Raw genomic sequence first — 57,671 nt, 5'->3', positions numbered from 1 at the left:
TGTTCTATTTTTATGGATACAAAAAAGCCAAGCATTCACTTGGCTGAGTTCATATCAATTGATCTAAAGTATTTTAGAAATTAAACGCTTCTAAATTTAGGAAGTTTTTAAAATGCTCAACATAATGTAAGGCACTCATTCGTAGTTTAACCGCACCTTCATCATCTACAGTTTTAACTATTTTACCAGGTGAACCCATTACGACAGAATTATCAGGGATCACTTTACCTTCTGGAATTAATGCATTCGCACCAATAATACAATTCTTACCAATCACAGCATTATTTAGAATCACCGCATTAATACCAATTAAAGAATTATCACCGATGGTACATCCATGTAACATCGCCTGATGGCCAATCGTAACGTATTCACCAATATTCAATTCAATACCAGCATCTGTATGCAAAACTGCATTCTCTTGAACATTCGAGTAATTACCGATTCGAATTAAACAGTTATCCGCCCTAACAACAGCACCAAACCAAACACTGACTTCACGCCCTAATTCTACCTGACCAATCACAGTTGCTGTCGGTGCAACCCAACCATCCCAAGGTTGTTGAAGTGCTTTAGGAGTAAATTCTTTATATTTGTACATCATTTTTAAAACTCTACTTTTCAAAGTGAAATTAAAACTTAGCTAGACCAAAGTTAGGTGGATTAACTAGAAATGGCCATTTTTTTTGATAGCCTAAACCGTATTGGAATAATGAAACGAGCATTCTTGCGGTGAGACCCCACACGACTTCGCTTTCAACTTGCATGCTTGGAAAATATAAAGATTGACGGGCTAATATAACTTCATAAGGTAAAGGAGGAGCATCGATTAACTGTTTTAATGGTACAAAGAAAATGCGATCAATTTCTGAGGGCTGTGCAATAAGGTTTACTTCCGCAGGGATTAAGCCAACAATTGGTTTAACGGACAATCCACTCCGCGCTCTTTGAATCGGCAAATCACCCAATAATTTAACATCGAAAGGATTTAGTGCGGTTTCCTCTTGAGCCTCACGTAAAGCAACAACAATATTACTGGTATCGCTAGGATCACGTTTACCACCAGGAAAAGATACCTCACCTGCATGTTGAGATAAATGAATTGAACGACGTGTCAATAAAACTCTAGGCTGAGTCTCCTGCGTAATTGCAATTAAGACTGCTGCATCAGCTTGTTGAATTCGTTTGGAAAATCGCAACCGTTGTTCTAATAGCTGTATTAACGATGCCTCTTCCATGCTACTCATCCCTCTTTGAATGCTTTTCTTATCCACCAACATCATAGCCGAAATTTTACTGAGGAACATAGCTGATCCTAATGCGAATTCATAAAAATTCAGTTATGCTGAGTTATCTCTAGGATTGATGATAATTATGAGCTTTTGTGTAGCGTGTGGACATCAAACTGAAGCAAAAATTCCATTAGGTGATCATAAAACACGTCTTGTATGTACAAATTGTGGCAATATTCATTATGAAAATCCCAAGGTTATTTGTGGTGCTTTAGCCCTATGGGATGACAAAGTTTTACTGTGTCGACGAGCAATTGAACCGCGCTATGGGTTATGGACCTTACCTGCTGGTTACATGGAATTATTTGAAACCATGGAACAAGGTGCAGCTCGTGAAACACGTGAAGAAGCGGAAGCTGAAGTTGAAATAGAACAACTTTATTGTATGTACAATATTCCGCGTATTGGACAGATATACGTATTATTCAAAGCACATATTAAACAAGGTTTCTTTGGAGCAGGTGAAGAAAGTATTGAATGTCGTTTATTTGAAGAGCATGAAATTCCATGGTCTGAACTTGCATTTCCAAGCGTTGAACAAACATTGAAACACTATTTTTCTGATCGTAAATCAGACACATTCCCAACTCATCTAGAAACGTTGGGTACTCGTTTAGACCATACAGGTTAAAAAAAGACCGCTTAACGCGGTCTTTTTTATATTACGACTTAACTTTAATTGCCTTACATGCTGGGATAGATTGATCTGCAATCTTAATACTTACCGAACCAGAGAAACGTTTCGCTAATTCACGTTCTTCTGCTGTAGGAGCTACGTATTTATTTTTTTCCTCTGTGGTCAAATCATCATATAAACGATTATATACATCTACAAAATATGCATAAGTATTTGACCATGTCACTGTATTATTTGAGAAATTCGTTAAATTAATGCCCGTTGCTTGACCTGCAAGAAGGTTATTGATATTGATTTTCGCCCCAGTGCCTGCAGTTACGTTCAAGCCAAACATTACTCCATTGATATTTCCAAACTTAGGATTAGACAATATCGCTCTCACACTGATTGATTTATCATTCGTTGAAAATAATGTCGCTCCCGTTGTACCAATTCGGAACTGTTTTTGATCATTACTATCTGTGATTGAACCATCACTATTCACTGTCTTCACGCTGCCACAAATACCAGACATATCTGTAGCTGTTGAATTCGCTTTGATATCTGTACGTATATCACCATTTTCATCAATGACAATTCCTAAATCAACTGGAGCTAGGTTTGCTTCATTGCTGAATCTGAATGTTAAAGTAGCATACAAAGGGAAGATATATTGCTGATTTGATGCAACATTATTTCTAGTTTTAAAAATGTCTTTAGCTAAATAACTCGAAGGGTTAATCTTAACAATATCAACAGTTCCATTATAGTTAGTACTTGATATAGATTGTTTCCATAAACCAAGATGAGTTGTGTCAACGGTATCCGTATCCTTGGCTTTAATTAATTGTTTATAAAAGCTAGTTGTGCCAGGAATAGTATTTCTATTGATTAATTTACCTTGATTTATTAATAAATCTTCTGCTGAATTATTTTCAGAAATTTTAAAACGTAAAGGTTTATTGGTATTTACTTGCATATTGATTGTGTTCAGCCAATCATTTTGCGCATCAACCTGTAATTTAATTGGTTTTACCTTTGTAATCAAGGTAATTGGTGCAACAACCAACCCATTCGTTATAGTTGCAGCTCCCTTCCATTGTTGACCATTACCGATTGTATATCCCTGTCTATCAGATAATAGAAAAAAACTTCCCATTGAATGCAATAGATTAGTGTCATTATCTACGCATTTTGAAGTCAATTCTTTATTACAACCGAAGAACCCATCTGGGCGGAAATTATTAACACTTGTACTTTCACCACCAGCTTTATATGCCGGTAAATCAGCTTGCCAAACACCCGTGTTAACCAAGTTTAAAAGACGAATTAATAGAGCATAAGCTTGATCATCAGAAACTTTTGATACATCTAACCAGGGTTGTAAAAGCGTAATGTATTCACCAGACAATAATTCATTAACACCAATATCTTTAGTGACATTCACTAATAAATCTTTCTTCTCTTCAGTAAATTCTATCGGTTGTATATCTCCAACTACATTGTCATTTCTTTCAACGCCCAGACTATGCATAATTCGAATCAGCGCAACAGCAACTCGAATAGTTTCATCATTTTTATCAAGAGAATTTGGCATCTTGCCAGTTAATGCCGTAGCGAAATCTATTACTCGAATATGTGGAAGAGTTGCTGTTTTTAACTTAGAAATCGTATCTAACTTAATCGTACCAAGGTTGATTTTTCGAGCTGAAGAACCTTGAATATAAAAACTTGCTTCATCCCCTAGCTTACATGCTCCAGTAACAATATTACCGTCTAATTTAGTCGCAAAATGATTGATTTTATCCGTACTACAATCAAAATTTATTCCAGAAACAGGATAATCAAGCACAAATTTCAGACAATCACTTGCTGACACGTCACAACTTGTATTAGATGTAACACCATCAACGCCTTGGTTTGGATCTTCATTTATTTTAGCACTTTCACCACCACAAGCTGTCATCATTGCAGCAATTATAGATAGGCTTAATGGTAATATCGTTTTTTTATTCATACTAAAATTCATCCTAATATTTACTGTATAACAGAGATTTTTATCTGTCCTTGATTTGAAAGCTCTTGTTCTGGTACATCAACTGCTGAGGCTAATGGTGTCATCATTACATAGTGTGCTGTTTCTGGGACACGCAATACACCTTGAATAGCAGCATGCTTGAATGTTGTTTCATGTACAGTTTCATTTTTGAAACCACTAACACCTTCTTGGATACAACCTTTTTTATCTAAGAAGATAACAAGTGGCCAATAATACACTGGTTTATTATTACTGGAGGCATAGGAATCAATCTGAATATATGTAATCGGATTGCCTAGTTCAACTAATTCGTATTCAAATTTCTCTTTTAGAGGTTTTCTTGGCCATAAACCAATATCTTTATTAAGACTAAGCTTTTTAATTGATTTTGTATAATTTTCAACAAAACAACGATCTTCTTCAAATGCTAATGCTAAGTCTTCTGGTGTTAATCTTACATAATTTGTAGAAAGTGTAATCGCTTTACTCGACTCCATTGGGCGGCTCATTATGCGATCCAACATTGAGCGACTAACCCCTTTTTTACGCTCAATAGTTTCTAAACGTCCACTCCCATCAGGCATAGTATAAAAACGCTTTTTCCCTTCTAGATTAAATTCTTGGCCTTCTAAATATTCATTATTTACATATGACACACCATCTATACTGGTAAAACCATCTTTTTGCTGTGCAGATGTATTGGACTCTTTTTTCAGTTCTTTATTATTGATTGGAGTAACAACTTTTGAATCTTTTTCTTTTTGATTTATATCTTTAGTCTTTTGTTGTTTAGATTCTAATGTTTGAACAGATTTCAATTCTTGTGACAATGGAATCTCAATTGTAAGTGTCTTTTGGGACTCAACATTTTGCTCAACAATTGCTGGTTCAATCTTTTCTATTTTACGCGTATTACTTATGTCACTCTGGATATTTCTATTTTGAGAGTTAGACAGTTTTACTGGCGTTTCGACTTTATTTTCAATAATTTTATTGGGTAAGGTCGATTCTTTCTCAATATTTCTAACCTGAGATTGAAGTTGTTGTGAGGTATCCTTTTTAGGCACAATCATTGGGCGTCCATCTGGGCCAATGATTGTATAGAACCCATCTGCATACACATTTTGTCCAGACACTATGCTAATACCAATCATTAGCATAGCGTATTTAGACATTTGAATATTTTTCTTAAGCATTACCATCTAGTTCTATAATTAATACCAAGTAAAGTGACTTTGGTATTTGTTTTAATATCTAAACCTGCGTACGGATTCAGTAAGATATTATCTACACCCGTTTTGTTCGCAAGGCTACTTGTATTGGCTGGAATATCATCACGACTACGTAAGAAACCAATAGATAAATCTAAATCTGTATCTTGATCAAAGCGATAGCCTACACCAAGCCCAAACAATTGTGCATTGTTGATCGGAACCATTGTATTTCGCTTATCATCAGGAATTGAACTTGTCCGTGGTTCATAACCGATACGTAGCTTTAAACGATCCGTGGCAGAATATTCAAAACCAATACCCCAACTCCACGAAGATTGGAAATTTAAAGGTAATGCTAATGAACGATCAGTAACATCATTACTTAATAACTTCGCCACTTTCAATAAAGAAATTTGTCGATCAAATTCAAACTTAAATTTATCCCAAGCAGAAAAATCAGTCCAACCAATATCAAAATTCATTTGTAAATCTGGAAAGATTTTATATTTAATCCCTGCTTTAAAGTGCTGTGGGTATTTAAAATCCATCGCAACTAAACCAGACTCTACATTAGGAACAAATCCAGGCAATCCTAAAATTGCAGCAAGAATTTGTCCTGTAGCTGAAGAGTTTAGTCCAGCGATTAGCTCTTGAGAAGCGTTCGCATTATTTATAAGATACTTGCCTTTTAGACGCATTTTAGCTTCACTTTGGTACACCATACCAAAACTAAAATCATCCGTAGGTTCCCAGAGTAAACCTAGGTTGTAACTTGGGCTCAAAGACTGTTCTAAAGATACATCTAAAGCACCTAACTTATTAAAAGGGTTCATCCCTTCATTAGTATTACAAATACCAAATAAAAGAAGATCTGTAATGATATCACCATTATCTTTAAATGGTGCACAGACAACTTCATCAACCATTCGCAATACACCGATCATTTCGTTTGGAAAACGCAAATCGGTTTTCATTGCAATCGCTTGATAAGACATACCAAAAGAGGCACCTATCGCCAAGTGATCATTCACTTGATATCCGAATGAAGGAGAAAGATAGGTAATACGTTCTAAAGCGACCTGTTGTCCCATGAAATTACTTGGATTTCCATCCTCTGCACCAAATCCAGCAACTAGTGGTGCGTAAACTGCTGTTGCATAAGTAACTTTAGAGCCAGGTGGTTTATAGGCTATACCCGCAGTCGGAGCTGCTAAAGGAGCATTAGGCCCAAGATCCACAATTTTCTTGAGTACTGGAACATAAATACTGGCGTATTCTACGTCACCAGAAACAGTACCTTTAAAGTCTGTACAGATGCCTGTATCAACCTCAGGTCCATCATTACAAACTAAGGGATCATCTGAATAACCAAAGACATTATAACCAGCGGGCGCTGTATAATCTCTTTTGATCGCAAAATTCGCAAGAATACCTTGTACATCAGTTTGCAAACCATCGATTTTAGCGAGAGCAGCTGGGTTAAAATGAACGGCACTAATACCTGGTGGATCTGCGGTAACAGCATTTCCAAGTGACAAAGACCTAAGATCTACAGATAAGTCTTGACCCAATTCTGCATGAGTAAAATTCGAGAGTCCCGCGACTAGGATACCAATCGTTAAAGGACATAACTTAGGATATTTCACCATTGTGTCTCCTTAACGTAGTTTTTTACCAAAACCAATAATATCTAATGGGAAAGACAGACCTAAAGAAACATCAGGTGCATCTTCTGTTAAGCCAATACCCACTGTTCCATTCACGATTGTTTCTGGAGATACACGAACACCCAAAGCGAATGAAAGTGTAGAACTACTTTGATCAGCAGATTTAAAACTCTCATCATTTTTGAAATAGAATTTTGAACCAGTATTGAAACTTTGCTGATAAGACATTGTTAAGGAAACATCATAGTTAAAAGAATAAGCAAAGCCAAAAGAAAATCCACCACTTAGACCTGGATCAAAACTTTCTAAGGTACGACTACCACGTAGTTGGTTTAGACCTGTCTCTTTGAGACCATAATTGGCTGAAACTGATGTAAATAAAACAACTGGATCAATATATTTACGTGTACTAGCACCAACTCCTACAGAGTAGTAGCCCTTACCTGTTGATAACTCATCAATTCCAATTTCATATGGGCTATCACCCGTTTTGGTCGATAAACTACCAAATAAAACTAAAGGTAGTCGCCCTTGTCTAAGTGGAAAAGGTTCCCAACGTGCACCAAATGATAAATCCCCTAGACCAGCTGCGGTTTCATCCTGTAATAAATCTTTTTTTGCTACAAATGGTAATGATGCAGACAATGTAACATTGTCAAGTAAGCCATATTGAACTGTAAAAGTATTGGTTAATGTATGATTTGCATCTTCTTCAACACGAAGCCGAGCTAAAGTACTCGTACTATCATCAGTCGCTAAGTCAAGGCGACTATCGCGATAATAGGTATAGTCAATATCATAATAAGATGAGAAAACACCTTTTTTGATTAAAGAATACTGACGTTCATTTGAAGTGAATACTTCTTGTAAATTAGTTTCCTTAGTTGCATCACCTTCTTGCTTCTGCAAAGCATTTGCAGCTTCACTTGCATCATTTGCAGGAGTGGTAGATGTAGCTACAGCTACAGCTGGTGAACTTTGTGTTGCCGACTCATTGATTTGAGTCTGTTCTACATTCGCAACTTCAGTTTGGTCTTCAGCATAAAGGGTCGTCGCTATAGCACTTAAACTTAATGCTAATACACTCACATTCATCCATTGATTGTTCATTATGACATCCTACATCTATTAAATTCTGAGATTATTTACGCTTATAGTACATACGCATGTATGTAGTGATCGGTTTATTGTAGTTCTCTGAGTTTGGATCAGCATCAAGTACCCTACGCATTGTAGAGGCTTTATCAGCAAGTTTCTCAAACTTTTGCGTAGGGAATTGAATTTCAGCCAAAGCATATCGATTGACTGTAGCATCATCTACGTGGCGCATATCTTCATCTTTTAATGCAAATAGATTTTTGCGATATTGCTCAGGAACATCTACGATAAATAAGGTATTGTTATCCCATACTTCTCGAAATCGAGTTTCATCAAAACTTATATTTCCAAGAGCTGGATCTGCAACATACACGCGCCCATCTTTATAAGCTTTATAAACAACAAAATGTTTAAATCCTGCATAAGTTATCGGGACAATAGCTGGTTGCTTTAAAGCTGCTAAATCAGAGAATTCGCCACGATATCCGCCACTATTTAGACCTAATGCTGTTACAAATCGCTTCATATCTAAAAGAGAGAAACTTCTTCTTTCAATGATTCGTTGATATTCACCGTATTGAAGTAGACCACTCATCGTCTGCTGCTCTGTGAGCTTTAGACCACCGTACCCATTTAAAAGTGTCGTCAATGCCGCCGAACCGCAACTATAGTCATATGCTTGACGTACGATGCCTCGAAACTGATCTTCAACTGCTGGTTTTATAACAACCGCTTCTCGATGATTACGAGTAAATGAAGAATTCCTAGAATCTAAAGTTTCAGTATAATAAACTGTTCCTTCAGGTTTTTTTTCTATTTCAAAGGCTTGCGTTGTAAAGTAATACATCAATGCAGAGCCTAGAGCTATCTCTAACATAATTCTCTTTTCTTAACAGCGGCATGATTTGCCTTATTCATTTTATTCTTAGCGTCACTGACACTACTTCCCTGTGTGATGAAGATACCGTTTTTTATAAAAAAAAACAGCTTTTTTTTAGCTTTTTTTGATGAAATGTTATTTCTTTTACATATCTTCGTGTATTTCAAAGAAAATATGTAACGGCCTCACTTTCAAATAGAAAATTAATATCTAGCTTAAAACCACTTTTCTTCAAAGATTAAAAAAAGCGCAATATATGCGCTTTTTTTAATCAACAAATCAACTTAGTAACCAGCAATTGTAATCGTAGTTTTGCCAAGTTTAAGACCTTGGATTTCTACATCACCAATTGAAGCATTTGTAGAACCAGTCGCAGCAGCACCTAAACGTACAGCTTTAACATATACATCATTACCAGCTGTGCTGTTGTTCGTAATTTCTAAACCAGTGCTTTTAACTGAGATACCTAAATCAACATCAATTGCACCGCCACCAGCACCACGAACATGTAAACCATCAAGATAGATCTGACCACCACCAGCAGCATCATTGATACCTAGGTTAGTGATGTTAAGACCGCTTAGAGAAGATTTAACAAGAACCATAGCACCTTGTGGAGTAGCACCTAATTGTACGTTAGCTGCAACTTTACCCATATCCAATGTTAAACCAGTAAGGATTTGGTTCTCAGTTCCTGTTGTACCACGACGGATATTAGCAGAAGCTAAATCAGGAGCAGCACCTGAAGCACCAACACTGATTGCACCAACTTTAACTCTTAGAGCAGCAACATTAGCACCGATATTTAGGAATGCACCGCCACCACCATTAAGTGTAGTACCAGCATCAGTATCAATTTTTAAATTAAGTAAGTTATCTGATGCAGTGCCATCAAAGTTATCAGCACCAGCAGTAGCTTGTAGACCTAAACCAGCGATATGAATTGCACCTGCAGTTGCTTGACCACCTAGATTTACACCATTAAACGCAGCAGTAGTAGCTAAACCGTCGTTATCATGTACGTATAAACCTTCAACTAAAATACCTTTTGTAGTAGTAGCATCACTACCCATAAAAGTTGCTAAGTCTGTGTTTAGACCAGCACCAATACCGATAGAAATACCATCTTGACCAGTAGCAGAGCTAAGTGCAGCATCATCCATCGCTTGCATAGCCATTGCATTTGCGCTAATCGCCATTGAAGAAACTAAAGCTAGTTTAGTAAACATTTTCATTGAGCACTCTCCCAAGAGCATTTATTTTTTGACTTACACTACTCTAAACTGTCCAGTGTTGTTTTTTTCTTAAATGACAACTTGAACTTCCGATCCTTGAGTAGTTCGCTTAGCAAGTACTAAATTACCTGTTTGTTATTTTATGTTCAACTCCTGTTAACCGCTTTTTAGTAATAAACCGATAAACGGCATAAAAAATACACTACTGCATTACAACTCTTAGTCAGCAATAACATTGTGAATTATCTGTATATTTATAAGATCATTTTTTAAAAAACAAGTATACATTTCTCTCAGTTCTCCATTTATCTGAATGGATAAGATATTTACATAAATGTAAACAATGACACTTTTTGCCATTTTTATGCTTTTAAATTACTGATAGTAACAATTTTTATGAGATAAATCACAAATACTGTTTAAATGATTTTCGAATTACAACCTGTTTTTGAAAAACTCCGATGATTTCTCACTATTGTAGTACAATTATTTCTTATGATTTGCATGTGTTATTTTCAAGTTTATGAGCCAGTTTCAGCAAAAACTCAATATTTCATCTCTATCAGTCTCTGAAATTCTATTTCAGTTGAGAGAGTTAATTGGTTTGGTTTATTTGCATGATCAAAACTCACCTATTATTAGTTTTTTGCCAAAACATTATTTAATCTTCGAAAATTCAACATCACAACAGTTCACTCAACTTGAGTTAAACCAATACCATCAAATTACGCATCCTTTATCGATCATCAATTTTGCTCAGTTTAGCAAAAATCCAATATCAACCATCGAATCCATTTCTTTTAAAGGTGGATACATCGGCTTTATAAGTTATGACTATTGTTCAAACTTATGCGTTAAAACTGCTATGCGCTCTCAACCCAGTCTTTTTTTAGGTGAATATTCAAGTTATCTTAAATATCATAATGGTGAATGGTATTTCTATGGCAATGAAAAAAATTCAGTAAACACCTATAATTACATTCTATCCCTTTTGTCTAAAAATAAATCAGATCAACTAGAATCATTATCTTTACAGGATCAATGTACACCTCGCTGGTCTAAAACCAAGTATTTACAAGCATTTAGCAGAATTCAAGACTATATTAAAGCTGGTGATTGTTATCAAATAAATTTAACTCAAGAGTTTACAGCAAAAGCGAAAGGGTCCCTACTTAGTAAATCAAATGATTTTTGGCAATTAACTCATGCACCATATGCAGGCTATGTAAAAATTAATGAATTCGAACTTTTAAGTTGTTCACCAGAGCTATTCATTGAATTTGATAATAAAAATAAAATTAAAACTCGACCAATCAAAGGCACCATGCCAAGACACCAAGATCCTGAACAAGACCTTATTTCAAAAGAAAAGTTAACAAATTCAAAAAAAGATCAGGCGGAAAATGTGATGATTGTGGATTTACTAAGAAATGATTTAAGTGTTTATGCAGAAACTGGTTCAGTAAAAACAACAAAATTATTTGAAATTGAAAGTTTTAATCAAGTACACCATATGGTGAGTGAAATCACTGCAACATTAAAAGAAGAAGTTAATCCGATGCAAATGTTGCTATCAGCACTTCCAGGAGGCTCAATCACAGGGGCACCAAAAATTCGCGCAATGCAAATTATCGATGAACTTGAAGAATCTCCGCGCGGTGCCTATTGCGGAAGTTTAGGATATTTTAATTACGATGGTACAGGTCGCTGGAATATTTTAATTCGTAGTATTCAAAAAAATCAGGACAATCTTTCGATTTGGGCTGGTGGTGGAATTACTATCGCATCTGATGCGGAAGCCGAATACCAAGAATGTTTTGATAAAGTTTCTGCCATGCTTGATCTACTCAATACATGGCAGAAATAAAATAAGCTAATTCAAAATTAACTTATCAGCATTTTTAATGTATCAACTAGGCGCTGATTTTGTTCATCAGTACCAATCGTAATACGCAAAAATTGATTAATTCTTGGTTTGTTGAAATAGCGAACAATAATACCTTGCTCACGCAATTTTTCTGCAAGTTGTGCTGCATCGTGTAGGGAGTGTGTAGCAAAAATAAAGTTTGCTTTTGAAGGTAAAACATTAAAACCTAGCTCAGTTAGGTTAGCTACCAATTTTTCACGACTTGCAATGACTTTTTCACATTGTTCTTGAAAATAGTCTTGATCTTCAAAAGATGCTACAGCTGCAGCAATTGCAAAACGGTCAATTGGGTATGAATTGAAACTATTTTTAACCGCTTCAAGTGCAGCAATCAAATGGGCTTGTCCAATTGCAAATCCAACACGCAATCCAGCCAGTGAACGAGATTTGGAGGTTGTTTGACATACAACCAAATTCTCATAACGACTTATAAGTTCAACGGCTGATTCTGCTCCGAAATCTACATAAGCTTCATCAATGACTATCACACGATTTGGATTAGCTTTTAACAGTTGTTCAATTTTGTCCAAACCTAATGCAATACTCGTTGGTGCATTTGGATTAGTGATAATGATGCCACCATTTTCCTGTTCATAATCTGAAATATCTATTTCAAATTTTTCATTCAATGGAATTTGCTTTGTTTGAACACCAAAAAATTGACTATAAACTGGATAAAAACTATAGGTTATATCTGGATATAGAATTGGTTCTTGCTGAATGAAAAATGCTTTAAAAATATGAGCAAGCACTTCATCAGAACCATTTCCTACGAAGACTTGGCTAACATCAACATTTTGTTGTTTAGCGATTGCTTGTTTTAAAGCCGTAGCATCTGGATCAGGATATAAACGAAGGGCATCAGCTTGATGAGTCAAAACAGCTTGCACTGCATCAACCACTTTTGGTGATGGTGGATAAGGATTTTCGTTTGTATTCAGTTTCAATAAATTCTGTATTTTTGGTTGTTCACCAGGTACGTAAGGCTCTAAATCACGAACCTCAGGACTCCAAAAACGCATTTGTTCAATTGTAAATGCCATTTTATATACTCTCAAAACTCTCTAAAAAGGAACTTTATCAGCCCCTATATTCGTGGGTTAGCTATTGATAACGATAACGAGCTGATCGAGCATGTGCATCGAGATTTTCTTCCACCGCCAATATGTCTGCTGCTTTTGCTAAGGTTTTGACACCTTCTTTTGAGCACATAATTAAGCTTGAGCGTTTCTGAAAATCGTAAACACCAAGCGGTGAGGAAAAGCGAGCTGTACCAGATGTTGGTAGGACATGATTAGGCCCCGCACAATAATCACCTATTGCTTCAGGAGTATAGCGCCCCATGAATATTGCGCCCGCATGACGTATTTCTTGACTCATCAACTCTGCATCATCTAGACATAACTCTAAATGCTCAGGAGCAACTTGGTTGATAAGATCAACTGCTTCTGCACGATTCTTCACAAGCACTAATGCGCCACGATTTTCAATAGAAGTTCGAGCAATATCTGCCTTTGGCAGTTCGTTCAAATGCTTTTCAATTGCAATTTCCACAGCATTTAAAAGATTCTCATCGGGTGTAATGAAAATTGATTGAGCCACAGTATCATGCTCTGCCTGAGACAATACATCCATTGCCAACCATTCAGCATTATTTTCACCTTCAGCATAAACAAGAATTTCTGAAGGACCTGCGATCATATCAATGCCCACTTGACCGAAAACTGCTCTTTTAGCTGCGGCAACAAAGCGATTACCTGGCCCAGTAATTTTATCCACCGCTGGTATTGTTTCAGTACCATAAGCCAAAGCTGCAACAGCTTGTGCACCACCTATTGTAAAAACTCGGCTCACACCCGCTAAATATGCTGCTGCTAATACCAATGGATTAAGTTCACCATTGGGTGCAGGAACAACCATAATAATTTCAGGTACGCCAGCAACATGGGCTGGTAAAGCATTCATAAGTACAGACGATGGATAAGAGGCTAAACCACCAGGTACATAGATCCCAACACGATCAAGTGGAGTGACTTTTTGACCTAATGTATTTCCCAAATCATCAACATAAGTCCACCCTTCTTGCTTCTGAGCTTGATGAAATGAACGAATTCGTTTTGCTGCTAACTCAAGTGCATCACGAGTTTCAATGGTTAAACCCTCAAAAGCGGATTTGAGTTGTTCTTGGCTGAGCTCTAAGTCTGAGAATTGATGCGCAGGATGTCGATCGAACTGTTGCGTTAACTTAAGTACATGCTGATCACCGTGTTGACGAACATCGGCAATAATTTGGTCTACGGTTTGTACTAATTGAGGATCATTTACAGTTTCAAATGCTAATAGTTCAGCAAATATCTGCTTAAAATTTTGATCCTGAGTCGATAAACGTCGCATCAATTTACCCACAAGGCGAAAAAGAGAAGAATAAGTTTACTCTTTTTCGAAGTCCTTGTGGGCATCATATCAACATCTATCACTCAGTTTTCATAGGAAATCACGTTTAACGTGATTGGACTGCTTGTTCAAGTTGAGTCAAAATTGGATTTAATAAAGCTTGTTTCCGTTTAAAACTCGCTTTATTGACAATAAGACGCGAAGAAACTTTACAAATCTCTTCTAATGGCTCTAAACCATTGGCGCGTAAAGTATTACCCGTATCAACGACATCGACAATATAATCACCCAAGCCTACTAATGGCGCAAGCTCCATTGAACCATAGAGCTTAATCACATCAACTTGTTCACCTAAGCTCGCATAATATTGACGCGTCAAATTGACATACTTGGTTGCAATCTTCAAACGTCCTTTCGGACGTTCCATTCCAACTTTACCAGCAGTCATTAATTTACAATTGGCAATTCTTAAGTCAAGTAACTCATACACATGTTGAGCTCCATGTTCCATTAATACATCTTTACCCGCGACACCAAAATCTGCTGCACCGTTTTCCACATATGTTGGCACATCAGAAGCACGTAAAATCAAAATACGTACTTTCTTATGTGTGGTTGGGAAAATCAATTTACGAGATTTATCAGGATCTTCAAGTAAATTTATGCCTGCATTTTCAAGTAATGGCAATGTTTCTTTTAAGATACGACCTTTACTGAGTGCTAAAGTTAAACCATGATCAAAATTACCCATTACATCAAAATTCGGATCATCGTTTCTTAAGTCATTCATCCTTTTACTCGCTTAATCTGAGCGCCTAAACTTTGCAATTTTTCTTCAACATGTTCATAGCCACGATCTATATGGTAAATACGATCAATTAGTGTTTCACCTTCTGCAACTAAGGCTGCAAGCACTAGTGAAAATGAAGCACGTAAATCTGTAGCCATAACAGGTGCAGCCTGAAGTGTTTCCACACCAGTTACGATCGCATCATGGCCTTCTACCTGAATATTTGCACCCATACGTGAAAGTTCAGGGACATGCATAAAGCGATTTTCAAAAATTGTTTCCGAAATCGTCGCAAAACCACGACCGATTGCATTCACGGCCATGATTTGAGCTTGCATGTCAGTCGGAAATTCTGGATGAGGCAATGTTCTAAAACTAACAGCTTTAGGACGTTTCCCTTGCATGTCTAGTTCAATCCAATCATCGCCACGAGTAACTTCCGCACCCATTTCTTCGAATTTATCTAATACAGCTTCTAATAATGCTGGATCTGTATGCGTCGTTTTGATACGACCACCAGTGATCGCTGCAGCAGCTAAATATGAACCAGTTTCGATACGATCCGCTACGACTGCGTATTCACAACCATGCAGACTTTCAACACCAGTTACTACCAAAGTGTCTGTATCAAGGCCTTCAATTTTTGCACCCATTTTAATTAGCATTTGGGCGAGGTCTGTAATCTCAGGCTCTCTAGCAGCATTACGAATTGTGGTAACGCCATCTGCTAAAACAGCAGCCATCAAGATATTCTCTGTACCACCCACGGTCACCATATCAAAAACGACTTCACCGCCTTTTAATCGACCATCAACTGAAGCATGAACATATCCATTTTCAACTTCAATATGTGCACCTAACGCTTCCAAAGCTTTTAAATGCTGATCAACTGGACGTGAACCAATTGCACAACCACCTGGTAATGATACTTTTGCATTACCATAACGTGCTAATAATGGACCTAACACTAAAATTGAAGCACGCATTGTTTTCACAAGTTCGTATGGTGCAAATTGATTATCTAATGTTGATGCATCAGCACGAACCGTATCCCCTTCATAGGTCATGGTAATGCCAAGACCCGCTATTAATTTAACTAATGTATTTACGTCTTTTAAGTTTGGCACATTGGTTAAAGTAGTCGGAGAGTCCGCAAGAATCATTGCAGCGAGTAAAGGTAAAGCTGCATTTTTAGCACCAGAAATGCGTACTTCACCTTCGAGCTTAACACCGCCCGTAATTAAAAATTTATCCATTAATATTTAAGCTCCGAAAAGGCTTGCTTTACGCCATTCGTCTTTAGTCATTGCACGAATAGTAACTGCGTGAACTTCACCACTCGCGATATAAGAATTAAGAGGTGCATATACGGCTTGTTGACGTGTAAGAGTTCTCTTTCCTTCAAATTGATCATCTACAATACGAAGGTCGAATTTTCCAGCTTGTCCACTCACTGCTACTTCTGCTTCAGGGAAAGCTTCTTTTAAAATTTGCGTGAGCTGTTCACTATTCATTACAAGACCTCTTATACAGCCAATGGTGTAAAACCGCATATTTTACTATAACTTTTTCACATTATTCAGTAAGCAGTTTCTTTTTTTAAAAATAAAAAAAGAGGCTATCAAAACTAGCCTCTTTCTTAAAAGCAATTTAACTTAAAACAACCAACTCATGCTGGTAAGAACATTGCATTTTTCTATGTTTAGCAAGCTGTCTTTTTAATTTTTCTGTCAGTTTTTTTATTGAAGTATACATATCATCTGCTGTTGCTTGAGCAAACAGCTCAACCCCTGGTAAACGTATGATGGCCTCAGCTATATGATTGGCACTCCCTTTATGCGAACGCTTATCGATTTGATGATCTTTCGCTAATTTAATTTGCATACTGTTTACTTGATCAAGATGCTTAGTCATTTGACTAAACTTTTCTTTTATATTTTTTTCAATTGCTGGTGTAATGGTTAAATGGTGTCCACGAATTGTTATTTGCATAATTCTATCCCTCACCTTTTCTTAGGATTCAAGAAATAACTAAAACAAATTAATGCACATGAGTGGTTCAGTATCCATTAAATCATTTCAGTGATCTCTCTAGTAACTATTAAAAAAATTCATTATTTCGTCATAATGAGCTATTAGAATAGTCACACCTTAAAATTTAGATCAAGACTTTTCTTTCGGAAGATGAAGGAATATGTAACGATTCTCTATATTTTGCGACTGTTCTACGAGCAACCTCAATCCCTTCTTTTTTCAACATCTCTGCTATTGCATTATCTGACAAAGGCTTACGTGGATTTTCATTAGATACTAGCTTTTTAATCATGGCACGAATTGCAGTCGAAGATGCCTCCCCACCAGAAGTTGTTCCAACATGACTTGAAAAAAAATATTTCAATTCAAATAAACCACGGGGTGTAAGCATATATTTATTGGTTGTCACACGAGATACTGTTGATTCATGTAGTTCAACTTCTTCTGCAACATCACGCAAAACTAAAGGCTTCATTGCTTCAGCACCTTGCTCAAGAAATGCTCGCTGATGTTCAACAATACAAGTCGCAACCTTCAATAATGTTTTATGACGCTCATCTATACTCTTAATGAAGTTCTTTGCTTCTAACATTTGATTGCGTAAATAAACATTATCGTCACTTTGATCTGCTCGACGAATCATATTGGAATAAAATGAATTAATCCGTAATTTGGGCATTACATCTGGATTTAATTGTACATTCCAATGCTGATCTTTCTTTGCGACAACGACATCAGGTACCTGATATTCTGATTCTTGTTGATCAAACTCCAACCCTGGATAAGGCTTTAAGGTTTTAAGTAACTCAATAGCATTAGTTAGTTGTTCTTTTGATAATCCAGTTTGTTTCAATAATTTATTTAAATCATTAGAAATCAGCAGTTCATAGTAATTTAAAAGCTGTTTTGCTTCGGCTAAAAAAGGTGTTTTATCTTTAATTGTTTCTAATTGAATTTGCAAACATTCAGCCAAACTTCTTGAGCCAACACCTATCGGCTCTAAACGTTGAATATGTTTTAAAACAACAATAACCTCATCTTCTTCAACGTCTTCATCGTTATCAACTTCTCGCAACAATTGATTCACAGCAATTAAAATATCCGTCAAATCAGCATCTAGAAATCCCTTATCATCTAAAGAGTCCACAATACAATAAGCAATCAGCTTATCCACTCTAGAAAAATGCAAAAGATTAACTTGTTCTAGAATATGTTCTTTTAAACTAAGGTGAATTTGTCTGTTATCTTCTCTTTCTTCATACTCTGGTGTAGCAAGTGCGGTGGATTGATGCGTATAAATATCATCCCACTCTGTATCAACGGGCAAATCATTTGGTAAATGATCTGCATTCAATTCAGATGTTAAATCTTTATTTTCATTAGCTTCAACACTATTTAAACTTTCAATACTATTATTATCTTCAATTTTTTCGAGCAATGGATTACTATCAAGTTGAATTTGTATCTCTTGCTCCAACTCCAAACTAGAGAGTTGTAAAAGTCGAATTGCCTGCTGCAATTGAGGAGTTAACGATAAATTATTCGCTACTTTCAACCCAACAGATAATTTCATAATCATTCCCTATATTAGAACAAGCAAAAAACATGCCTATAAAATTATTTATAACACAAAGAAACTTGAACAACTATAAGTAAACTCACTTTCTATCTATCTACATGCTCAAAAAACTAGCAAAAAAAGATTTATATAAACTTTATTGGTTGGTTACGTGTTTTATATGGGAAAGAAACACAATAAAAAACACCCCCTCTGCATTAGCGGAGGGGGTGTTTTAGATTTAAAAGCTGGCGATGACTTACTCTCACATGGCAAACGCCACACTACCATCAGCGCGAAGAGGTTTCACTTCTGAGTTCGGGAAGGGATCAGGTGGTTCACTCTTGCTATTGTCGCCAGCAAACTGTTGTGGTGTTTTCGGGTCTTATTCACATTAATTAATAATGTTTGCCTTACTTACGATCCAAAGAGTTATTAACGGATTAGATAATTGGTCTGTATTGTAACTAGTTTGTACACTAAATCAAGTTATGTATTGAATTTATCTTGAATACAACAACTGTTTGGGTGTTGTATAGTCAAGCCTCACGAGCAATTAGTATTGGTCAGCTTCACACGTCACCGTGCTTCCACACCCAACCTATCAACGTCCTAGTCTCGAACGGCTCTTTAGAGGAATAAATTCCTAGGGAAATCTTATCTTGAGGTAGGCTTCCCGCTTAGATGCTTTCAGCGGTTATCCCTTCCGAACATAGCTACCCGGCGATGCCACTGGCGTGACAACCGGTACACCAGAGGTTCGTCCACTCTGGTCCTCTCGTACTAGGAGCAGATCCTCTCAAATTTCCAGCGCCCACGGTAGATAGGGACCGAACTGTCTCACGACGTTCTAAACCCAGCTCGCGTACCTCTTTAAATGGCGAACAGCCATACCCTTGGGACCTGCTTCAGCCCCAGGATGAGATGAGCCGACATCGAGGTGCCAAACACCGCCGTCGATATGAACTCTTGGGCGGTATCAGCCTGTTATCCCCAGAGTACCTTTTATCCGTTGAGCGATGGCCCTTCCATACAGAACCACCGGATCACTAAGACCTACTTTCGTACCTGCTCGACTTGTGGGTCTCGCAGTTAAGCGCGCTTTTGCCTTTATACTCTACGCGTGATTTCCGACCACGCTGAGCGCACCTTCGTACTCCTCCGTTACTCTTTAGGAGGAGACCGCCCCAGTCAAACTACCCACCAGACATGGTCCTCGTCCCGGATTACGGGACAGAGTTAGAACCTCAACATTACCAGGGTGGTATTTCAAGGACGGCTCCATTGGAACTAGCGTTCCAACTTCAAAGCCTCCCACCTATCCTACACAAGTAAGGTCAAAGTTCAATGTCAAGCTGCAGTAAAGGTTCACGGGGTCTTTCCGTCTAGCCGCGGGTACACTGCATCTTCACAGCGATTTCGATTTCACTGAGCCTCTGCTGGAGACAGCGCCGCCATCATTATGCCATTCGTGCAGGTCGGAACTTACCCGACAAGGAATTTCGCTACCTTAGGACCGTTATAGTTACGGCCGCCGTTTACTGGGGCTTCGATCAAGAGCTTCGCTTACGCTAACCCCATCAATTAACCTTCCAGCACCGGGCAGGCATCACACCCTATACGTCCACTTTCGTGTTTGCAGAGTGCTATGTTTTTAATAAACAGTTGCAGCGGCCTGGTTTCTGCGGCTGCCAACCGCTCAGGGAGCAAGTCCCATCACCGTCAGCAGCGTACCTTCTCCCGAAGTTACGGTACCATTTTGCCTAGTTCCTTCAGCAGAGTTCTCTCAAGCGCTTTGGTCTACTCGACCTGACCACCTGTGTCGGTTTCGGGTACGATTCCTGTGTAACTGAAGCTTAGAGACTTTTCCTGGAAGCATGGTATCAGCCACTTCACTGTACAAGTACAGCTTGCTATCGACTCTCAGCATAGAGCACCCCGGATTTGCCTAAGATGCATGCCTACGGTCTTCCACCTGGACAACCAACGCCAGGCTGACTTAACCTTCTCCGTCCTCTCATCGCATTACACAGAAGTATTGGAATATTAACCAATTTCCCATCGACTACGCCTCTCGGCCTCGCCTTAGGGGTCGACTCACCCAGCCCCGATTAACGTTGGACTGGAACCCTTGGTCTTTCAGCGAACGGGTTTTTCACCCGTTTTGTCGTTACTCACGTCAGCATTCGCACTTCTGATACCTCCAGCATACTTCTCAATACACCTTCATCGGCTTACAGAACGCTCCCCTACCACGTATACAAAGTATACATCCGCAGCTTCGGCACATAGTTTTAGCCCCGTTACATCTTCCGCGCAGGCCGACTCGACTAGTGAGCTATTACGCTTTCTTTAAAGGGTGGCTGCTTCTAAGCCAACCTCCTAGCTGTCTATGCCTTCCCACATCGTTTCCCACTTAACTATGATTTTGGGGCCTTAGCTGGCGGTCTGGATTGTTTTCCTCTTGACTACGGACGTTAGCACCCGCAGTCTGTCTCCCGGATAGTACTCATTGGTATTCGGAGTTTGCATCGGTTTGGTAAGTCGGGATGACCCCCTAGCCGAAACAGTGCTCTACCCCCTATGGTATTCGTCCGAGGCGCTACCTAAATAGCTTTCGGGGAGAACCAGCTATCACCAGGCTTGATTAGCCTTTCACCCCTATCCACAAGTCATCCCCTGGCTTTTCAACGACAGTGGGTTCGGTCCTCCAGTTAGTGTTACCCAACCTTCAACCTGCTCATGGATAGATCGCCTGGTTTCGGGTCTATACCCAGCAACTAAACGCCCTATTAAGACTCGATTTCTCTACGGCTCCCCTATTCGGTTAACCTCGCTACTGAATATAAGTCGCTGACCCATTATACAAAAGGTACGCAGTCACCGAACAAGTCGGCTCCCACTGCTTGTATGCATGCGGTTTCAGGATCTATTTCACTCCCCTCACAGGGGTTCTTTTCGCCTTTCCCTCACGGTACTGGTTCACTATCGGTCAGTCAGGAGTATTTAGCCTTGGAGGATGGTCCCCCCATATTCAGACAAGGTTTCACGTGCCTCGCCCTACTCGTCATCATTATGTGTGCCCTTTCGTGTACGGGAATATCACCCTCTACGTTCGCACTTCCCAGAGCGTTCCACTAAAACACACATAACTTAATGGGCTGCTCCCCGTTCGCTCGCCGCTACTAAGGGAATCTCAATTGATTTCTTTTCCTAAGGGTACTGAGATGTTTCACTTCCCCTCGTTCGCTTCATAAACCTATGTATTCAGTTTATGATACCCGCCTTATAGCGGGTGGGTTCCCCCATTCAGAAATCTCCGGATCAAAGGATATTTGCCGCCTCCCCGGAGCTTTTCGCAGGCTATCACGTCTTTCATCGCCTCTGACTGCCAAGGCATCCACCACATGCACTTAATTACTTGACTATACAACCCCAAACAGTCGTTAACACATACAAGTGAGTGTTATCGTTGCAAACTTAATTGCTACTGGTTTGTTGTCTGTGAATTTAATCACCATACAGCTTCAATCTAAATTCATATACCAAAACGCTTGATTCAGTGTTTTTACTAGTTCTCAATATGTTTAAATCAATCAAATTACTTCGATCAACTTAAATTCTTGAGTGAACAATTTATTTCAGACTCAATTTTCTAATCTGTTAATGATTAACTACCACCTCGTCGGTGCGTAGTAAACTGTGATAAATCACAGAGATTAATAAACCAAGATCAATTACTTAATCTTTTTATTCATTAAACTCTATAATCTATTTAGCTCAGAATTAAACATTTCATTTAATTCATGGTGGAGACTAGGAGAGTCGAACTCCTGACCTCCTGCGTGCAAAGCAGGCGCTCTACCAACTAAGCTAAGTCCCCAGCTTTAATCATAATGAACGACATATCTTTTTATCTAGCAGCTTGTGATTATTCATCACTTCGTCAGTAGTGGTGGGTCTGACAAGACTTGAACTTGTGACCCCACGCTTATCAAGCGTGTGCTCTAACCAACTGAGCTACAGACCCTCAGATACATCTTCGAAGAACAACTTGTTGTGGATTCTTACCAGTCACCAATCTTTCGTTAAGGAGGTGATCCAGCCGCAGGTTCCCCTACGGCTACCTTGTTACGACTTCACCCCAGTCATCGGCCACACCGTGGTAAGCGTCCTCCTTGCGGTTAGACTACCTACTTCTGGTGCAACAAACTCCCATGGTGTGACGGGCGGTGTGTACAAGGCCCGGGAACGTATTCACCGCGGCATTCTGATCCGCGATTACTAGCGATTCCGACTTCATGGAGTCGAGTTGCAGACTCCAATCCGGACTACGATCGGCTTTTTGAGATTAGCATCACATCGCTGTGTAGCAACCCTTTGTACCGACCATTGTAGCACGTGTGTAGCCCTGGCCGTAAGGGCCATGATGACTTGACGTCGTCCCCGCCTTCCTCCAGTTTGTCACTGGCAGTATCCTTAAAGTTCCCATCCGAAATGCTGGCAAGTAAGGAAAAGGGTTGCGCTCGTTGCGGGACTTAACCCAACATCTCACGACACGAGCTGACGACAGCCATGCAGCACCTGTATCTAGATTCCCGAAGGCACCAATCCATCTCTGGAAAGTTTCTAGTATGTCAAGGCCAGGTAAGGTTCTTCGCGTTGCATCGAATTAAACCACATGCTCCACCGCTTGTGCGGGCCCCCGTCAATTCATTTGAGTTTTAGTCTTGCGACCGTACTCCCCAGGCGGTCTACTTATCGCGTTAGCTGCGCCACTAAAGCCTCAAAGGCCCCAACGGCTAGTAGACATCGTTTACGGCATGGACTACCAGGGTATCTAATCCTGTTTGCTCCCCATGCTTTCGTACCTCAGCGTCAGTATTAGGCCAGATGGCTGCCTTCGCCATCGGTATTCCTCCAGATCTCTACGCATTTCACCGCTACACCTGGAATTCTACCATCCTCTCCCATACTCTAGCTTCCCAGTATCGAATGCAATTCCCAAGTTAAGCTCGGGGATTTCACATCCGACTTAAAAAGCCGCCTACGCACGCTTTACGCCCAGTAAATCCGATTAACGCTCGCACCCTCTGTATTACCGCGGCTGCTGGCACAGAGTTAGCCGGTGCTTATTCTGCGAGTAACGTCCACTATCCAAGAGTATTAGTCTCAGTAGCCTCCTCCTCGCTTAAAGTGCTTTACAACCATAAGGCCTTCTTCACACACGCGGCATGGCTGGATCAGGGTTCCCCCCATTGTCCAATATTCCCCACTGCTGCCTCCCGTAGGAGTCTGGGCCGTGTCTCAGTCCCAGTGTGGCGGATCATCCTCTCAGACCCGCTACAGATCGTCGCCTTGGTAGGCCTTTACCCCACCAACTAGCTAATCCGACTTAGGCTCATCTATTAGCGCAAGGTCCGAAGATCCCCTGCTTTCTCCCGTAGGACGTATGCGGTATTAGCATTCCTTTCGGAATGTTGTCCCCCACTAATAGGCAGATTCCTAAGCATTACTCACCCGTCCGCCGCTAAGATAAGGTGCAAGCACCTCATCTCCGCTCGACTTGCATGTGTTAAGCCTGCCGCCAGCGTTCAATCTGAGCCATGATCAAACTCTTCAGTTAAAATCATTTTGCACCTTAGTTAAGACAAGGTGCTAATTCTGGCTCATCAATTTTCTGACTAAAAATTCGCTCAAATAAACTTCGAGAAATTTCTACCATTCAATCAATGAAAATTATTTCGATCGATCAACCAGTAAAAATCCACACAAGTTGTTCTTCTATTCTCTTAATGATCTTCTCGATGATTCGTCATCATCAAGCTAGGTCGGCTATATTACTCTAAATTTCTTTAAAGTCAACAGGTAATTTAGATGTTTTTAAAACTTATCAACCAATCCAAGAATCTAACCACTTTAGCCAAACTCTTGTTTCTCAACAAGTTTTTATCCGCATCACCGCCGATGGATGTGCATTCTACAGTATTCTCACACCAATGCAACACTCTTCAATAGGATTTTATTTCGAGTGAACATTTTTAAACCAAATTCACAATATTTCTTATATTTTTCGATCGAATTTGCTTTAATAATAGTAGAACAAATAAATTGTACTTACTTTATCTATGTTTTGCGTTTAATTAGCGCATTCATTTTAATGACTGTAATTTCGCTCTAACTGCGATTAAGGACTTATATGCATTACTCAAATTTTTTCTTGCTTGGGTTGTTAACTGCTGGAGCATTTAATACAGCAATAGCTCAAGATGTATCTGAGCAATCCCCAGTCGTAACTGAATCAATTGAAAACCAATTAAATACACAACAAAAAACATCAACTTTGCAAGCAATTAAAGATTTAAAAAAAATAACCAAGGATGATTTGAAGGTAAACGCTAATGCAGCGCAACCTGATGCGGTTAAAGACCCTCTACAACCATTAAATCGCCAAATCTTTGCCTTCAACGATACATTAGACCGATATGTACTTAAGCCAGTAGCTATCCAATACGTTGAAAAAGTACCAGAACCTGTACGAAGTCCTTACCGTCAATTTCGCAAAAACCTCGGTGAGCCGTGGAATGCCTTCAATCAACTTATACAAGGACGCCCATCTCGCGCAGCAAAAACATTAGGACGCTTTACTTTAAATACTTTAACAACCTTAGGTTTTGCTGACCCAGCACGTCGTTTAGGATTACCAACCGAAGAGGAAAGCTTTGGTGTAACTTTAGGCTATTATGGCGTCCCGTCTGGTCCTTATGTAATGCTTCCTTTTTTCGGACCTAGTACTTTTCGTGATGGGTTTGGCTTAGCTATCGATCGTTATGGTCGCCCACAAAAATATATGCTCGACGACCAACAAGGAATTTATTGGTCTACAAATGTGTTACAAGCTATAGATGCTCGTGCTCAAGTTTTGGATATTGAAGAAAGCTTAAAAGGCGATAAATATGCAATGATTCGAGATTTCTATCTGCAAAGAAAGGCTTTCCAAATTGCTGAAAAACATGGCGACTCTGCAGATGTATCATTTGTAGATGATACTGAAGATAGTGAAGAATCTTCGGATAATCAGTAAATTCGTATTTCTATATTTATAGACATAAGTATTACTCTCTATTTTAAATGTGAGTAATACTATGTTTTCCATCATATTTCATCTATGATGAATTAAAAAATGATCATACAAAGGATCGGCTATTCATCTATGTATTTCATTCAACCATCGCGCTCAATACCTTGTTTAGATCAAGCTCTGAATGAGCTACCCAGTCTACAGATCATTCAAGTTGATGATTTAGACTTATATGATCAAACAATAATTGCAATTGCCGATGTGCAGGACTTTTTGAAATATCAATGGAAGCTCCCAACGATCGTATTAGCATTTGAAGATGAAGGTGCTCCATTAGCCCAAGCTTGGGAAATGGGTGCTTTAGCCGGTTGGATTTGGAACAATTTACCCAAAAATCCAATACATGCTTTATTCAAAATTGATGCGCAATACAAACGAAATCAAGATAGTCGTGATCTTCCTTCAGCAGCAGCATTACAGAAACGTTTACTACCGAACCCAATAAGTCTACCCAATTATGAGGTTGAGTCTTTTTTTCAACCTTCGGCTTATTTATCAGGTGATTGGTATGATTATTGGAAACTCAATGAATATGAAGTGCTGTTTTATTTAGCTGATGTTTCAGGTCATGGTGTCACAAGTAGTTTACTAACCTCATGGATGGCAGCTTTTCATGGTCGTTCCAAGACACCTCGCCAGCTCATTCAAAAACTGAATGCAATGTTAGTTCAAGAGAATATTGAAAAACATATCACAATGGTGGCAGGTATTCTAAATCTACAAACTCATGAAATTACATGGTCTAGTGCAGGGCACTATCCACCTCCAATTATCTTTGAACCTAATCAAGCACCTCAAATTCTTACAACCAGTAGTTTCCCTTTGGGACTCACTGAGGATTTAGATGTTGAAGAACACATTTGTAAATTAAATCCTGATGCACGTTTTATTTTATGTTCAGATGGTGCTCTTGAACCCTTTGATGGTGGTTTGAATGATCAGTTCAACCAATTGGTTGATCATCTTCAGAATAATTCATTCCAAGCTCCTGAACACGTTGCAGATGACATCGCTATACTCAGCATATGCCGAATGAATTAATCTAATTATCAATAACTTAAAAACAAAGAACTATACAACCACTTGTGTCTACCATATCACTATGGGATAATTTTATATCCTTTCTCTGAAAATGGCATTTATATGTCAACAGGTCATGTTGAATATGCAAGTTTGAACGGAACGCATATTTTCAAGCTTATTGGCGAAGTGCGTGCACATTCTTGTATAAGTCTAGACAAATTACTCAACAAAATTGAACAGCAGCAAAATGTTGTTGGTGCAATCGTTGATTTAACTGAAACAACGTTCATTGATAGTACTGTATTAGGTGTACTTGCAAAGTTGGGCTTAAAACTCAAACAAGTTCATCATATACAAGCAGTGATGCTGTCAACCAATCCAGATATTACCACCCTAGCCAATAGCATGGGCTTAGGTCAGGTCTTTGTGATTTTAAATTACTGTGGTGATCCTAATGTTTGCACGCTTGAGCTAACTGAAGAACATGTCACGCACAGCGCTATGCTCAACACAGTATTAGAAGCACACAAAACATTAATGCGTTTGAACGAAAACAATCAAAATATGTTTGAACCATTGGTGAAGCAATTGCAAAAAGAGCAAGATTGTCTAAATCTTGATACACACCAACAAAATGCTTAACTCATAACTAAGTCTGCACACTTATGACCTTACTTTCTGTTGCTCAAATGAATTCACAAGATGACATTGAATCTAATTTCCTTGTCATCGAGTCATTAATTCAACAAAGTAAGGCTCAGGGTGGTGAATTAATCGTTTTTCCTGAAAACTTTGTTTGTTTTGCTGCAGGAAAACAACGTGAGACTGCAAATCAATTTGAAACCATTCAGCAACGTTTAGAACAATTATCACACCAATATCAAATATGGATTATCGCTGGCACTTTACCGTGCCCTTTTCGCCCAGATGGATCAGTCATTACTGATGGACGCGTCAGAACCGTAAGCTTATGTATTAGTCCTGAAGGTACTGAGGCTCGTTATGACAAAATCCATTTGTTTGATGTTCAAGTGGGTGATGCTGTTGGTGGATATCAAGAATCAAAATTCTTTGAACCAGGTGATCAAGTCGTTGTTGCAAAAACTCCATTTGGTCATATTGGATTAATGGTTTGTTATGATCTTCGCTTTCCAGAACTCGCACTAACCTTACGCCAACAAGGTGCAAACATTTTATCTGCTCCTGCTGCTTTTACTTACACAACAGGTCAAATGCACTGGCAATTGTTACTACAAGCACGAGCTATGGACAGTCAATGTTTTGTATTAGGTGCTGCACAACAGGGTTGGCATGGTGAAAAACGTCAAACATGGGGTCATTCGGGTATAACCAATAGTCGTGGACAACTTTTACAAATAATCGACTACGAAGGACATGGTTTAATTAGCGCTGATTTCGATCAAGCTGAACAAGAAAATATTCGCTTATCTATGCCACTTATGCAACATCGAAAAATAATTGCCTACTAAGTCTCACTTTAATTATTGAAATTTTAGTTTTTGAATTTTTTAGTCACGCTTTATCTCCCCTCCACACCTAGGTTCATGATTTAATAAACATAATTTAGGATAGTCAAACAAACCATAATATTTATGTAGTTTGATTATTGTAAAATTCTTTCTTAACACCAATTAAGCTGTATCCATGTTTAGACTTTTTTCTATTTTGTTGATTATAGGGGCAACTACATTCATTAATGTGGTACCAAGTTATGCTAATGCTGTTGAAGTAACAAATGACATGCAGCACTTACCTACACCATCAAATTTATCATTTAATAGTTTTGGTCTTTGGATTATTGGTTGGGGGACTGGTGCAGAAGGTGCTCGACAAAGACTAGATAATATCCAGCGTGAAGATGTGGTGATCATCAAACAGAAAGGTGTTACTCAAGATATGATTGAAGCTTGGCATAGTTTTTATGAACAACAATCTCAAAATGATATAAATAATCCAACCGCACGTTTTAGAGCAAAATTGATGAAAAAAATCATCGAGCTTTGGTAGATTTGCTGCATCTATTTGATAGATAAATACTCTTTTCAATTTGATATTTTGTCTTTTACTTCTTTACCAAAGCCGTCATTAAATTTACCGTTTTCTCCTTTGCTTTCATCATCCATTTATGCAGGATTGAATAATACCAAACTGTGTCAGCTAGGATTATTCAATATGTCATTAGAAAAAGTAGTTTATCGAGCAAAAGCTAAAGCAACAGGTGGTCGTGATGGTCGTGCGACATCTTCTGATGGTGTTTTAGATGTTAAATTAGGCGTACCTAAAGAAATGGGCGGTGCTGGTGGTGAAGTGACTAATCCAGAACAACTTTTTGCTGCAGGCTATTCTGCATGTTTTTTAGGTGCCATGAAGTTTGTAGCAAACCGAGATAAATTAAAGATTACTCCAGATGCTTATATTGAGGGTGAAGTTGGTATTGGCCCGATTCCAAATGGCTTCGGTATTGAAGTGACTTTGAATATCTATTTAATCGGTATGGATCAAACTGAGGCTGAGGAACTTGTAGCAGCAGCACACATCGTATGTCCGTATTCAAATGCAACACGCAACAATATTGATGTGAATTTCAATATCGTAACAAATTGATATATAAAATAAAAAAACAGCATGATTGATCATGCTGTTTTTCATTAAGAATAGAAAATTATTCTTCAGCTGCTTCGTTTGTAACACGTAGCACTTCTTCTAAAGTGGTTTTACCAGCCAAGACTTTTAATAAGCCATCATCACGAATCGATGCGGCATGACGGCGAGCATGATTTTCCAACTCATATTCGGCTGCATTACCATGAATTAATCGACGCATCGACTCATCGACTGGCACAATTTCATAAATCGCTGTTCGCCCACTAAAACCAACATGTGAACATTTCTCGCAACCATGTGGTTCTGGTAATTCCATGTGTTCATCTACCTTGAGATGCTGAAATACCTGTCGTTCAAAATCATCTGCTTTTCGCCAAGTTACGCAATGTGGACATAATGTTCGAACTAAACGCTGTGCAATTACACCAATCAATGAACTTGAAAGCAAGAATGGTTCAATCCCCATATCTTTTAAACGAGTTACCGCACCAATTGCAGTATTGGTATGTAACGTAGATAAAACAAGGTGACCTGTGAGTGAGGCTTGTACCGCAATTTCTGCCGTTTCAAGATCACGAATCTCACCCACCATAACAACATCAGGATCTTGACGCAGCATAGCTTTAAGCGCACGAGCAAATGTCATATCAACTTTCGTATTGACCTGTGTCTGCCCAATCCCTTCTAGTTGGTATTCAATTGGATCTTCGGCCGTCAAAATATTGCGCGTATTATCATTCAAGTCAGATAAGGCTGCATATAAAGTTGTGGTTTTACCTGAACCCGTTGGACCAGTGACCAAAATGATGCCATGTGGACGATGAACCAATTGAGTTAAACGTTCATAATCATTTTGCATCAAGCCAAGGTGTGTCATATTCAAACGACCCGCCTGCTTATCAAGTAAACGCATCACCACGCGCTCACCATGAGATGACGGTAAAGTAGAAACACGAACATCGACCTCACGTCCTGCTAAACGCAAAGAAATACGACCATCTTGTGGAATACGTTTTTCAGCAATGTCTAACTTTGCCATAACTTTAATACGTGAGACCAGCAAAGGAGCTAATTCACGGCGTGGTTGGACAATTTCTCGTAATTGACCATCTACACGTAAACGAACAGACAACTTTTTTTCAAATGCTTCAATATGAATATCAGATGCACCGACACGAATCGCTTCGGATAACAACGCATTAATCAGACGAACAATAGGTGCATCATCTTCTTGATCCATCAAATCTTCAGCTTCAGGCACCTGATCAGCCAAACTTAATAAATCAGGATGATCCTCTAAACCAGCAGCAACTTGCTGAGATTCGCCTGTATCACCTGCATAACTGGAACTGAGTAGTGCATGAAACTCTTGATCTGTACACAATTGATCATGCGCAGCTTTCCCCAAAATTCGACGTGCTTCTTGTAATGCAATTCGCGCTGTATCCTTGCGTCGTACAATAAAAACTTGATCGCCTTCATAGCGCAATAAAACGCCATGCCTTTTGGCGAAACTATATGGAATTTGTATTTGTTTAAGTATTTGCATCACAATTTATAATGATGAAAGGAAGAGTTGAGTGTACTCTAAGGAGATTACAGCGTGAAGTCTGTTTAGCATACTCACAAAGGAATTTTGCACCTTGTCTCAAAATAATCCATATAAAGCACCTCACTCTGACACATTGAGATGGTGGGGTGAACAACAATTTGAAATTCAACAAGCCAAAGCTTGGCAATTTGGTTCACTGCTCTTTCGCCTAACGAGAGGCATTAAAGAATGGCGTTTAGAATATCATCGACCGCAATGTCAGCATGATTACGAGCAACAATGGCATGTTTTGTCTGATACAGAATTTGCAATGCCTCAACCTGCAAAAATTGAACGCTATATGTTTCACAAAACCAATAGCTCATTTCATTTAATGCCACGTTTAGCAGATCGCTCTGTTGTTATTAAACCTGTTGATCCGATTTATATTCCTGCTGGTCAACGCGGAACGCTTTATATCAGTACTCCGTTATGGATTGCAGGCTTAGTAGATGGTTTAAGTGAACCTTTGTTTGATATTCCTGTGATTCAGCCGAAAGACACATGGTTTGGTAAAGATCCTCAGCATGGTGAAATTTGTTATGCAACATCTGTAGATGGACGAACTGACCTAAATCTATTAAAGCCACGTGCCTTTAGAGCTGTTACACCTATCGAGTTTCATAATACAAGTCAGCATCAACTGCGATTTGATCGTATGAATGTCCCTGTTCCTGCCCTTCCTTTATTTTATAGTGAAGGCACAGGTCGTCTCTGGACGTCTCAAATCAAGGTGTATTACGAAGGTTCAGAACATCCTGCACGTATTCGTATCGAAAACAAAACCCCAACTCAGGCAGGTGAAGTCATTTACGTACATCCTCCACGTGCGCCTGGAAGCAACTTATTTAATATGTTTGATTCATTCTTTTAAGGAGTTGCTATGGCAGATACAAATATTCCAAAAGATGTCGCATCTAGCTTCACCAGCATATTTACCAATATTAATTTTGAAAGACTAAGTGAAATTGCTGTAGCCCTAATTTTATGTTTAATCGGCTTTGTAATTGCACGTCTAGTTTCTAATACCTTTATCCGCACCATTGGTAGTCGGTTTAACGCACATCAACGATTATTATGGCGAAGAGGTATTTTTTACTTTATTTTCCTACTCTTCATCATGACCAGTTTAAGAGAAGCTGGATTTAAACTCAGTGTCTTCTTGGGCGCAGCAGGGATACTAACTGTTGCTCTAGGTTTCGCTTCTCAAACCTCAGCGACAAACTTAATCAGCGGGCTCTTCTTAATCGGTGAAGGTTCTTTTGAAGTCGGCGATACAATACAGATTACGTTGATTCGAGGACAAACCATTGAAGGTGAAGTGATCTCTATCGATCTTTTATCGGTCAAACTTCTGACGCTCGACAATGTTTACATTCGGCTTCCAAATGAGCAGCTCATTCGCACCCCTGTCATGAATTTATCCAAATACCCGATACGGCGTATTCCGATTACCTTGGCGATTAATTTTCACGAAGACATTATTAAAGTAAGACAGGTACTATTGGATGTTGCATCTAAATATCCACTGGTTATGGATGATCCTAAACCAACCGTAACAGTAACTGCATTTCGTGAATCCTCAATTGAGCTGTTGTTTGCAGTATGGTGTCGTCAGGAAAATGCATTAAAAGTCCGAGATGAAATGCAAGAAAGGGTTCGTAATGGTTTCCTTGAAAATGAAATTGAAATCCCTGTACCTAAAATGGGTTTAATTGATCGCCCCATCCCTTTAGAGGATGATGAGGTCGATCAATATGCCCATCAAAAAGAGCTCAAAAAAGAAAATAAAGTTAGATAGATGAAGATTCTTTAGACTGTTCTTGGGCAGGTGGTAAAGGTGCAAGATATGCAATTACAAGCATGACTGCACCTGTACCAATAAACGAAATAACACGTGTTAAAGTACCACTTTGCGATAAATCTAATAACAATAACTTAAACACAACGATCCCCAACAACGCAGCCCCAACAAACCAAATTTGTCGAATATGACGACGGCTTGAAAAGGTCATAAGAATAAAAGCTAAAATCACCCATAATAAGGTCAGACTTAGTTGTACATTGCCATTCCGCCAGATTTCTATCCCCCATAATGGTGTTCCAACATAATGATGCATAGCGCGTACAACGATGCTACTTAATACAAGTAAACCGACTAAAATCGTTGAGACTTTGAATCCCCATTCTACTGAATACTCATCGTCAAAATGATGATGATAAATCACCCAGATCAAACCAATAAACATTAGTGAAGAGAGAAAATCAGTTAAGTTAAATAAAGGAAGCACATAAAACTGAGTTGCAGAATATGAATCTAAACAAATTAAAAGTAACCAAAATAAGGTTAGCACCCACACTGGTTGTTGATCCAATAAAAGCATATTTTTTGATAAAAATAACCAGCCAGCGTATATTGCAGGAAAAACAGCCAATGCAATAACAGCAATATTTGGGAAAAGTGTAATACCAATACCCGCTAAACTTAACCAAAGTAAAGCAGACCAGATCAAAGAATATAGCGATGAAGAGAAAGATTTCATCTTGATGAGCAAAATAGTCAGCACAAGTGTAGTCGTCAGGGCGCTAAATTGGCTTAGAGGTGTAAACCAATCACCTGTGGAGTAAACATTCTCCGCAAAACTTACGCCATAAATTAAGAAAAGTAATCCACTGATCAAGATAAGTTGTACATTAACCCATTCGATTTTGGACTTAAGCTGAACCATAAAACTAAATAACAACAACAAAACGGCTGCGATTACCAAATAAGGATTCATGCCTTGATTTTGCCAATGCATAAACTCTATCGCAGCAATTGATCCTGCATACATACCAAGTGCTAAAAAAATACCGCTTAGCATCCGCGCACTAAAATATTTTTCGACCTCTTGATAGTGCAATAAATAAAAAGCTGATATGAATTGCGCAAGTGCAAACATCACTGTACTCAAAATTGGGAAGTCATCATTTGACCAAACTTGGAAAATAAGTGCCACAGAACTTAATAGTACTAAGGCAACCCCGATATATCGACTAAGACGATAACGCTCGGTCACTCCCCAAACGATTAACGCTGTTCCCTGAATGACCCAACCTGTTGATGTCCAATGTGCCCCTTTTGCCAATGGAAATATCAAAGCAGTAAATACCACTGCAAGAATAAAGAAGCTTTTAGCCAAAATAGAAAGCTGCGGATGCCTTTGTTTAATCCAAATATTTAAAGCACCATAAATAATCGCAAGTGCAACTGCACCCCAAGTCAGTGCTTGAGTAGAGTTGTGCATCAGATAAGCATGTAGAGAGAAACCCAATACAGGAACACTAAAAATCAAACCTACATCTAAAATTGGTTGTAATCGCTGTTCCTTTTGATTCGCTTTATTCTCTATTGATAAATCCTCATCACGTACCCGCAGCATCAATTGGCTATAACGAATACTTAGCCAAATAAACAAACCAATATGCAACCATAAAATTAAATCTAAGGTGTCGAACTGTTGAGTCTCTCCATAAAGCCCAATCATAGCCCCGCCAATAAAGAGCGTGGCAAAAAAGGCAATCTGATGCAGAATTTTCCAAGGTTGAATAAAGTTAACGGCTGCAACAGCAAGGTTAATCACAAAATAATAGCCAAATAAGAAAATCACGTCAGGATGTGATTGAGGTATGACAAGTGGTGCAATATAAGCCATCGTCAGCGCTAGCATGGCCAAATATAATGCCTGTTGTTTTAAACTCAGATAAACAGTGACTGATAATAAAATTACAAAGAATAAACTGGCTGTTTTTAAACTCGCAATCACTGCAAAGTGATGTGAGAAAATTAATGTGAGGAACACAATAGCAAGACCGACGCCCTGCAAAGCAACAGCAAAAAGCTGATTTTTTCGTTGCAACCAGTATCCTGCGATTGTGATCACAGTACCTGTAAGGGCAATAAAACTAAGCTTTACACCTAAACTTAACTGCCAATGCTCACTTGCGAAACGTAATAATAATACGACGCCAACCATCAATACAGCGACAGCAATTCGTAAAATCGGATTGCCATGAATCATCCATTGCAAGATAGGTTGCCACCATGCAGTTTGAGATGATGTCGATAATTGCTTCTGAGATGGCTCTGGAGTTAATGAGTATTCTTTTGATGATGAAGATTCTGCTTGCATCCATATAGCTGGATGTTGCACCTGACTTTCAGAGACAGAATGATTAGGTGTTGATAATTGATTAGCTTGGTTGATATGAGCAGAAACACTATTTAAATCATTTTGGACGTCTGTTTTTCCATATTGTTCTAAATGCAATAACCGCGTTTGAAAGCTACTGATCGTCTGAATAAGACAAAGTAACAACGCTAACAATGCACCGCCTGCCAACCACATCCATGTATTTGCATAGGCAAAAAGTGCGACTAATGCAGCACTATAAATCACGATCTTCTGAGCACCAATTGTAGCTGATTGAGCAAAATAACTTGGAGCATCATATTCAAGTTGACGTAATCGAGCATGAATTTCTGAAAGAATGTGCACAATAGCAACAGTTAAACCAATCGCAGAAGCAACAATAGTGCCTTGCCATTGAAATGCAATCGCTGATGCTAGTAATACTGTCAGCACAACTAAAACAGTCACGATTCCCTGTTTATCTTTTTTATACATAGACTTATATCAATGATTACAGCTTTATTAATCGTATCTTACTTGATCAGTCTATAAACCGTCATTTTTACATACAAATAACTGCAATTTTTAAACGACATAGATCGTCATCATCGTTCTGCTTAGCAAGGACATGGACTGCTTTTTCACGTAAAATAGCTCGCAGTTCATAATAAGGATTTGCGCAATGCCACCTTTTGTCTTGGTTGACGGGTCTTATTTTCTATTTCGTGCTTTTCACGCTTTACCGCCATTAACGACGTCTACTGGCCTACATACTAATGCAATTCGTGGTGCTATTTCAGCGATTCAGAAATTAATGCGTCGTACCCAGCCAACACATATGGCTGTTATTTTTGATACTCCAGAACCAACTTTCCGCCATAAATTATCACCCATATATAAAGGTGATCGTCCAAGCATGCCGGAGGAGTTATCTGAACAAATTCCTTATTTACATGCCCTAATCAAAGCTCTTGGCATCCCGTTATATAGCCTTCCTGGCGCAGAGGCGGATGATATTATTGGGACATTAACAAAACGAGCATTATCAGAAGGTCATCATGTCTTAATCTCGACAGGTGATAAGGATATGGCTCAACTTGTTAATCCACATGTCAAACTTGAAGATAGTTTTAAAGAACGTGTACTTGATGAGGCAGGTGTATTAGAGAAATTTGGCGTACACCCTCATCAAATTATTGATTATCTTACGCTCATGGGCGATGCATCCGATGGCATCATGGGTGTTCCAGGAGTAGGCGCAAAGACTGCAGCAAAACTATTAACAGAGTATGGTTCACTCAATAATATTATTGCGAACGTGGATCAACTCAAAGGTAAACTCAGTCAGAATATCAAAGATAATTTAGACAATATTAAAATTGACCACCAGTTGGCAAGTATCGTCTGTGACCTCGATCTCGCGTTAGATTGGCATGATTTAAAATTGAGTCAACCGAACACCGAACAACTTCGGCACTTATACACAGAACTTGAGTTCCGTAACCAATTACAATCTTTGGATCATCCCAATAATCCAAATACGCCTGTTTATCAACAGACCTCTCAAAGTATTGTCAAAGCTGAACAAAAAACTGAATCTATAGCGATAGAAGATCATGCAAATCTTTCAAGCCAAGATGATCAATTAGGTGAGGCGACTTATCATACTGTACTAGAACAAGCTGACTGGGAGCAATTGTTGCAACGTATGCAACAAGCGGATCACTTTGCAATTGATACAGAGACCACCAACTTAGACTATCGAGTGGCTGAACTGGTTGGATTCTCAATCGCATTTGATGCCAATGAAGCCTACTATGTTCCTCTAGCTCATGATTATGAAGGTGCTCCTGAACAACTCAGTCGGGAACAAGTTTTAGCACAAATCAAGCCAATTTTAGAAAATGAGCAAGTCAAGAAAATTGGTCATCATTTAAAATATGATGCTCATATCTTTGCCAATCATGGTATCACAATCCAAGGCTGGTACTTCGATACTATGCTAGCTTCATATGTTTTGAATGCTGCTGCAACTCGTCATGGCATGGATGATGTAGCACGTGTTTATCTCAGCCACCTGACAACTACTTTCGAACAAATTGCAGGTAAAGGTGCTAAGCAAAAAACCTTTAATCAGATTGAACTCGAAGTTGCAGCACATTATGCAGCCGAAGATGCACACGTCACTTATCGTTTGTATGAAGTACTTTCTTCAAAACTAAAAAGTCATCCTGAACTCGTTAATATTCTCCACAATATTGAGATGCCTGTTGCACGAGTACTGACAGGCATGGAAGAAGATGGAATCAAGCTCGATCATAAATTCTTAGATCAGCTCAGTGTAGAATTCTCCGACACCATGCAAACATTAGAGAATCAAGCAACTGAGCTTGCAGGTGAAACGTTTAATATTGCCTCGCCTAAACAGGTCGGAGAGGTTCTATTCGATAAGTTGGGAATTAAAGGCGGTAAGAAAACTGCCACAGGACAATACAGCACCAGTGAAAGTATTCTTGAAAAAATCGAACATCCTTTAGCGGAAGTGATTTTAGAACATCGCGGCTTGGCAAAACTCAAAAATACATATACTGATCGATTAGTTGAGCAATCACATGATGCAACCCATCGTGTACATACTAGCTATCATCAAGCTTTAACTGCGACAGGGCGTTTATCTTCTACTGATCCTAATCTGCAAAACATCCCGATTCGTACACCAATTGGTCGCCAAATTCGTAAAGCATTTATCGCTCCCGAAGGTCGTGTCTTACTTGCAGCCGACTATTCACAAATTGAACTGCGCTTAATGGCTCATTTTTCTCAAGATGATGCTTTAGTACACGCTTTTCAACAAGGTCAGGATGTTCATCGTCGTACTGCCTCTGAAGTATTGGGAATCGCTATTGAAAACGTAACCAATGATCAACGTCGCCAAGCTAAAGCGGTTAACTTCGGGTTGCTTTACGGCATGTCTGAGTTTGGCTTAACCCGTCAACTTGGTTTCACTCGTGAAGAATCACGTAGCTATATTGCACGTTATTTCCAACGTTATCCAGGTGTATTGGATTATATGGAACGTACACGTCAGATTGCTCGTGAGCAAGGTTTTGTAGAAACCATTTTAGGTCGTCGTCTATACACACCTGATATTTTGGCAACAAATAAAATGATCAAGCAAGCAGCTGAACGAGCGGCGATTAATGCCCCCTTACAAGGAAGTGCAGCAGATATCATTAAACTTGCAATGATTGCCGTTGATAAAATTTTGCCTAAAGATCAAGCTAAACTTTTACTGCAAGTGCACGATGAATTGGTTTTTGAAGCTGATGTGGCAATTGCAGATGAACTTTCAAAACAAATTGCTGATGTGATGCAGTCCGTATTAGAAATTTCCGTACCTTTTGTGGTGGAAGTTGGACAAGGTCTAAACTGGGATGCCGCACACTAATTTGTAGATATAAAAAAAGGATTGTGTTGACACAATCCTTTTTTTATTTTCAAACCGATCAAAGACCAGTCAACAGAACTTTTGCAGCTTCATTCATCAAAATCTCAGCAATATACAACGCCAAGAAAGCCAAAATTGGTGACAAATCAATCATCCCCATATTTGGTAGTAAACGACGGAAAGGCGCAAGTAAAGGTTCTGCGAGTTCCTGAATAACTTCGATATATGGTGAGCGTGACTGTGTAAACATCACCACCCAACTCAAAATAATCGTTGCAAAAATCAAGTAGCGACAGAAACGAATCAAATCCTGAATCATCGTCACGAATGTCGTAATTACAAGATAGACAGCACTATGGGGCATCTGCCCTGATAGATACATCAACCCGAAAATTTTCAACAAATAAAGCACAATCAATAAAGCAATTGCCGCTAAATTGACGCGCCCTTTGCCTACGGTTGGCAAACTACGACTTAGGATATCTACAATTTTGGTCGCTTTAACAGTTGAAAGTACAACTGGGTTATAAGGGCTAACCGCTGCCAATTGCATTAAAAAACGGAAAAAGACCAATAAAATTGCGACATTGATCAAAACACCAAAAATTAGCGCAGAACTTGCACCCATACTTGTCTTATCCTACTTAAACTGATTTAGTCTTTTCACTTAACTCTTGTGCAAGCTCTTGACTACGTTTCTGAGCTGCCGCAAGCGCTGCTTGAATATTTTGTGAAATCTGCGCACGATCAAATACCTCTAATGCAGCTTGAGTCGTACCATTTGGAGATGTCACATTTTTACGCAATTCTGATGGTGAGTTAGAGCTGGTAATTGCCATTTGGGCTGCACCCAATGCTGTTTGCAACGTTAGTGCTGTTGCAACTTTCTCATCTAAGCCCAAATTCTTTCCTGCTCGAATCATACTTTCCATTAGATAGAAAAAATATGCAGGTCCCGAACCGGATACCGCTGTTACAGCATCAATTTGAGCTTCGCTATCGACCCAAATCGTCAAACCTGTTGCAGCTAAAATTTGATTCGTTAACTCACGATCTTGAGCATTAACAGCTTCTGAAGCATAAATACCGTGCGCACCTGTTTGTACTAAAGCAGGTGTATTTGGCATTACACGCACAATACGCTGGCTTCCACCAATCAGCTCTGAAATTGTTTGAATTTCTGCGCCTGCAATAATGGAAATAACCAGCTTATCGGATAGCAAACCTTTTAAAGGTTGTAAAACCGTAGCTAACACTTGAGGCTTAACCGCCAGTACGACCACATCTGCATTTTGAATTGCTTCAACATTGTCCGTGGTTGTTTGAATTCCTTTTTCTTCTAATATTTGACGAATTTGTTCTACTGGATCTGAAACTGTAATTCGTGTTGTTGGCAGCCCACGAGAAAGTAATCCTCCGATCAAGGCCTGAGCCATGTTACCGCCGCCAATAAAACAGATGTTTTGATTCAATGCTGTCGCCATTTCCTACTCGTCATTTGAAAAAGATTGAGGAGAATTTTCTCGACAATCTGAAACTAAACTTGGTTGCCACCCTCCCTGCTCGATATAGTCAGATTGAGCCAACCAAAACCCTTTAGGGCTAAAAACCCCAAGCATAACATTTTCCACGACTAATATTTGAATTGTATGACGGAACCAAGGCAAAATCTGTGCTTCTTGAATCGCTTTTTTCAGTGGCCAATGCCCGATTCGCCCGTAAAGATGAATTTTTTCACCACCTTGACGTTTAATCAATTTTAAATCTTTATTTAATAATTGTTTGGAAAGACCTATATCTTGCGTCAATATTTTGAACTTACCTGAAGCAGTTTGAATCATTTCTTCCAAGTTATAAGATTGATTCATAATAGGTTGAATAGGAAAAAGCTTTTCTGCGTACAGCTCTGCATGAGTTAGACGATACAATTTTTTCTGGTAGCGGACATAATAATAAGAATTAATATGTAAAGTTGCTTGTGCATCAGGCTTAGCAAAAATCACTTCATCTTGAAGCCGTTTGACCATGTCATAACTTGGGCGGTATTGATCTTTGCCTTTTATCCAAGCGGACAACAATTGACGTTTGCGTGCATCCGATAATTCCAACAGGCGAGTTAAATCCAGCTCATTCTCAGTTGCACATAATTTCCAATCACTTTGCAGTACATCATCTAAAATTTCTGCGGCATCTTGCATCAGATAACTCGTTCGTGATACAGCTGATTGCATTTTTGGGAAGCGCTTTTCTAATACAGGCCATAACTCTTCACGACACCATGCCCGATCATAATGAGTATCATGATTTGTTGGATCGACAACATAGTCAAAACCAATTTGTTTAGCCCACTCCTCAATTTGCTGTCGACTGAGCTCTAAAAAAGGTCGCCATATCGTCAAATCTTTTCGCACATCATATGCTTGCATAGCGGATAAACCATTAACACCTGCACCTGAAAATAAACGCAATAGTAGAGTTTCAGCTTGGTCTTGTTGGTGATGAGCTAACACCAAGATTTCATGGCTTTTTAAATGCTGTATATAGGCTTGATAGCGTGCATGACGTGCTTGCTGCTCAAGATTTCCTGCATCGACATGTACTTTTTGGATCACACAAGGAATGTTTAATTGTTCAGATTGTTTCTGAACTAAACATCCCCACTCCGTACTGCTCGATTGCAACTGATGATCAACATAAATTGAACGGGTTTGACTTGGGAAAATTTCGGACATTAGATACAACAACAGCATGGAATCCATGCCGCCGCTGCACCCAATTAAGAATTGAGTATCTTTAGAAAAATGCTGTGTTTGTGCTAAGACGCGATGCCTAAATTGCTGCTGCCAAACTTCATTAAACGTTGATAACGTGCTTCGCATCGTGCTTGAGCATCCATCGGTTGCAATTCTTCTAAGGCTTGTTTGAGTACATCTTTCAAATCATGCATGACTTTCTCAGGTTGCAAATGTGCCCCCTCACCTTCATCCACAACATACTCCACAATTCCAATCGCTTTCAATTTGTCAGCAGTCAGAGCTAAGGCTTCACTCGCTTGCGCTGCTTTATCAGCAGTTTTCCATAAAATAGAAGCACAACCTTCTGGTGAAATCACAGAATAAATACTGTGTGAAAGCATAATTACTCGATCTGCCACACCTATACCTAGCGCACCACCTGAACCACCTTCACCAAGTACAGTCGCAATCACTGGCACTTTCAAACTAGAAAGCTGAGCCAAACTGGTTGCAATCGCTTCTGCTTGTCCACGCTCTTCTGCACCAACACCTGGATAAGCACCCATGGTATCGACAAAAGTAAATACAGGTAAATTAAAACGCTCAGCCATATCTAGCAAACGTTGTGATTTACGATAGCCTTCTGGGTTACACATACCAAAGTTATGTTGTAACTTTTCACGCGTACTACGTCCACGATGTTGACCAACTACCATTACGGGTTGTCCGTCAAAACGAGCAAGACCACCGATCATGGCACCATCATCACCATACAAACGGTCACCGTGAAGTGCATCAAATTCAGTAAAGATTTCACTAACATAATCTAGAAATTGCGGGCGTTCAGGATGTCGCGCAATTTGAACCGTAGCCCAAGCCTTGGACTGAGTCGCTTTATTTTTCATAAGTCGTAGATAATCCCTAACAAGGATGTATTGTTAATCAACAAAATTGTCTGACTGAATATTTAACTCAATGTCCCAATTCTTAAACTGCACTTGCTCATCATGCAAATCAGCAACCAATAAAGGCCATTGTTTAGCATCGCCAGAAACGCTGAGTTGCCATTGTTGACCATTTACAACACTCAGTTCAATGGCAGGAAGCATCTGATCACTACGACTATGGTTCAGCAAAACAGCGAGGCGTAATAGCAAACACAAATAAAGTAAATGGCTGCCACCCACCTTCATTACATCATTTTTTGCATCTGCACGTAATTTACGACGATGGTGCGATACAAGATGAGAGAGGTGATTTTGATCGATTTGAGAGAAACCGGGGATATCAGAATGCTGCAATAAATATGCACCATGACGATGATAACCACCATGACTAATCGCTAAGCCAATTTCATGTAAATAAGCTGCACGACGTAGTAAGTCACTGTCTTCAGTCGTTAAATTTAAAGCGCCTGCAACGCCATCAAACAATTGTTGCGCGGTATTCACTACACGTTCGGCTTGTTTAGGATCAGCGTTGTAACGTCCCATTAATGCTTGCACACTACGGTCACGAATATCTTCATGTTTAAATCGACCTAATAGGTCATACATCACACCTTCACGTAATGCACCGTCAGAATATGCCAATTTATCAATATTCATCACTTCAAAAATAGCGTACAAAATTGCTAGACCAGCTGGCAAAACTGCTCGACGATCTTCGCGTAGTCCTTCAAAATCAATTTCAGAGACATGTTTGAATTTTAACAAACGATCTTTTAACTTATATAAGCCTTCACGGGTCAGATTTTCTTGCTCATCACTTAAGCCTAGATTCACAGAAATCTGGCGACAAGCTTTAATCGTCCCGCTGGAACCAACTACTGTATCCCAGCCTTCTGATTTATAAGTATTTGCGATTGCAGAGAGCTCTTTACGCGCAGCAACTACCGCTTTATCAAAGGCTTTTGTTGAAATTTCACCATCTGCAAAATATGCCTTACTAAAGGCAACGCAACCCATTTGCAACGATTCAGTATGCAAAGGCTCAAACTCTTCACCAATAATAAATTCTGTTGAACCACCACCGATGTCAACGACTAAACGTCTGCCACCATTTGCCATGGTATGAGAAACACCTAAATAAATTAGACGAGCCTCTTCACGACCAGCAATAATCTCAATTGGCTTTGGTAAAATTTCAGCAGCTTTTTGAATAAACTCGTGACCATTTTTAGCTTGTCGTAACGCATTGGTTGCCACAATTCTTAAACGATTAGGTTGAACAGAACTTAAACGCCCAACGAATCGAGCTAGACAAGCCAAACCACGCTGTTGCGCAGCTTCAGTTAAATTTTTATTTTCATCGAGTCCAGCGGCCAACTGAACCTTTTCTGACATTGAAGCAACTTTCTTAACCTCTCCGTGATCTACACGAGCAATTGCCAAATGGAAACTATTCGATCCCATATCAATCGCAGCAAGTAATTCTTCATCAATCAGAAAATCAGACATTCTTCATATAAACCCATGCTCAATTCACGCATTAGAGTAATTCACATGCTTAGAATTTTAAAGTCATTTTAAGCAATAAAAGCAGCAGATTTTCTCTTTTTAACACATAAATGATTGTATAAGTCGATAGTGAACATCGTGAGCATCCATTGGACTTTTCATTTTGATACTTGAATAATGGCAACAAACCCTTACATTGAATAAAGTAGCAATGTAATATTCATCGTGATGATGATTGAATTCGCACTTTATTTCTAAATTTTGGAGCAACCTTATGTCTGCGACTATTGTTAATACAACTGATGAAAACTTCCAAGCAGATGTTTTAGATGCTGAAACTCCTGTACTTGTAGACTTTTGGGCTGGTTGGTGTGCACCTTGTAAAGCAATTGCACCTGTCCTAGAAGACCTTTCTAACGAATATGCAGGTAAAGTAAAAATCGTTAAAGTCGACGTAACTGCATGTGAAGAAACAGCTGTGAAATACAATATCCGTAATATTCCAGCTCTATTAATGTTCAAAAATGGTGAAGTTGTTGCTCAACAAGTTGGCGCAGCTCCTCGCTCAAAACTTGCTGCATTTATCGACCAAAACGTCTAACTTTATTTAGATTGAACCCGACTTGAAATACGTTATTAGTCTAATAGCGTATTTCCTCGTATAAATTGACATTTTCCTTGATTTAACCTATATTACTGGATCAAGAAGCTTTGAATGGAATCTACTTCATCGCGCTTCTTACAAGACACAAACATAAGATCGCCGCTCGGCAATAACAATTGTTTTCACATTTCTCTATGAAACAATGAACCAGACTACTGAATTGTGGTTGTTTTAATACAATTACATCAGCACGTATGTATGCGGTCGATTTTTTATTCTTTCCCTAACATTATCCTCCACTTATTCCATTCTGTCTGACCACTTATGAACTTAACTGAACTCAAGAAAAAACCCATTGGCGAACTCATTAAAATTGCGGAGTTTATGGGCCTTGAAGGCATGGCACGTAACCGTAAACAAGATATTATTTTTGCCATTTTAAAGCGCCATGCCATGAATGGCGAAGAAATCTTTGGTGATGGTGTTCTTGAAATCCTTTCTGATGGCTTTGGTTTCCTTCGCTCAGCCGCTGGTTCATATTTAGCTGGACCAGATGATATTTATGTGAGCCCATCACAAATCCGTCGTTTTAACCTTCGCACGGGTGATACCATTACAGGTACAATTCGTCCACCTAAAGAAGGTGAACGTTATTTTGCCTTATTAAAAGTAAATCAAATTAACTACGACACACCAGAAAATTCGCGTAATAAGATTTTATTCGAAAACCTCACCCCATTGTTCCCAACTGAACAACTCGTTATGGAACTAGGCAATGGTACAACTGAAGATCTCACTGCACGTGTAGTAGATTTAGTAGCACCAATTGGTAAAGGTCAACGTTCAATCATTGTTGCACCGCCTAAAGCGGGTAAAACAATGTTATTACAAAACATTGCTCAATCAATCGTCCGTAATAATCCAGAAGTATTTCTGATTGTTCTTCTTATTGACGAACGTCCCGAAGAAGTAACAGAAATGGAACGCACAGTACGTGGTGAAGTAGTTGCCTCGACCTTCGATGAAGCACCAGCTCGTCACGTACAAGTTGCGGAAATGGTGATTGAGAAAGCAAAACGTCTAGTTGAGCATAAAAAGGATGTTGTGATTCTGCTTGACTCAATTACTCGTCTTGCACGTGCTTATAATACTGTCATTCCTTCATCTGGCAAGGTACTTACAGGTGGTGTAGATGCTCATGCATTAGAACGTCCAAAACGTTTCTTTGGTGCTGCACGTAATATTGAAGAAGGCGGTTCACTTACGATCATTTCGACCGCATTAATCGAAACAGGTAGTAAGATGGACGATGTTATCTACGAAGAATTCAAAGGTACGGGTAACCAAGAGATTACGCTTGATCGCCGTATCGCAGAGAAACGTGTATTCCCTGCAATGAACATCAAGAAATCAGGTACTCGTCGCGAAGAGCGCTTAATGGGTGAAGAAAACTTACGTAAAGTCTGGATTCTACGCAAATTATTACATCCAATGGATGAGCTTGCCGCAATGGAATTTTTATTAGATCGAATGAAAGAAACCAAGACGAATGATGATTTCTTTGATCAAATGAAACGCAAAGCATCAACATAACGGCAACATAAAAAAGCCACCTTAATGGTGGCTTTTTTTAATTGGTTGACAAGATTACATATTTTTTACATTTAAATTGCATTCCTCAATAAAAATACAAGCAATTGATTTTACTAAAAATAACTAAATACAACCTCAGAAAACAAACAACAAACCAATCAAAAAACAATTATCAATAGTTATTTTCTATCAAAAATTAGCCAATTTTTGTCAAATTTTGTCGTTTTGTTGGACAGAACAGTAGTAATTCATGATTTGCTTTGATAGGATAGCCACAGACCAGTTAGGCTGCTCCCTGCGTTGTTACCTAAAAGCGTTTAGGAATATTAAAAGCACAAACAGACTAGCTAAGGTTTTTTTTAATCTCACAATTTTATGAGAGTGATGCCATGTTATTCAAAAAATTTGCTGTTGTTGCTGCTATCGCTACTACTTTAGCTTTCGTTGGTTGCTCTAAGAAAGAAGAAGCTGCTACTGATGCAAACGCTGCTGCTTCTGAAGCTGTAGCTGCTGCTTCTGAAGCTGTTGAAGCTGTTGAAGTTGCTGCTTCTGACGTTGCTGAAGCTGCTTCTGACGTTGCTGAAGCTGCTTCTGACGTTGCTGCTTCTGACGTTGCTGCTTCTGCTGCTCAATAATCTAATTTTAGATTATAAAAAAGAGAACCTTACGGTTCTCTTTTTTTATGCTTGATATTTTTATGTTCAATTTTAAATAAAGTAGATATAAAAAAGCAGATCAATCGATCTGCTCATTTCCAACACGTTGCCTAAATTTCTGACCCGCTCTAAACGTCACTACACGACGAGCAGAAATTGGAATTTCTTCGCCAGTCTTAGGATTTCGCCCAGGGCGTTCACGTTTATCACGCAATTCAAAATTACCGAATCCAGAAAGTTTGACTTGTTCACCCGCAATTAAGGCTTGGCTTATTTCATCAAAAAATAGCTCAACCATTTGCTTTGCTTCTCGGCGATTTAAGCTAGTAAGCTCACTTAAATGGTCCGCCATCTCTGCTTTTGTTAATGCTGTCATGAGGCCCTCAATGTCGCTTGGTAAGTGTCTTCCAACACTTGAATAATGTTATCCATACCAGATTTGATCTCAGCATCTTCAAGCGTACGAGTCGGATGCTGCCATAACAAAGCAAATGCCAATGAGCGCTTGCCCTGTTCAACCCCTTGCCCCGTATACACATCAAATAACCAAGTTGAGTCAAGTAACTCACCACCTGTTTGTTTGATTAACTGCTGAATATCTCTTACCTCAATCTTATCAGAGATTAAAAGCGCAATATCACGTCTAACCGATGGAAAACGTGATAATTCTGTAAAATTAGATACATAAGATTGCAAAACAGCCTGTTGATCCAATTCCGCAACCCAAGTAATGCCCAAATCAAGTGCATTTTCTAATGATGGGTGCAAACGTCCTAAATATCCAATTGACTTGCCATCAACCAATATTTCAGCAGATTGACCAGGATGTAACCACTCTCTTTCGGTACGAATATAATCAACATTCACACGCCCAGCAGCTAATATCTCTTCTATTTCGCCTTTAAAGTCAAAAAAGTCCATCGCTTGCGGCTTGATATGCCAAGATTCAGGAGTACGCGAGCCCACCGCAATCAATGCCAGTGTTGGGATCTGTTTAAGATCATGAATATCTTTTGCATTTTGATAATCAAAACGCAAACCTAATTCAAAGAAGCGTACACGTTGCTGTTGGCGGTTTAAATTATATTGAACACAAGGAATCAAGCTTGATAATAAAGTACTACGCATTGCCGCTAAATCACTAGAAATCGGATTAGCAAGCATTAAAGGTTGTACATTTGGATTTAACTGTTTTTCCAATTTTGCATCAGCAAAACTAAAACTAATCGCTTCTTGATAACCTAAAGTTGCAACAGTTTGACGAAGCTGCGCGACTTCGAAACGATCCTGATATTTTTCTAATTTCACATCAATTTTTGGCAAACTGATTTGAATGTTGTCATAACCGTGAATACGTGCAACTTCTTCAATCAGGTCTTGATAGATTGCCATATCATAACGATGTGATGGTGGAACAACACTCCATTCACCTTGAGCTTTTGTTTCCACCATACAACCCAAACGAGCTAATGCATCAGCAATAAACTCACCAGCAACTTCATAACCCAGCAACTGATCGACTTGTGATTGCTTCAGTGGAATTGCTTCTCGTTTTGGTAATAACTCAGCTTGCTCTGCTACTGTAATTGGGCCAAATTCTCCACCAGCAAAAGCCTGAATAAGCTCAGAAGCACGATGCATTGCAATCATTGGTAACTCAAAGTCGACACCACGCTCATAACGTTGAGATGAGTCAGTATGCAAGCCAAAACGACGCGCACGACCAGCAATTGCTAAAGGTGCGAAGAATGCACTTTCAAGGAAAATATCCTGCGTATCGTCTGTAACTGAGGAATCCAAGCCCCCCATAATTCCAGCGATTGCCAAAACTTTTTGCTGATCAGCAATAACCATAATGTCTTCTTGTAACTCAACTTCTTGATCGTTGAGCAAGAGCAATTTTTCTTGAGGTTGTGCTTGGCGAACTTGAATTGATCCTTCGATTTTTGCTAAATCAAAGGCATGCATCGGCTGACCCAACTCCAGCAATACATAGTTGGTCACATCAACCAAAATACTATGTGTGCGAATCCCTGAACGAGCGAGTGCTTGTTCCATCCATTCAGGTGTTTTAGCTTTAACATTTACATTTTTTACGATACGACCTAAATAGCGCGGTGTACCTTCAGTTGTAATATTAACGATTTTCTCATCAGCAATTGTTGCTGCTATTGATTGAATCTTAGGTTCATTTACATTCAATTGATTGATGACTGCAATTTCACGTGCAATACCACGAATACTAAAACAATCACCACGGTTTGGCGTGATACTGATGTCAATCACATTGTCATCAAGTTTTAAATATTCACGGATATTCATGCCAACAGGCGCATCAGCAGGAAGCTCTAACAAGCCATCAATCTTGTCTTCTAAATCGATTTCAGAAGCACCACATAGCATACCTTGTGATTCAATACCACGAAGCTTGCCTTTCTTAATTTTGAAATCGCCTGGTAGTACTGCACCAATGGTTGCAACAGGTGCCTTCATTCCTACACTGACATTTGGCGCACCACAAACGATTTGTAATGGATCACCAGAGCCAATATTTACAGTCGTAACACGTAAGCGATCTGCATCAGGGTGTTGTTCAACAGTGAGTACTTCTCCAATGACGACACCTGTAAATGGCTTTGCCACAGGTGCAAGTTCATCGACTTCCAGACCAAGCATGGTCAATTGATCAGAAAGGGTTTCGCTATCAATCGCTGGGTTCACCCATGTGCGTAACCAATTTTCACTAATTTTCATCTGTATAAACCTTATTTAATCCTGAAAAACTGTTAGGCAAACTGGCGTAAAAAACGCACATCATTTTGGTAGAACATACGTAAGTCATTGATGCCATAACGCAACATTGCAAAACGCTCTACCCCTAAACCAAAAGCAAAACCTTTGTATTTATCAGGATCAATACCAGAAGCACGAAGTACATTTGGATGTACCATGCCACAACCTAAAACTTCCAACCAACGACCGCGTTCATCCATAATATCCACCTCAGCACTTGGTTCAGTGAATGGGAAGTAAGATGGACGGAAACGCACTTTTAAATCTTTTTCGAAAAATTCATTCAGAAGATTAATCAATAGACCTTTTAGCTCAGCAAAGCTAGTGTTTTCAGCAACGTACAAACCTTCGATCTGATGGAACATCGGCGAATGCGTTTGATCCGAGTCACAACGATATACACGGCCAGGACACACAATGCGAATTGGCGGCTGACTCGTTTCCATGGTACGAATTTGTACACCCGAGGTATGAGTACGAAGTAAATGCGTTGCATCGAAATAGAAAGTATCATGCATCGCGCGTGCTGGATGATGACCTGGAATATTTAAGGCTTCAAAGTTGTGATAATCATCTTCAACTTCTGGGCCATGTGCAACCTGAAAGCCGGCTTTGGTAAAGAATTGACAAATACGTTCCTGAACTTGAGTCACAGGATGGATGCTTCCCATACGCTGACCGCGACCAGGCAAAGTGATATCAATCGTTTCGCTTGCTAATTTTTTTGCCAACTCAGCTTGTTGTAGTGTCTGCTGACGTTCAGTCAAAGCAGCATTGATAGCCTCACGAACAGCATGAATCGCAGCACCTTGTACTTTGCGCTCTTCAGGATCCATTTTTCCTAATGCTTTAGACTGCTCTGCAAGCTGGCTTTTTTTCCCTGTAAATTGCACACGAACTTGGTCGAGTGCGGCAAGGTCTTGAGCCGCTGCAATGGCAGCAAGCGCTTCAGTGGTCAGGGCTTCCAGTGACATAGTAACTCTCAAAGCAACAAATTATAGAAATATAATAAAACGCTATAGTTTATCAGCTTTTTACCTAGTTTATGAAGATAAAGGACTGTTTAAATAGAGTACTTTTTAGCGTTAAACTTTATGCCCAAATGGACAACAAATGCCCGTGGTGCAATAAATTTTCGCAAAAAAATAATCAATATCTGAATAAAATGTATAAGATACGAGTATCGTCAATGAGAAACAATAACGATGGCGCTTGATCAAATCTGGAAACAACAACTTACACTTGTTAGCTATGGCAATGAATTTCTTGCAGGAAATCTAAACTTTAATCGCTGGATCGAACATCCTATTTTCAGTAAAAACTGCTTAATCTTCAGAGATCTACTATCACAACATTTGCTGGCACAACATTTCCAAATTTGGCTTGAGGGTTTGAAAAAACAAGGCGTCAAAAAACTAAGCTTACATCTTTCTAGTATTCTCAACGACGAACAAAATCCTAATCCTAATGTCGAGCTTCTACCATTTGCACATTTTATTGTAAGTCATCAAGCCAATAAAAAAACCGCTTGGATTTGCGGACATGAACTCGCTGAATGGTTTAACACTGATCAGGAATTTGAAACACCTTTTTCTCAAAAAAACACAATAAGAGAAGAGACATTTTGGCGCTATGAATTAAATGATAAATACGCTAAAAAAATCGATACTGATTTACAGAAAATCAATTGGAACGATGTCTCAAAATTTTTAGAGCGCGAATTATTCAATAGCAAATATGCGGAATACTTTTTAGAACCTGAACAACAAGATTTCCCATTTTATGGCTACGAAATAGATCATAATCAGCCTGATGAAACACTTTTGGCGTTGATCCCAACAGATTATCCAGCTGATTGTGCTCATCAATTATTACATCGAACACAAGCACTTATCGACTATTTAGAAGAACAAAAAAAGCACCCTTATACAGATTCTGGTGAACTTATTAGCCCTGAAGAACAAATCAATCTTCGTAATTTTTCACAGAAGGCTGAGGATTTATTCGCTAAATTAATCGTCAAAACAGCAAATCATTATCAGACAGCTCAACTTACCATGGATGAACCAGAGATCATCGACCGAACCATGGAAATCCCACAACAGTTCAATGAAGCTCATCCACACAAGGTTGGAGCTTCTAGCGTCATTAAATTAATTATTCTTACAGTAATTATCTGTTTGGTCGCTTATTATTTTGGGCTTTAATAAAAGCGTACAACTTTTAATTAGATTAAATTTCCCATTGATAAATTAGCTCCGTTATTCCTTCGCCGAACTCTGGAAGTTCGGCTTCTCCAATCAATTCGGCTCCAATCTTTTCATAAAAGAAACGACTGGGATTCTTATTAAAAACCTCTAAACGAATAAACTGATATCTTTTCTGAACAACATAGTCGTAAAAGCATTGAAACATTTCACGCCCAATACCTTGTTTTTGGATTTCCTGCAAAAGATAAAAAGCGCGAATTTCAGCTACATTATTTTCAGGATTTAAAAATCCATCTATAAAACCCTTTATTTTTTGATCTTCAATATACACTAACAATTGATGATCTAAACTTCTTGTGATTGCTTGCCATAATATCAATTTTTCCTGTGCATCTAATTGATCTAATATTTCTTGATTAAGGATATTTGCGTAAGTTTCTTTCCAACACTGTACGTGAATCTCAGCGATTTTAGCTACATCTCCAAAGTTAGCTGTACGTATTTGACCTTTTCGATTGCTTTGCAATTCAACCTCCACAAAAATTTGTTCAGGTAAGTGTTGATCACCCAACTTGTATATGAATGTTAAAGAAGCAAAAACTGTGCAAAAGCGAACTAATTATTAAGATCATTTTTCTAAATTAAAAAAATATTTAGCCATAAAAAATAGAGTTTTCACAATTTAAATCACATACTTAAATTGTGAAAACTTAGACTACTAAAAGCAATAATTTACGGTTATAAAAAAAATAAATTATGGATGCTCCTATTCTTTTAGGAGATTTTATTGATCTCTAATTATTCTCTATTACTAAATCCTAAAACCATAAAAAAAGACCGCTAAAAAGCGGCCTTCTTTTGAATCTCTAAGCTTATGCAGCTAATGCGCCTTTAGCTTTTTCAGCTAAAGCAGCAAATGCTACTGCATCATGCATAGCGATGTCAGCTAATACGCGACGGTCGATGATCACTTGAGCTTTTTTTAAGCCATCGATCATACGGCTGTATGACAAACCGTTTTGACGAGCACCAGCATTGATACGCGCAATCCATAAAGCACGGAATTGACGTTTCTTTTGACGGCGGTCACGGTAAGCGTATTGACCAGCTTTGATTACCGCTTGGAACGCTACGCGGTAAACGCGTGAACGAGCACCATAGTAACCTTTAGCGCGAGCAAGAATTTTTTTGTGACGACGATGAGCCACTACACCACGTTTTACACGAGCCATTTATAATCTCCTTAGATGTATGGGCACATAGCACGAACTGATGCAACGTCACTTACGTGAACCATTACACAACCGCGCAATTGACGGATACGCTTAGCAGATTTTTTGGTCAAAATGTGGCGCTTGAATGCTTGTTTGCGCTTGAAACCGTTTGCAGTCGCTTTGAAGCGTTTAGCTGCACCACGGCGAGTTTTTAACTTAGCCATAGTAACCTCTTTTAGGCACCTGTTCGGCGCGTTTGCACTATTGCAAATCGACCTGCAGGTAAGGAAGGCAGCATGATATAACATCTGCGAATAAAACAAAAGTAAAATGCTCATTTTTTGAGTAAGAGCAAGACTTTTACTCAAACGAAATTTTCCATCATTAATTCTCAAAATACGAGAAATTTACATTAATTACTTGCTTATAATAGCTTCAATTCCATCATAAACACTCGAAATGAATACACAACAAGATGCTTTTGCTGCATTGCGCTATCGAGATTTCTCCATCGTTACTTTGAATCAATTCTGCTTAACACTGGCAATTCTGATTCAAGAAATTATCGTTGCTTATTCACTGTATCAAATCACACGTGATCCACTAACATTAGGTTTTATCGGTTTAGCTGAAGCCATTCCATTTATTGCGCTTTCCTTATGGGGTGGTTATTTTGCAGATAAGCTCAATAAGCAAACCATTATGAAGGTCTGTTTATTTTTTGCAGCACCATTACCACTCGTGCTCTGGGCACTCTTCCATTTATATGGTTTAGAAAAGATTAGTGTCTCAATTTTGTCATGGGGAATTTATGCAGTCATTTTTGCATTAGGAACAATTCGAGGTTTCTACAATCCCTCAGCAACCTCTCTCAAACCATTTCTTATTCCACGTGAACTTTATGCGAATGGTGCAACATGGACGACGATTGGTTGGCAAAGTGGCGTGATTATCGGTCCAATGTTGGGTGGATTTATGCTGGCATTTCTTGGGCGAGAGACCAGCTTGTTCGCAGTCACAGGATTGTTAGCAACTTGTTTTATTCTGATTACCCTACTTCAAAAAAGAACTTTTCCAAAAATGGAAACTGAGAACGTTCTTCAAAGTCTGACAGACGGTTTTCGCTTTATCTGGAAAACCAAAATTGTCTTATGGGCCATATCATTAGATCTTATTTCAGTATTATTTGGAGGGGTAATTGCACTTCTGCCTATATTTGCTGAGGATATTTTAAAGGTCGGTCCAGAAGGATTGGGATATTTACGTGCTGCTCCATCAATTGGTGCATTGTTAACAATGATTGTTTTAACCAAATTTCCACCAACGCATCATGCTTGGCGAAATATGTTATTCGCTGTTGCTGGTTTTGGTATTTTTACTATTCTATTTGCATACTCAAATAACATTTGGATATCTCTATTTGCACTGGCAATGACGGGTGCATGTGATAGTGTTTCTGTTGTCGTTCGTCAAACCGTCTTACAGATTTTCCCTCCTGAGAATATGCGAGGTCGTGTTGCTGCGGTTAATGGCATGTTCGTTTCTTCAAGCAATGAACTCGGCGCTTTTGAATCTGGTTTAGCCGCTAAGTATATGGGAACCATAACTGCAACCATTTTTGGCGGATGTATGACACTTGCTGTGGTGACTTATTGTTGGTTCAAAACAACTGATTTATTTAAAGTCGATATCACCAAAGGTTCGGATCATTAGAACACTTAGGGAAAGCCTGTAAGCTTTCCCTACCCTCAGAAAACACCTAGATATAAAGCATATAAAGTTAAATAACGCCCACCTTTGGCAATCGTAACGATCAGCAAAAATCGCCAAAAATTTTCTTTCATCAACCCTGCAATTAAAGTGATCGGATCTCCAACGACAGGAGTCCAGCTTAATAATAAAGAATAAAAACCATATTTATGATAAATCTGTTGTGCTTGTACTAAACGCTGTTCAGAAACAGGAAACCATTTTTTATCTTTAAAATGTTCAATTTTCAGCCCTAACCACCAGTTCACACATGAGCCTAATACATTGCCTACAGTCGCAACTAAGATCAAATAAAATGGACTAGAAAGCCCCTGCACCAGTAAAGTCATTAAGACTGCCTCTGACTGTAGAGGCAATAATGTCGCTGCACCAAAAGCAGAAATAAATAACAAAAGATAAGAGATCACGAAACTTTGGGCTCCGATTTAGATCGGACAATATAACTTAGGCTTGAATCTTTGTACACGACAAAAAAAGATAACTCATTGAAATAATGGCATAATACTTGTTTTCTGACGACGAATATGATGACACATTTCAATGAGTTACATCTCATCTTAAACAAATATCTAAAGTGGAACAAGTCACATGTAAAATGTTTTACACTGATTATGATTGCATTAATTGTAAAACAGACATGTAATCTTTCTTCTGCATCTAAAGCCTTACCCATCAAGTGCTTACCACAATCATTTTATCGACGTATACAACGCTTCTTTGCAGGTCAGTATTTTGATTATCGTCAAATTTCTCAGTTGATTTTCAATATGTTTTCATTCGACAAAGTGCAACTGACTTTAGATAGAACCAATTGGAAATGGGGAAAACGAGATATCAATATCTTGATGTTAGCCATCGTCTATCGTGGAATAGCGATACCTATTGTTTGGACATTGCTCAATAAACGTGGAAATTCAGATACAAAAGAGCGTATTGCTTTGATTCAACGCTTTATCTCTATTTTTGGTAAAGACCGTATTGTGAATGTGTTCGCAGACAGAGAATTTATCGGTGAGAAATGGTTTACATGGTTAATTGAAAATGACATCAACTTCTGTATACGTGTTAAAAAAACTTTATTGTGACCAATCACTTAGCCAGGAATCATAAAATTAGTGATTTATTTCGTCATCTTCAAGTTGGTCAAACTGAATGTCGTAAACGACGTATTTGGGTTGGTCGAGTGAAACTGTATATTAGTGCGCTACGATTAGAAGATGGGGAACTTTTACTTGTTGTTTCTCCTATGTTTAATGCTTCTGCTATTCGTGATTATGCATTACGCTGGGAAATCGAAACCTTATTTAGTTGTCTCAAAGGACGTGGATTCAATCTTGAAAATACTCGTTTAACAGACCCTGGACGAGTCAAGAAATTGATAGCAGTGCTAGCTATCGGTTTCTGTTGGTGCTATTTAACAGGTGAATGGCAACATGATCGAAAAAAAGCGATAAAAATAAAGAAGCATGGACGACTTTCAGTAAGTTTATTTCGCTACGGTTTGGACTATGTTCAAATGGCTATTCTACGTTTGATTGGTTTTGGAAAAAAAGAAGAATTTAAGAAAGTGCTCGCAATTTTAAGAAAGAAAAAGCCTGATAGGACAAGGGCCCTATGAAATTTGTCGTGTACAGAGGGCTTGAATATAAAAATGGAACAATAAAAGCAATCCAAAATGCGACATCAGATTTAATCATTTTCTGTAATATTGTTAATTGTATCTCACCCTCTGAAACAGCATTCCAATCAATCAACAGTGTGAGATCAACATAAAAAAGTAAGATAAGGTATAAAGCGAAAATGCCTCCACAAACACCTGTATAAAAAACAGAATGCTTTGCTTTGACTTGTAAAAGTGCAAATAGTGAAGCAAAAAAAAAGCCTGTACTTAATATTAAAACTAAGACCATCCATTCAAAATTATCTATCGCTAAAAAATATTGCATCAGACTGCAACTCACTGCTACTACGATCAGTAATCCCATGAGAAGAGCCCAATGCTTAATATAATCACTAAACACGGTAGTAATAATAAAATTAAACTTTGATCGATAATGCTTTTTGAATAGCAGGACGTGCGGTCAAACGTTCAATATAGTCTTGAACATATGGATAATCCTCAAGCTGTATGCCTTGCCAATCGTAACGCAACGCCCACGGCAGGATAGCCATATCCGCAATAGAGTATTCACCAGCTACAAACTTTTGACCAATTAATTGTTTGTTGAGCACACCATACAGACGTTTAGTTTCATTCACATAGCGCTCTATCGCATAAGGAATACGTTCAGGTGCAAATTTACTAAAATGATGATTCTGACCCAGCATCGGACCGAAACCACCCATTTGCCACATCAACCATTGCTCAACTTCAACACGTTCTTGTTCATCAGTTGGATAAAACAAACCTGTTTTACGACCTAAATATTGTAGAATTGCACCTGATTCAAATACTGAAATAGGTTCTCCACGCGGTCCATTTTGATCGACTATTGCAGGAATTTTATTATTTGGAGATATCCTAAGAAAATCGGGTTGAAACTGATCGTTTTCTAAAATATTAATCGGGAAAATCTGATAATCGAGTTTCATTTCTTCTAAAGCAATCGTTATTTTGTGCCCATTGGGAGTTCCCCAATAATATAAGTCAATCATTTATGTTGCCCTATTCATCGTTATTCTGACTGTTGTTGCGTTATAGCACAGTTCATAGTTATTGATCAGCAGCCTAGCACGAAAAGAAACAATAAAAAGTCTATTGCAAAGAGTGATTTAAAAAATTGTGTCTGATTTTTCCAAGAATGCTTTTGCTTTTTCTCCAACAAATTTGCGACCAGCATTATTGCCATTAATCCACTCATCTACACTAAACAAATCAAACAATCCTACTTTCA

The 57,671-nt window shown here is 38.8% G+C and carries 48 protein-coding genes, 2 tRNA genes, 3 rRNA genes and 2 pseudogenes (1 of these 55 only partly in view); 17 read left to right on the top strand and 38 right to left on the bottom strand.

Features of this window, described 5'->3' with window-relative positions:
• Nucleotides 1-73 precede the first annotated feature (73 nt).
• Together Q9Q86_RS00545 and Q9Q86_RS00540 are read right to left on the bottom strand one after the other, a co-directional pair.
• A complete protein-coding gene (locus Q9Q86_RS00545) occupies nt 74-604 on the bottom strand; it encodes a gamma carbonic anhydrase family protein (protein ID WP_042892928.1) in 531 nt (176 codons plus the stop codon).
• A gap of 28 nt (nt 605-632) precedes the next feature.
• Nucleotides 633-1,247, bottom strand: coding sequence for a CoA pyrophosphatase (locus tag Q9Q86_RS00540; RefSeq protein ID WP_171293842.1), 615 nt, complete (start codon nt 1,245-1,247; stop codon nt 633-635).
• A gap of 127 nt (nt 1,248-1,374) precedes the next feature.
• Between Q9Q86_RS00540 and Q9Q86_RS00535 the strand changes: the two genes are divergently transcribed.
• Nucleotides 1,375-1,923 (top strand): NUDIX hydrolase, encoded by a 549-nt coding sequence (locus Q9Q86_RS00535; RefSeq protein WP_112987408.1) that lies wholly within the window; start codon nt 1,375-1,377, stop codon nt 1,921-1,923.
• A gap of 31 nt (nt 1,924-1,954) precedes the next feature.
• Here Q9Q86_RS00535 and Q9Q86_RS00530 read toward each other — a convergent pair whose 3' ends face one another.
• From Q9Q86_RS00530 to Q9Q86_RS00505, 6 genes are all read right to left on the bottom strand, one after another.
• Nucleotides 1,955-3,925, bottom strand: coding sequence for a hypothetical protein (locus Q9Q86_RS00530; RefSeq protein ID WP_112987407.1), 1,971 nt, complete (start codon nt 3,923-3,925; stop codon nt 1,955-1,957).
• A gap of 20 nt (nt 3,926-3,945) precedes the next feature.
• A complete protein-coding gene (filE, locus tag Q9Q86_RS00525) occupies nt 3,946-5,142 on the bottom strand; it encodes a putative pilus assembly protein FilE (protein ID WP_112987406.1) in 1,197 nt (398 codons plus the stop codon).
• The gene (locus tag Q9Q86_RS00520; protein ID WP_171293843.1) at nt 5,142-6,806 is read right to left on the bottom strand and encodes an OmpP1/FadL family transporter; all 1,665 of its coding nucleotides are present in this window, start codon (nt 6,804-6,806) and stop codon (nt 5,142-5,144) included. The genes filE and Q9Q86_RS00520 overlap by 1 nt, the downstream gene beginning before the upstream one ends.
• Nucleotides 6,807-6,818: 12 nt before the next feature.
• Nucleotides 6,819-7,937, bottom strand: a complete 1,119-nt coding sequence (locus Q9Q86_RS00515; protein WP_112987404.1) for a transporter — start codon at nt 7,935-7,937, stop codon at nt 6,819-6,821.
• Nucleotides 7,938-7,968: 31 nt separating this feature from the next.
• On the bottom strand, nt 7,969-8,802 hold the full coding sequence (locus tag Q9Q86_RS00510; protein ID WP_112987403.1) for a C39 family peptidase: 834 nt from the start codon (nt 8,800-8,802) through the stop codon (nt 7,969-7,971).
• A gap of 287 nt (nt 8,803-9,089) precedes the next feature.
• The gene (locus Q9Q86_RS00505) at nt 9,090-10,040 is read right to left on the bottom strand and encodes a DUF6160 family protein (RefSeq protein ID WP_112987402.1); all 951 of its coding nucleotides are present in this window, start codon (nt 10,038-10,040) and stop codon (nt 9,090-9,092) included.
• Nucleotides 10,041-10,563: 523 nt separating this feature from the next.
• Here Q9Q86_RS00505 and pabB point away from each other — a divergent pair.
• A complete protein-coding gene (gene pabB / locus Q9Q86_RS00500) occupies nt 10,564-11,907 on the top strand; it encodes an aminodeoxychorismate synthase component I (protein ID WP_112987401.1) in 1,344 nt (447 codons plus the stop codon).
• Between the two features lie 17 nt (nt 11,908-11,924).
• Here pabB and hisC read toward each other — a convergent pair whose 3' ends face one another.
• From hisC to Q9Q86_RS00440, 12 genes are all read right to left on the bottom strand, one after another.
• The gene (gene hisC, locus Q9Q86_RS00495; RefSeq protein WP_112987400.1) at nt 11,925-13,010 is read right to left on the bottom strand and encodes a histidinol-phosphate transaminase; all 1,086 of its coding nucleotides are present in this window, start codon (nt 13,008-13,010) and stop codon (nt 11,925-11,927) included.
• Between the two features lie 61 nt (nt 13,011-13,071).
• Nucleotides 13,072-14,361 (bottom strand): histidinol dehydrogenase, encoded by a 1,290-nt coding sequence (gene hisD, locus Q9Q86_RS00490; protein ID WP_112987399.1) that lies wholly within the window; start codon nt 14,359-14,361, stop codon nt 13,072-13,074.
• A 106-nt stretch (nt 14,362-14,467) separates the two neighbouring features.
• A complete protein-coding gene (hisG, locus tag Q9Q86_RS00485; protein WP_039048006.1) occupies nt 14,468-15,151 on the bottom strand; it encodes an ATP phosphoribosyltransferase in 684 nt (227 codons plus the stop codon).
• Complete coding sequence (gene murA / locus Q9Q86_RS00480) at nt 15,148-16,407, bottom strand: UDP-N-acetylglucosamine 1-carboxyvinyltransferase (protein ID WP_004952303.1); 1,260 nt, start codon at nt 16,405-16,407, stop codon at nt 15,148-15,150. The genes hisG and murA overlap by 4 nt, the downstream gene beginning before the upstream one ends.
• A 6-nt stretch (nt 16,408-16,413) precedes the next feature.
• Complete coding sequence (ibaG, locus tag Q9Q86_RS00475) at nt 16,414-16,665, bottom strand: BolA family iron metabolism protein IbaG (protein ID WP_004914432.1); 252 nt, start codon at nt 16,663-16,665, stop codon at nt 16,414-16,416.
• 136 nt (nt 16,666-16,801) lie between these two features.
• Complete coding sequence (gene hpf / locus Q9Q86_RS00470) at nt 16,802-17,143, bottom strand: ribosome hibernation-promoting factor, HPF/YfiA family (RefSeq protein ID WP_004914435.1); 342 nt, start codon at nt 17,141-17,143, stop codon at nt 16,802-16,804.
• 166 nt (nt 17,144-17,309) lie between these two features.
• Complete coding sequence (locus Q9Q86_RS00465) at nt 17,310-18,758, bottom strand: RNA polymerase factor sigma-54 (protein ID WP_004952298.1); 1,449 nt, start codon at nt 18,756-18,758, stop codon at nt 17,310-17,312.
• Nucleotides 18,759-18,989: 231 nt separating this feature from the next.
• Nucleotides 18,990-19,104 (bottom strand): 5S ribosomal RNA (gene rrf / locus Q9Q86_RS00460).
• 174 nt (nt 19,105-19,278) lie between these two features.
• Nucleotides 19,279-22,170 (bottom strand): 23S ribosomal RNA (locus Q9Q86_RS00455).
• Nucleotides 22,171-22,550: 380 nt separating this feature from the next.
• Nucleotides 22,551-22,626: transfer RNA gene (locus tag Q9Q86_RS00450), tRNA-Ala, on the bottom strand.
• 70 nt (nt 22,627-22,696) lie between these two features.
• Nucleotides 22,697-22,773, bottom strand: a tRNA-Ile gene (locus Q9Q86_RS00445).
• A 59-nt stretch (nt 22,774-22,832) separates the two neighbouring features.
• Nucleotides 22,833-24,369, bottom strand: a 16S ribosomal RNA gene (locus Q9Q86_RS00440).
• Together the 16S, 23S and 5S rRNA genes with 2 tRNA genes alongside form the textbook arrangement of a ribosomal RNA operon.
• A gap of 573 nt (nt 24,370-24,942) precedes the next feature.
• Here Q9Q86_RS00440 and Q9Q86_RS00435 point away from each other — a divergent pair.
• From Q9Q86_RS00435 to Q9Q86_RS00410, 6 genes are all read left to right on the top strand, one after another.
• Nucleotides 24,943-25,827, top strand: a complete 885-nt coding sequence (locus Q9Q86_RS00435; protein WP_112987212.1) for a VacJ family lipoprotein — start codon at nt 24,943-24,945, stop codon at nt 25,825-25,827.
• A gap of 129 nt (nt 25,828-25,956) precedes the next feature.
• Entirely contained in the window at nt 25,957-26,925 is a 969-nt protein-coding gene (gene gigA / locus Q9Q86_RS00430) for an RsbU family protein phosphatase GigA (protein WP_004906792.1), read from the top strand.
• Between the two features lie 102 nt (nt 26,926-27,027).
• The gene (gene gigB, locus Q9Q86_RS00425; RefSeq protein ID WP_004906790.1) at nt 27,028-27,549 is read left to right on the top strand and encodes an anti-anti-sigma factor GigB; all 522 of its coding nucleotides are present in this window, start codon (nt 27,028-27,030) and stop codon (nt 27,547-27,549) included.
• Nucleotides 27,550-27,572: 23 nt separating this feature from the next.
• A complete protein-coding gene (locus tag Q9Q86_RS00420) occupies nt 27,573-28,397 on the top strand; it encodes a carbon-nitrogen hydrolase family protein (RefSeq protein ID WP_112987211.1) in 825 nt (274 codons plus the stop codon).
• Nucleotides 28,398-28,572: 175 nt separating this feature from the next.
• On the top strand, nt 28,573-28,935 hold the full coding sequence (locus Q9Q86_RS00415) for a DUF4951 domain-containing protein (RefSeq protein ID WP_112987210.1): 363 nt from the start codon (nt 28,573-28,575) through the stop codon (nt 28,933-28,935).
• 165 nt (nt 28,936-29,100) lie between these two features.
• Nucleotides 29,101-29,532: an organic hydroperoxide resistance protein gene (locus Q9Q86_RS00410; RefSeq protein WP_004906781.1), complete on the top strand. Its 432-nt coding sequence runs from the start codon at nt 29,101-29,103 to the stop codon at nt 29,530-29,532.
• A gap of 58 nt (nt 29,533-29,590) precedes the next feature.
• On the opposite strand, the gene gspE is transcribed toward Q9Q86_RS00410, so the two are convergent.
• Nucleotides 29,591-31,081: a type II secretion system ATPase GspE gene (gspE, locus tag Q9Q86_RS00405; protein ID WP_004955732.1), complete on the bottom strand. Its 1,491-nt coding sequence runs from the start codon at nt 31,079-31,081 to the stop codon at nt 29,591-29,593.
• A 94-nt stretch (nt 31,082-31,175) separates the two neighbouring features.
• Between gspE and Q9Q86_RS00400 the strand changes: the two genes are divergently transcribed.
• Together Q9Q86_RS00400 and Q9Q86_RS00395 are read left to right on the top strand one after the other, a co-directional pair.
• Nucleotides 31,176-31,997, top strand: a complete 822-nt coding sequence (locus tag Q9Q86_RS00400) for a hypothetical protein (RefSeq protein WP_004906776.1) — start codon at nt 31,176-31,178, stop codon at nt 31,995-31,997.
• A gap of 9 nt (nt 31,998-32,006) precedes the next feature.
• Entirely contained in the window at nt 32,007-32,924 is a 918-nt protein-coding gene (locus Q9Q86_RS00395; protein WP_005403747.1) for a mechanosensitive ion channel family protein, read from the top strand.
• Here Q9Q86_RS00395 and Q9Q86_RS00390 read toward each other — a convergent pair.
• Nucleotides 32,917-35,217 (bottom strand): annotated as a pseudogene (locus Q9Q86_RS00390) (DUF2339 domain-containing protein); the annotation flags it as partial. The gene Q9Q86_RS00395 and the pseudogene Q9Q86_RS00390 overlap by 8 nt on opposite strands.
• 198 nt (nt 35,218-35,415) lie before the next feature.
• Nucleotides 35,416-35,790 (bottom strand): annotated as a pseudogene (locus Q9Q86_RS17435) (DUF2339 domain-containing protein); the annotation flags it as partial.
• 187 nt (nt 35,791-35,977) lie between these two features.
• Between Q9Q86_RS17435 and polA the strand changes: the two are divergent.
• Nucleotides 35,978-38,743 (top strand): DNA polymerase I, encoded by a 2,766-nt coding sequence (polA, locus tag Q9Q86_RS00385; protein WP_112987208.1) that lies wholly within the window; start codon nt 35,978-35,980, stop codon nt 38,741-38,743.
• 58 nt (nt 38,744-38,801) lie between these two features.
• On the opposite strand, the gene Q9Q86_RS00380 is transcribed toward polA, so the two are convergent.
• Genes Q9Q86_RS00380 through ppx form a run of 5 tightly spaced genes read right to left on the bottom strand, consistent with a single transcriptional unit; the run spans nt 38,802 to nt 43,937 of the window.
• Nucleotides 38,802-39,371, bottom strand: coding sequence for a YggT family protein (locus Q9Q86_RS00380; protein WP_004906765.1), 570 nt, complete (start codon nt 39,369-39,371; stop codon nt 38,802-38,804).
• A 16-nt stretch (nt 39,372-39,387) separates the two neighbouring features.
• On the bottom strand, nt 39,388-40,227 hold the full coding sequence (gene proC, locus Q9Q86_RS00375) for a pyrroline-5-carboxylate reductase (protein WP_112987207.1): 840 nt from the start codon (nt 40,225-40,227) through the stop codon (nt 39,388-39,390).
• A 3-nt stretch (nt 40,228-40,230) separates the two neighbouring features.
• The gene (tilS, locus tag Q9Q86_RS00370; protein WP_112987206.1) at nt 40,231-41,622 is read right to left on the bottom strand and encodes a tRNA lysidine(34) synthetase TilS; all 1,392 of its coding nucleotides are present in this window, start codon (nt 41,620-41,622) and stop codon (nt 40,231-40,233) included.
• Nucleotides 41,559-42,383: an acetyl-CoA carboxylase carboxyltransferase subunit alpha gene (locus Q9Q86_RS00365; RefSeq protein ID WP_004906758.1), complete on the bottom strand. Its 825-nt coding sequence runs from the start codon at nt 42,381-42,383 to the stop codon at nt 41,559-41,561. Before Q9Q86_RS00365 ends, tilS begins: the two co-directional genes overlap by 64 nt.
• Before the next feature lie 33 nt (nt 42,384-42,416).
• Nucleotides 42,417-43,937: an exopolyphosphatase gene (gene ppx, locus Q9Q86_RS00360; RefSeq protein WP_004906756.1), complete on the bottom strand. Its 1,521-nt coding sequence runs from the start codon at nt 43,935-43,937 to the stop codon at nt 42,417-42,419.
• Nucleotides 43,938-44,211: 274 nt separating this feature from the next.
• Here ppx and trxA point away from each other — a divergent pair, with 274 nt between their 5' ends.
• The 3 genes from trxA (at nt 44,212) to Q9Q86_RS00345 (ending at nt 46,769) form a co-directional block, all read left to right on the top strand.
• Nucleotides 44,212-44,538 carry a thioredoxin gene (gene trxA, locus Q9Q86_RS00355; RefSeq protein ID WP_004906753.1) on the top strand — a complete coding sequence of 109 codons (327 nt, stop codon included), beginning with the start codon at nt 44,212-44,214 and terminating at the stop codon, nt 44,536-44,538.
• A 327-nt stretch (nt 44,539-44,865) separates the two neighbouring features.
• On the top strand, nt 44,866-46,134 hold the full coding sequence (gene rho, locus Q9Q86_RS00350) for a transcription termination factor Rho (protein WP_004955720.1): 1,269 nt from the start codon (nt 44,866-44,868) through the stop codon (nt 46,132-46,134).
• A gap of 389 nt (nt 46,135-46,523) precedes the next feature.
• Entirely contained in the window at nt 46,524-46,769 is a 246-nt protein-coding gene (locus Q9Q86_RS00345; protein ID WP_112987080.1) for a hypothetical protein, read from the top strand.
• Nucleotides 46,770-46,869: 100 nt separating this feature from the next.
• Here Q9Q86_RS00345 and Q9Q86_RS00340 read toward each other — a convergent pair whose 3' ends face one another.
• From Q9Q86_RS00340 to pheS, 3 genes are read right to left on the bottom strand one after another with little or no spacing between them, the layout of a single operon-like run.
• Nucleotides 46,870-47,166, bottom strand: coding sequence for an integration host factor subunit alpha (locus Q9Q86_RS00340; protein WP_004664224.1), 297 nt, complete (start codon nt 47,164-47,166; stop codon nt 46,870-46,872).
• Entirely contained in the window at nt 47,163-49,544 is a 2,382-nt protein-coding gene (gene pheT / locus Q9Q86_RS00335; protein ID WP_112987079.1) for a phenylalanine--tRNA ligase subunit beta, read from the bottom strand. The genes Q9Q86_RS00340 and pheT overlap by 4 nt, the downstream gene beginning before the upstream one ends.
• A 32-nt stretch (nt 49,545-49,576) precedes the next feature.
• Nucleotides 49,577-50,557 (bottom strand): phenylalanine--tRNA ligase subunit alpha, encoded by a 981-nt coding sequence (gene pheS, locus Q9Q86_RS00330; protein WP_004955712.1) that lies wholly within the window; start codon nt 50,555-50,557, stop codon nt 49,577-49,579.
• Between the two features lie 231 nt (nt 50,558-50,788).
• On the opposite strand from pheS, the gene Q9Q86_RS00325 reads away from it, so the two are divergent.
• The gene (locus tag Q9Q86_RS00325) at nt 50,789-51,790 is read left to right on the top strand and encodes a hypothetical protein (protein WP_112987078.1); all 1,002 of its coding nucleotides are present in this window, start codon (nt 50,789-50,791) and stop codon (nt 51,788-51,790) included.
• 25 nt (nt 51,791-51,815) lie between these two features.
• On the opposite strand, the gene Q9Q86_RS00320 is transcribed toward Q9Q86_RS00325, so the two are convergent.
• From Q9Q86_RS00320 to rpmI, 3 genes are all read right to left on the bottom strand, one after another.
• Nucleotides 51,816-52,319: a GNAT family N-acetyltransferase gene (locus Q9Q86_RS00320; protein WP_171293828.1), complete on the bottom strand. Its 504-nt coding sequence runs from the start codon at nt 52,317-52,319 to the stop codon at nt 51,816-51,818.
• A 346-nt stretch (nt 52,320-52,665) separates the two neighbouring features.
• On the bottom strand, nt 52,666-53,025 hold the full coding sequence (gene rplT, locus Q9Q86_RS00315; RefSeq protein WP_000124858.1) for a 50S ribosomal protein L20: 360 nt from the start codon (nt 53,023-53,025) through the stop codon (nt 52,666-52,668).
• An 11-nt stretch (nt 53,026-53,036) separates the two neighbouring features.
• A complete protein-coding gene (gene rpmI / locus Q9Q86_RS00310; RefSeq protein WP_004637967.1) occupies nt 53,037-53,231 on the bottom strand; it encodes a 50S ribosomal protein L35 in 195 nt (64 codons plus the stop codon).
• Nucleotides 53,232-53,466: 235 nt separating this feature from the next.
• On the opposite strand from rpmI, the gene Q9Q86_RS00305 reads away from it, so the two are divergent.
• The gene (locus Q9Q86_RS00305) at nt 53,467-54,720 is read left to right on the top strand and encodes an MFS transporter (protein ID WP_112987076.1); all 1,254 of its coding nucleotides are present in this window, start codon (nt 53,467-53,469) and stop codon (nt 54,718-54,720) included.
• Between the two features lie 35 nt (nt 54,721-54,755).
• On the opposite strand, the gene Q9Q86_RS00300 is transcribed toward Q9Q86_RS00305, so the two are convergent.
• Nucleotides 54,756-55,181 (bottom strand): YqaA family protein, encoded by a 426-nt coding sequence (locus Q9Q86_RS00300; protein WP_112987081.1) that lies wholly within the window; start codon nt 55,179-55,181, stop codon nt 54,756-54,758.
• 123 nt (nt 55,182-55,304) lie between these two features.
• Here Q9Q86_RS00300 and Q9Q86_RS00295 point away from each other — a divergent pair.
• A protein-coding gene (locus tag Q9Q86_RS00295; protein WP_100222603.1) for an IS4-like element ISAba33 family transposase occupies nt 55,305-56,395 on the top strand; the annotation gives its coding sequence in 2 pieces (ribosomal slippage) (nt 55,305-55,845 and nt 55,845-56,395; 1,092 coding nt in all).
• On the opposite strand, the gene Q9Q86_RS00290 is transcribed toward Q9Q86_RS00295, so the two are convergent.
• The 3 genes from Q9Q86_RS00290 to Q9Q86_RS00280 form a co-directional block, all read right to left on the bottom strand.
• Nucleotides 56,337-56,762 (bottom strand): hypothetical protein, encoded by a 426-nt coding sequence (locus Q9Q86_RS00290; protein WP_227540280.1) that lies wholly within the window; start codon nt 56,760-56,762, stop codon nt 56,337-56,339. The two genes, Q9Q86_RS00295 and Q9Q86_RS00290, sit on opposite strands and share 59 nt — an antisense overlap.
• 52 nt (nt 56,763-56,814) lie before the next feature.
• Entirely contained in the window at nt 56,815-57,432 is a 618-nt protein-coding gene (locus Q9Q86_RS00285; RefSeq protein WP_004906725.1) for a glutathione S-transferase N-terminal domain-containing protein, read from the bottom strand.
• A gap of 117 nt (nt 57,433-57,549) precedes the next feature.
• Nucleotides 57,550-57,671, bottom strand: the 3' portion of a protein-coding gene (locus tag Q9Q86_RS00280) for a hypothetical protein (RefSeq protein ID WP_112987075.1). The gene runs 208 nt beyond the window's last position; only the last 122 of its 330 coding nucleotides appear in the window; its start codon lies off the right edge, out of view; its stop codon occupies nt 57,550-57,552.

Source organism: Acinetobacter sp. A22 (assembly GCF_030913345.1).
Taxonomy (GTDB): Bacteria; Pseudomonadota; Gammaproteobacteria; order Pseudomonadales; family Moraxellaceae; genus Acinetobacter; species Acinetobacter junii.
The sequence above is the reverse complement of the archived record's forward strand: the minus strand, read 5'-3'. Positions and strand labels throughout refer to the sequence as shown.

What these genes read in the sequence shown, in the direction of transcription:
- Q9Q86_RS00545 (WP_042892928.1), bottom strand. Translation starts at nt 604, where the DNA reads ATGATGTACAAATATAAAGAATTTACTCCTAAAGCACTTCAACAACCT.
- Q9Q86_RS00540 (WP_171293842.1), bottom strand. Translation starts at nt 1,247, where the DNA reads ATGAGTAGCATGGAAGAGGCATCGTTAATACAGCTATTAGAACAACGG.
- Q9Q86_RS00535 (WP_112987408.1), top strand. Translation starts at nt 1,375, where the DNA reads ATGAGCTTTTGTGTAGCGTGTGGACATCAAACTGAAGCAAAAATTCCA.
- Q9Q86_RS00530 (WP_112987407.1), bottom strand. Translation starts at nt 3,925, where the DNA reads ATGAATAAAAAAACGATATTACCATTAAGCCTATCTATAATTGCTGCA.
- filE (WP_112987406.1), bottom strand. Translation starts at nt 5,142, where the DNA reads ATGCTTAAGAAAAATATTCAAATGTCTAAATACGCTATGCTAATGATT.
- Q9Q86_RS00515 (WP_112987404.1), bottom strand. Translation starts at nt 7,937, where the DNA reads ATGAACAATCAATGGATGAATGTGAGTGTATTAGCATTAAGTTTAAGT.
- Q9Q86_RS00510 (WP_112987403.1), bottom strand. Translation starts at nt 8,802, where the DNA reads ATGTTAGAGATAGCTCTAGGCTCTGCATTGATGTATTACTTTACAACG.
- Q9Q86_RS00505 (WP_112987402.1), bottom strand. Translation starts at nt 10,040, where the DNA reads ATGAAAATGTTTACTAAACTAGCTTTAGTTTCTTCAATGGCGATTAGC.
- pabB (WP_112987401.1), top strand. Translation starts at nt 10,564, where the DNA reads ATGAGCCAGTTTCAGCAAAAACTCAATATTTCATCTCTATCAGTCTCT.
- hisC (WP_112987400.1), bottom strand. Translation starts at nt 13,010, where the DNA reads ATGGCATTTACAATTGAACAAATGCGTTTTTGGAGTCCTGAGGTTCGT.
- hisD (WP_112987399.1), bottom strand. Translation starts at nt 14,361, where the DNA reads ATGCGACGTTTATCGACTCAGGATCAAAATTTTAAGCAGATATTTGCT.
- hisG (WP_039048006.1), bottom strand. Translation starts at nt 15,151, where the DNA reads ATGAATGACTTAAGAAACGATGATCCGAATTTTGATGTAATGGGTAAT.
- murA (WP_004952303.1), bottom strand. Translation starts at nt 16,407, where the DNA reads ATGGATAAATTTTTAATTACGGGCGGTGTTAAGCTCGAAGGTGAAGTA.
- ibaG (WP_004914432.1), bottom strand. Translation starts at nt 16,665, where the DNA reads ATGAATAGTGAACAGCTCACGCAAATTTTAAAAGAAGCTTTCCCTGAA.
- hpf (WP_004914435.1), bottom strand. Translation starts at nt 17,143, where the DNA reads ATGCAAATAACAATTCGTGGACACCATTTAACCATTACACCAGCAATT.
- Q9Q86_RS00465 (WP_004952298.1), bottom strand. Translation starts at nt 18,758, where the DNA reads ATGAAATTATCTGTTGGGTTGAAAGTAGCGAATAATTTATCGTTAACT.
- Q9Q86_RS00435 (WP_112987212.1), top strand. Translation starts at nt 24,943, where the DNA reads ATGCATTACTCAAATTTTTTCTTGCTTGGGTTGTTAACTGCTGGAGCA.
- gigA (WP_004906792.1), top strand. Translation starts at nt 25,957, where the DNA reads ATGTATTTCATTCAACCATCGCGCTCAATACCTTGTTTAGATCAAGCT.
- gigB (WP_004906790.1), top strand. Translation starts at nt 27,028, where the DNA reads ATGTCAACAGGTCATGTTGAATATGCAAGTTTGAACGGAACGCATATT.
- Q9Q86_RS00420 (WP_112987211.1), top strand. Translation starts at nt 27,573, where the DNA reads ATGACCTTACTTTCTGTTGCTCAAATGAATTCACAAGATGACATTGAA.
- Q9Q86_RS00415 (WP_112987210.1), top strand. Translation starts at nt 28,573, where the DNA reads ATGTTTAGACTTTTTTCTATTTTGTTGATTATAGGGGCAACTACATTC.
- Q9Q86_RS00410 (WP_004906781.1), top strand. Translation starts at nt 29,101, where the DNA reads ATGTCATTAGAAAAAGTAGTTTATCGAGCAAAAGCTAAAGCAACAGGT.
- gspE (WP_004955732.1), bottom strand. Translation starts at nt 31,081, where the DNA reads ATGCAAATACTTAAACAAATACAAATTCCATATAGTTTCGCCAAAAGG.
- Q9Q86_RS00395 (WP_005403747.1), top strand. Translation starts at nt 32,007, where the DNA reads ATGGCAGATACAAATATTCCAAAAGATGTCGCATCTAGCTTCACCAGC.
- polA (WP_112987208.1), top strand. Translation starts at nt 35,978, where the DNA reads ATGCCACCTTTTGTCTTGGTTGACGGGTCTTATTTTCTATTTCGTGCT.
- Q9Q86_RS00380 (WP_004906765.1), bottom strand. Translation starts at nt 39,371, where the DNA reads ATGGGTGCAAGTTCTGCGCTAATTTTTGGTGTTTTGATCAATGTCGCA.
- proC (WP_112987207.1), bottom strand. Translation starts at nt 40,227, where the DNA reads ATGGCGACAGCATTGAATCAAAACATCTGTTTTATTGGCGGCGGTAAC.
- tilS (WP_112987206.1), bottom strand. Translation starts at nt 41,622, where the DNA reads ATGCGAAGCACGTTATCAACGTTTAATGAAGTTTGGCAGCAGCAATTT.
- Q9Q86_RS00365 (WP_004906758.1), bottom strand. Translation starts at nt 42,383, where the DNA reads ATGAAAAATAAAGCGACTCAGTCCAAGGCTTGGGCTACGGTTCAAATT.
- ppx (WP_004906756.1), bottom strand. Translation starts at nt 43,937, where the DNA reads ATGTCTGATTTTCTGATTGATGAAGAATTACTTGCTGCGATTGATATG.
- trxA (WP_004906753.1), top strand. Translation starts at nt 44,212, where the DNA reads ATGTCTGCGACTATTGTTAATACAACTGATGAAAACTTCCAAGCAGAT.
- rho (WP_004955720.1), top strand. Translation starts at nt 44,866, where the DNA reads ATGAACTTAACTGAACTCAAGAAAAAACCCATTGGCGAACTCATTAAA.
- Q9Q86_RS00345 (WP_112987080.1), top strand. Translation starts at nt 46,524, where the DNA reads ATGTTATTCAAAAAATTTGCTGTTGTTGCTGCTATCGCTACTACTTTA.
- Q9Q86_RS00340 (WP_004664224.1), bottom strand. Translation starts at nt 47,166, where the DNA reads ATGACAGCATTAACAAAAGCAGAGATGGCGGACCATTTAAGTGAGCTT.
- pheT (WP_112987079.1), bottom strand. Translation starts at nt 49,544, where the DNA reads ATGAAAATTAGTGAAAATTGGTTACGCACATGGGTGAACCCAGCGATT.
- pheS (WP_004955712.1), bottom strand. Translation starts at nt 50,557, where the DNA reads ATGTCACTGGAAGCCCTGACCACTGAAGCGCTTGCTGCCATTGCAGCG.
- Q9Q86_RS00325 (WP_112987078.1), top strand. Translation starts at nt 50,789, where the DNA reads ATGGCGCTTGATCAAATCTGGAAACAACAACTTACACTTGTTAGCTAT.
- rplT (WP_000124858.1), bottom strand. Translation starts at nt 53,025, where the DNA reads ATGGCTCGTGTAAAACGTGGTGTAGTGGCTCATCGTCGTCACAAAAAA.
- rpmI (WP_004637967.1), bottom strand. Translation starts at nt 53,231, where the DNA reads ATGGCTAAGTTAAAAACTCGCCGTGGTGCAGCTAAACGCTTCAAAGCG.
- Q9Q86_RS00305 (WP_112987076.1), top strand. Translation starts at nt 53,467, where the DNA reads ATGAATACACAACAAGATGCTTTTGCTGCATTGCGCTATCGAGATTTC.
- Q9Q86_RS00290 (WP_227540280.1), bottom strand. Translation starts at nt 56,762, where the DNA reads ATGGGATTACTGATCGTAGTAGCAGTGAGTTGCAGTCTGATGCAATAT.
- Q9Q86_RS00285 (WP_004906725.1), bottom strand. Translation starts at nt 57,432, where the DNA reads ATGATTGACTTATATTATTGGGGAACTCCCAATGGGCACAAAATAACG.